Origin of the sequence: Primorskyibacter sp. S87 (assembly GCF_049801055.1) — a bacterium.
Lineage (GTDB): Bacteria > Pseudomonadota > Alphaproteobacteria > Rhodobacterales > Rhodobacteraceae > JBNAGF01.
The window spans coordinates 223206-278673 of the sequence record NZ_JBNAGF010000002.1; the positions used below are offsets into that span (position 1 = coordinate 223206).

Annotated in this window: 59 protein-coding genes and 3 tRNA genes (1 of these 62 running past the window's edge); 32 read left to right on the plus strand and 30 right to left on the minus strand. The window is 59.8% G+C overall.

The window, feature by feature from the left end; translation table 11 throughout:
- Positions 1–23: 23 nt before the first annotated feature.
- Entirely contained in the window at positions 24–428 is a 405-nt protein-coding gene (locus tag ACP15U_RS04535; RefSeq protein WP_425043950.1) for a PaaI family thioesterase, read from the minus strand.
- 24 nt (positions 429–452) lie between these two features.
- Positions 453–1055, minus strand: a complete 603-nt coding sequence (locus ACP15U_RS04540; protein WP_425043951.1) for a hypothetical protein — start codon at positions 1053–1055, stop codon at positions 453–455.
- A 230-nt stretch (positions 1056–1285) separates the two neighbouring features.
- Here ACP15U_RS04540 and ACP15U_RS04545 point away from each other — a divergent pair, with 230 nt between their 5' ends.
- The 22 genes from ACP15U_RS04545 to ACP15U_RS04650 all read left to right on the plus strand — a co-directional run bounded on the left by ACP15U_RS04545 (position 1286) and on the right by ACP15U_RS04650 (position 28904).
- Complete coding sequence (locus ACP15U_RS04545; RefSeq protein ID WP_425043952.1) at positions 1286–2236, plus strand: ABC transporter substrate-binding protein; 951 nt, start codon at positions 1286–1288, stop codon at positions 2234–2236.
- A gap of 10 nt (positions 2237–2246) precedes the next feature.
- Positions 2247–3299, plus strand: a complete 1053-nt coding sequence (locus ACP15U_RS04550) for a quaternary amine ABC transporter ATP-binding protein (RefSeq protein WP_425043953.1) — start codon at positions 2247–2249, stop codon at positions 3297–3299.
- Positions 3296–5371 carry an ABC transporter permease gene (locus ACP15U_RS04555; protein WP_425043954.1) on the plus strand — a complete coding sequence of 692 codons (2076 nt, stop codon included), beginning with the start codon at positions 3296–3298 and terminating at the stop codon, positions 5369–5371. The genes ACP15U_RS04550 and ACP15U_RS04555 overlap by 4 nt, the downstream gene beginning before the upstream one ends.
- 155 nt (positions 5372–5526) lie before the next feature.
- A complete protein-coding gene (locus ACP15U_RS04560; RefSeq protein WP_425043955.1) occupies positions 5527–6192 on the plus strand; it encodes an NnrU family protein in 666 nt (221 codons plus the stop codon).
- 135 nt (positions 6193–6327) lie between these two features.
- Positions 6328–6849 carry a DUF2478 domain-containing protein gene (locus ACP15U_RS04565; protein ID WP_425043956.1) on the plus strand — a complete coding sequence of 174 codons (522 nt, stop codon included), beginning with the start codon at positions 6328–6330 and terminating at the stop codon, positions 6847–6849.
- A gap of 6 nt (positions 6850–6855) precedes the next feature.
- On the plus strand, positions 6856–7140 hold the full coding sequence (locus ACP15U_RS04570) for a DUF3572 domain-containing protein (protein ID WP_425043957.1): 285 nt from the start codon (positions 6856–6858) through the stop codon (positions 7138–7140).
- Positions 7141–7178: 38 nt separating this feature from the next.
- Positions 7179–7868, plus strand: coding sequence for an HAD family hydrolase (locus tag ACP15U_RS04575; protein ID WP_425043958.1), 690 nt, complete (start codon positions 7179–7181; stop codon positions 7866–7868).
- 213 nt (positions 7869–8081) lie between these two features.
- On the plus strand, positions 8082–9641 hold the full coding sequence (locus ACP15U_RS04580; RefSeq protein WP_425043959.1) for a trimethylamine methyltransferase family protein: 1560 nt from the start codon (positions 8082–8084) through the stop codon (positions 9639–9641).
- Positions 9642–9738: 97 nt separating this feature from the next.
- A complete protein-coding gene (locus tag ACP15U_RS04585; protein ID WP_425043960.1) occupies positions 9739–10323 on the plus strand; it encodes a heme NO-binding domain-containing protein in 585 nt (194 codons plus the stop codon).
- Complete coding sequence (locus ACP15U_RS04590) at positions 10323–11357, plus strand: diguanylate cyclase domain-containing protein (protein ID WP_425044278.1); 1035 nt, start codon at positions 10323–10325, stop codon at positions 11355–11357. The genes ACP15U_RS04585 and ACP15U_RS04590 overlap by 1 nt, the downstream gene beginning before the upstream one ends.
- A gap of 489 nt (positions 11358–11846) precedes the next feature.
- Positions 11847–12536 (plus strand): hypothetical protein, encoded by a 690-nt coding sequence (locus tag ACP15U_RS04595; RefSeq protein WP_425043961.1) that lies wholly within the window; start codon positions 11847–11849, stop codon positions 12534–12536.
- A gap of 3 nt (positions 12537–12539) precedes the next feature.
- On the plus strand, positions 12540–14225 hold the full coding sequence (locus tag ACP15U_RS04600; protein ID WP_425043962.1) for a trypsin-like peptidase domain-containing protein: 1686 nt from the start codon (positions 12540–12542) through the stop codon (positions 14223–14225).
- Between the two features lie 3 nt (positions 14226–14228).
- The gene (locus ACP15U_RS04605; RefSeq protein ID WP_425043963.1) at positions 14229–15110 is read left to right on the plus strand and encodes a hypothetical protein; all 882 of its coding nucleotides are present in this window, start codon (positions 14229–14231) and stop codon (positions 15108–15110) included.
- 6 nt (positions 15111–15116) lie between these two features.
- Positions 15117–18179: a virulence factor SrfB gene (locus ACP15U_RS04610; RefSeq protein ID WP_425043964.1), complete on the plus strand. Its 3063-nt coding sequence runs from the start codon at positions 15117–15119 to the stop codon at positions 18177–18179.
- A 9-nt stretch (positions 18180–18188) separates the two neighbouring features.
- Entirely contained in the window at positions 18189–20801 is a 2613-nt protein-coding gene (locus tag ACP15U_RS04615; RefSeq protein ID WP_425043965.1) for a virulence factor SrfC family protein, read from the plus strand.
- Positions 20802–20819: 18 nt separating this feature from the next.
- Positions 20820–21818, plus strand: coding sequence for a hypothetical protein (locus ACP15U_RS04620; RefSeq protein WP_425043966.1), 999 nt, complete (start codon positions 20820–20822; stop codon positions 21816–21818).
- Positions 21799–23727, plus strand: coding sequence for a vWA domain-containing protein (locus tag ACP15U_RS04625; protein ID WP_425043967.1), 1929 nt, complete (start codon positions 21799–21801; stop codon positions 23725–23727). The genes ACP15U_RS04620 and ACP15U_RS04625 overlap by 20 nt, the downstream gene beginning before the upstream one ends.
- A gap of 6 nt (positions 23728–23733) precedes the next feature.
- Positions 23734–24459, plus strand: a complete 726-nt coding sequence (locus tag ACP15U_RS04630) for an ABC transporter ATP-binding protein (protein WP_425043968.1) — start codon at positions 23734–23736, stop codon at positions 24457–24459.
- Positions 24450–25643 (plus strand): ABC transporter permease, encoded by a 1194-nt coding sequence (locus tag ACP15U_RS04635; protein WP_425043969.1) that lies wholly within the window; start codon positions 24450–24452, stop codon positions 25641–25643. Before ACP15U_RS04630 ends, ACP15U_RS04635 begins: the two co-directional genes overlap by 10 nt.
- The gene (locus ACP15U_RS04640) at positions 25643–27202 is read left to right on the plus strand and encodes a formylglycine-generating enzyme family protein (protein WP_425043970.1); all 1560 of its coding nucleotides are present in this window, start codon (positions 25643–25645) and stop codon (positions 27200–27202) included. Before ACP15U_RS04635 ends, ACP15U_RS04640 begins: the two co-directional genes overlap by 1 nt.
- Positions 27203–27453: 251 nt before the next feature.
- Positions 27454–28710, plus strand: coding sequence for a peptidoglycan-binding domain-containing protein (locus ACP15U_RS04645; RefSeq protein ID WP_425043971.1), 1257 nt, complete (start codon positions 27454–27456; stop codon positions 28708–28710).
- Between the two features lie 120 nt (positions 28711–28830).
- Positions 28831–28904 (plus strand) — tRNA-Cys (locus ACP15U_RS04650).
- Positions 28905–29028: 124 nt separating this feature from the next.
- On the opposite strand, the gene ACP15U_RS04655 is transcribed toward ACP15U_RS04650, so the two are convergent.
- The 18 genes from ACP15U_RS04655 to ACP15U_RS04740 form a co-directional block, all read right to left on the minus strand.
- Positions 29029–29340 carry a hypothetical protein gene (locus tag ACP15U_RS04655; RefSeq protein ID WP_425043972.1) on the minus strand — a complete coding sequence of 104 codons (312 nt, stop codon included), beginning with the start codon at positions 29338–29340 and terminating at the stop codon, positions 29029–29031.
- On the minus strand, positions 29330–29479 hold the full coding sequence (locus tag ACP15U_RS04660; protein ID WP_425043973.1) for a hypothetical protein: 150 nt from the start codon (positions 29477–29479) through the stop codon (positions 29330–29332). The genes ACP15U_RS04655 and ACP15U_RS04660 overlap by 11 nt, the downstream gene beginning before the upstream one ends.
- The gene (locus ACP15U_RS04665) at positions 29463–29666 is read right to left on the minus strand and encodes a hypothetical protein (protein ID WP_425043974.1); all 204 of its coding nucleotides are present in this window, start codon (positions 29664–29666) and stop codon (positions 29463–29465) included. The genes ACP15U_RS04660 and ACP15U_RS04665 overlap by 17 nt, the downstream gene beginning before the upstream one ends.
- Positions 29663–29869 (minus strand): hypothetical protein, encoded by a 207-nt coding sequence (locus ACP15U_RS04670; RefSeq protein ID WP_425043975.1) that lies wholly within the window; start codon positions 29867–29869, stop codon positions 29663–29665. The genes ACP15U_RS04665 and ACP15U_RS04670 overlap by 4 nt, the downstream gene beginning before the upstream one ends.
- Positions 29863–31233, minus strand: a complete 1371-nt coding sequence (locus ACP15U_RS04675) for a phage major capsid protein (protein ID WP_425043976.1) — start codon at positions 31231–31233, stop codon at positions 29863–29865. Before ACP15U_RS04675 ends, ACP15U_RS04670 begins: the two co-directional genes overlap by 7 nt.
- Complete coding sequence (locus tag ACP15U_RS04680; RefSeq protein WP_425043977.1) at positions 31233–31466, minus strand: hypothetical protein; 234 nt, start codon at positions 31464–31466, stop codon at positions 31233–31235. The genes ACP15U_RS04675 and ACP15U_RS04680 overlap by 1 nt, the downstream gene beginning before the upstream one ends.
- Positions 31463–31879 (minus strand): hypothetical protein, encoded by a 417-nt coding sequence (locus ACP15U_RS04685; RefSeq protein WP_425043978.1) that lies wholly within the window; start codon positions 31877–31879, stop codon positions 31463–31465. The genes ACP15U_RS04680 and ACP15U_RS04685 overlap by 4 nt, the downstream gene beginning before the upstream one ends.
- The gene (locus tag ACP15U_RS04690) at positions 31876–32415 is read right to left on the minus strand and encodes a hypothetical protein (protein WP_425043979.1); all 540 of its coding nucleotides are present in this window, start codon (positions 32413–32415) and stop codon (positions 31876–31878) included. The genes ACP15U_RS04685 and ACP15U_RS04690 overlap by 4 nt, the downstream gene beginning before the upstream one ends.
- Positions 32416–32514: 99 nt before the next feature.
- On the minus strand, positions 32515–32763 hold the full coding sequence (locus tag ACP15U_RS04695; RefSeq protein ID WP_425043980.1) for a hypothetical protein: 249 nt from the start codon (positions 32761–32763) through the stop codon (positions 32515–32517).
- On the minus strand, positions 32760–33059 hold the full coding sequence (locus ACP15U_RS04700) for a hypothetical protein (RefSeq protein ID WP_425043981.1): 300 nt from the start codon (positions 33057–33059) through the stop codon (positions 32760–32762). Before ACP15U_RS04700 ends, ACP15U_RS04695 begins: the two co-directional genes overlap by 4 nt.
- Before the next feature lies 1 nt (position 33060).
- On the minus strand, positions 33061–33549 hold the full coding sequence (locus ACP15U_RS04705) for a hypothetical protein (protein ID WP_425043982.1): 489 nt from the start codon (positions 33547–33549) through the stop codon (positions 33061–33063).
- A 717-nt stretch (positions 33550–34266) separates the two neighbouring features.
- Positions 34267–37245 carry a hypothetical protein gene (locus ACP15U_RS04710; RefSeq protein WP_425043983.1) on the minus strand — a complete coding sequence of 993 codons (2979 nt, stop codon included), beginning with the start codon at positions 37243–37245 and terminating at the stop codon, positions 34267–34269.
- Positions 37246–37300: 55 nt separating this feature from the next.
- Positions 37301–38581 (minus strand): hypothetical protein, encoded by a 1281-nt coding sequence (locus ACP15U_RS04715; RefSeq protein WP_425043984.1) that lies wholly within the window; start codon positions 38579–38581, stop codon positions 37301–37303.
- A 120-nt stretch (positions 38582–38701) separates the two neighbouring features.
- Complete coding sequence (locus tag ACP15U_RS04720) at positions 38702–38956, minus strand: hypothetical protein (RefSeq protein ID WP_425043985.1); 255 nt, start codon at positions 38954–38956, stop codon at positions 38702–38704.
- A complete protein-coding gene (locus ACP15U_RS04725; protein WP_425043986.1) occupies positions 38956–39243 on the minus strand; it encodes a hypothetical protein in 288 nt (95 codons plus the stop codon). The genes ACP15U_RS04720 and ACP15U_RS04725 overlap by 1 nt, the downstream gene beginning before the upstream one ends.
- Positions 39240–39515, minus strand: coding sequence for a hypothetical protein (locus ACP15U_RS04730; RefSeq protein ID WP_425043987.1), 276 nt, complete (start codon positions 39513–39515; stop codon positions 39240–39242). The genes ACP15U_RS04725 and ACP15U_RS04730 overlap by 4 nt, the downstream gene beginning before the upstream one ends.
- Positions 39512–39694: a hypothetical protein gene (locus ACP15U_RS04735; RefSeq protein WP_425043988.1), complete on the minus strand. Its 183-nt coding sequence runs from the start codon at positions 39692–39694 to the stop codon at positions 39512–39514. The genes ACP15U_RS04730 and ACP15U_RS04735 overlap by 4 nt, the downstream gene beginning before the upstream one ends.
- 176 nt (positions 39695–39870) lie before the next feature.
- Positions 39871–40227, minus strand: a complete 357-nt coding sequence (locus tag ACP15U_RS04740) for a hypothetical protein (protein WP_425043989.1) — start codon at positions 40225–40227, stop codon at positions 39871–39873.
- Between the two features lie 215 nt (positions 40228–40442).
- Here ACP15U_RS04740 and ACP15U_RS04745 point away from each other — a divergent pair, with 215 nt between their 5' ends.
- From ACP15U_RS04745 to ACP15U_RS04770, 6 genes are all read left to right on the plus strand, one after another.
- Positions 40443–41549, plus strand: coding sequence for a tyrosine-type recombinase/integrase (locus ACP15U_RS04745; RefSeq protein ID WP_425043990.1), 1107 nt, complete (start codon positions 40443–40445; stop codon positions 41547–41549).
- Positions 41546–41836, plus strand: a complete 291-nt coding sequence (locus ACP15U_RS04750; protein ID WP_425043991.1) for a hypothetical protein — start codon at positions 41546–41548, stop codon at positions 41834–41836. The genes ACP15U_RS04745 and ACP15U_RS04750 overlap by 4 nt, the downstream gene beginning before the upstream one ends.
- Positions 41833–41979 carry a hypothetical protein gene (locus tag ACP15U_RS04755; protein WP_425043992.1) on the plus strand — a complete coding sequence of 49 codons (147 nt, stop codon included), beginning with the start codon at positions 41833–41835 and terminating at the stop codon, positions 41977–41979. Before ACP15U_RS04750 ends, ACP15U_RS04755 begins: the two co-directional genes overlap by 4 nt.
- Before the next feature lie 91 nt (positions 41980–42070).
- Positions 42071–42283 (plus strand): hypothetical protein, encoded by a 213-nt coding sequence (locus ACP15U_RS04760; RefSeq protein ID WP_425043993.1) that lies wholly within the window; start codon positions 42071–42073, stop codon positions 42281–42283.
- Positions 42284–42740: 457 nt separating this feature from the next.
- Positions 42741–43157, plus strand: a complete 417-nt coding sequence (locus ACP15U_RS04765) for a VOC family protein (protein ID WP_425043994.1) — start codon at positions 42741–42743, stop codon at positions 43155–43157.
- A gap of 305 nt (positions 43158–43462) precedes the next feature.
- Complete coding sequence (locus tag ACP15U_RS04770) at positions 43463–43633, plus strand: hypothetical protein (protein WP_425043995.1); 171 nt, start codon at positions 43463–43465, stop codon at positions 43631–43633.
- A 32-nt stretch (positions 43634–43665) separates the two neighbouring features.
- Here the strand turns inward: ACP15U_RS04770 and ACP15U_RS04775 are convergent.
- The 6 genes from ACP15U_RS04775 to ACP15U_RS04800 all read right to left on the minus strand — a co-directional run bounded on the left by ACP15U_RS04775 (position 43666) and on the right by ACP15U_RS04800 (position 48583).
- Positions 43666–43740 (minus strand) — tRNA-Glu (locus ACP15U_RS04775).
- A gap of 44 nt (positions 43741–43784) precedes the next feature.
- Positions 43785–43859 (minus strand) — tRNA-Glu (locus ACP15U_RS04780).
- A 103-nt stretch (positions 43860–43962) separates the two neighbouring features.
- Complete coding sequence (gene recJ, locus ACP15U_RS04785; protein WP_425043996.1) at positions 43963–45702, minus strand: single-stranded-DNA-specific exonuclease RecJ; 1740 nt, start codon at positions 45700–45702, stop codon at positions 43963–43965.
- A 138-nt stretch (positions 45703–45840) separates the two neighbouring features.
- Positions 45841–46812, minus strand: coding sequence for a class II fructose-bisphosphatase (gene glpX, locus ACP15U_RS04790; RefSeq protein WP_425043997.1), 972 nt, complete (start codon positions 46810–46812; stop codon positions 45841–45843).
- An 84-nt stretch (positions 46813–46896) separates the two neighbouring features.
- Complete coding sequence (locus ACP15U_RS04795) at positions 46897–48183, minus strand: homoserine dehydrogenase (RefSeq protein ID WP_425043998.1); 1287 nt, start codon at positions 48181–48183, stop codon at positions 46897–46899.
- 103 nt (positions 48184–48286) lie between these two features.
- Complete coding sequence (locus ACP15U_RS04800) at positions 48287–48583, minus strand: hypothetical protein (RefSeq protein ID WP_425043999.1); 297 nt, start codon at positions 48581–48583, stop codon at positions 48287–48289.
- A gap of 188 nt (positions 48584–48771) precedes the next feature.
- Here ACP15U_RS04800 and ACP15U_RS04805 point away from each other — a divergent pair, with 188 nt between their 5' ends.
- Positions 48772–49359 (plus strand): TetR/AcrR family transcriptional regulator, encoded by a 588-nt coding sequence (locus tag ACP15U_RS04805; RefSeq protein ID WP_425044000.1) that lies wholly within the window; start codon positions 48772–48774, stop codon positions 49357–49359.
- 46 nt (positions 49360–49405) lie between these two features.
- Here ACP15U_RS04805 and ACP15U_RS04810 read toward each other — a convergent pair whose 3' ends face one another.
- Complete coding sequence (locus ACP15U_RS04810; protein ID WP_425044001.1) at positions 49406–50317, minus strand: pirin family protein; 912 nt, start codon at positions 50315–50317, stop codon at positions 49406–49408.
- Between the two features lie 161 nt (positions 50318–50478).
- Between ACP15U_RS04810 and ACP15U_RS04815 the strand changes: the two genes are divergently transcribed.
- Together ACP15U_RS04815 and ACP15U_RS04820 are read left to right on the plus strand one after the other, a co-directional pair.
- On the plus strand, positions 50479–51696 hold the full coding sequence (locus ACP15U_RS04815) for an adenylate/guanylate cyclase domain-containing protein (RefSeq protein ID WP_425044002.1): 1218 nt from the start codon (positions 50479–50481) through the stop codon (positions 51694–51696).
- A 126-nt stretch (positions 51697–51822) separates the two neighbouring features.
- Positions 51823–52317, plus strand: a complete 495-nt coding sequence (locus ACP15U_RS04820) for a hypothetical protein (protein ID WP_425044003.1) — start codon at positions 51823–51825, stop codon at positions 52315–52317.
- Between the two features lie 32 nt (positions 52318–52349).
- On the opposite strand, the gene ACP15U_RS04825 is transcribed toward ACP15U_RS04820, so the two are convergent.
- From ACP15U_RS04825 to ACP15U_RS04835, 3 genes are read right to left on the minus strand one after another with little or no spacing between them, the layout of a single operon-like run.
- Positions 52350–52904: a TadE/TadG family type IV pilus assembly protein gene (locus tag ACP15U_RS04825; protein WP_425044004.1), complete on the minus strand. Its 555-nt coding sequence runs from the start codon at positions 52902–52904 to the stop codon at positions 52350–52352.
- 4 nt (positions 52905–52908) lie between these two features.
- Positions 52909–53445, minus strand: coding sequence for a TadE/TadG family type IV pilus assembly protein (locus ACP15U_RS04830; protein WP_425044005.1), 537 nt, complete (start codon positions 53443–53445; stop codon positions 52909–52911).
- The gene (locus tag ACP15U_RS04835; protein WP_425044006.1) at positions 53442–55037 is read right to left on the minus strand and encodes a pilus assembly protein TadG-related protein; all 1596 of its coding nucleotides are present in this window, start codon (positions 55035–55037) and stop codon (positions 53442–53444) included. The genes ACP15U_RS04830 and ACP15U_RS04835 overlap by 4 nt, the downstream gene beginning before the upstream one ends.
- 332 nt (positions 55038–55369) lie before the next feature.
- Between ACP15U_RS04835 and ACP15U_RS04840 the strand changes: the two genes are divergently transcribed.
- A protein-coding gene (locus ACP15U_RS04840) for a Glu/Leu/Phe/Val family dehydrogenase (RefSeq protein ID WP_425044007.1) crosses the window boundary here: on the plus strand, positions 55370–55468 show its start. 1332 nt of this gene lie beyond the right edge of the window; the window shows 99 of its 1431 coding nt (coding positions 1–99); its start codon is at positions 55370–55372; its stop codon lies beyond the right edge, outside the window.

The following is a 55468-nucleotide window of genomic DNA, read 5'->3' on the forward strand; positions in this document are numbered from 1 at the left end:
GCCAGCCGAACCTTCGAAACCGTTCACGGCGCGTAAAAGGTTGCTGTTGCTGTGGCGACAAGTTTACCGCTGCTTTCTTCTTTCAATGCGGCGCGGGCAAAGACAAGCGATCGACCCGCACGAACCACCTCGGCCTCGCACAGAATTGCGGTGCCGATCCCGGGGCGCAGGAACTGGGTGTGCAGATCGGTGGTGGCAAACGGTTTAGCCTCGCCTGTATAGGCAATGGCGGCCAGAACCATAGAGGTGTCGGCCAGCGCTGCCAGTGCTTGCCCCGAAACAATGCCACCGACCCGGGCGAGATGCTCGGCAAGCGGCATTCGCACCACCGCATGTGTCCGGTCGATTTCCGTGACCGTCAGGTCGAGCGACAGCACCCACTGGGCAAAATTCTCGTTCAGAAAATCCTGCGCGGCGTCCGGGGTCATGTCAGCAGCACTCCGGGTTCCATGTCAGTCGGCAAAGGGGTCCGAACTGCTCGACGATGCGAAAGGATCGCTCTGCGAGGCCAGGGCCGCCATGTAGGATTTCTGGCAGTTGATCACCTCGTCAAAAGCACGTCGGGAGCCGCGCAGAGTGTATTTGCCAAGAACATTGTCGTTAAAGCTCCAGCGCATCGAGGTTTCACGTTGGAATTCATCGACGAAAAGGCTGGCCTCGTCCGATCCGGCGTCAATCATGATGTTGAGGCCGGGATGATCGTCGATCACGATTCCATCCATTTCCAGCGACCACGGTGTTTCGTCACCGAACTTGACCTCGATGTCGTATTCCTTGCCGCCCTCGATCGAGGCCCAGCGTTGGTCGAGCAGAGTCACGTCGAGAACGAGCTCGTTGTCGGTATTGTCGAAACCGAGGAAAAAGGCAGTGTCTTCTTCGAACAGCGCAAACGCCTGACATCCTTCGGAGCCAGGATAGAACGAGATGTCCCAGCCTCCAACCGTCTTCCAGTCAATGGTTTCTGCTAGCGCCACGGGGGCCAGCATTGCTCCTGCAATGATCGCCCCTGCCACGGTTCTGAACGCCGTGGTGACTGTTGAATTCCGATTGAGCAATCTGCCCTCCCTTGGTTCTTTTGGGTCGCAGTCTAGGCAGGAAAATCGATAGTGCCAAGCCACCGGACGTGGCGGGAAGTGAGAAAATTCAGAGATTGCTTGCAATGGCTCGACAAGCGGGCGTTTTGCAGGCACGTTGACTCATCAGTCAATAACCCGCCGGCGTTCGTTCCGGCGCAACACGGCCGGTCTTTCATCAGGGTCGGCGCAATAATCAGGGAGAAACCGACATGAAGAACATCAGCCTTGCACTGGCCCTTGCCACGGCAGCCGGCGCCGCGCAGGCCGCCGACATGGGCGCGGTGGACGAGCCGATCAAGCTGGCGATCAATGAGTGGACCGGCCAGCATGTCACGACCCATGTTGCTGGCGAGATGCTCAAGGCGGCGGGCTACAAGGTGGAATATGTCACCGCTGGCATGCTGAACCAGTTTCAGGCCATTGCCGATGGCGACATTCACGCCACGCTGGAGATCTGGTCGTCGAACGTATCGGACGAGTATGCCAAGAAGGTTTCCGAGGGCACAGTTGTCGAACTGGGTGATCTGGGACTCGATGCCAAGGAAGGCATTGCCTATCCCGCTCATGTCGCCGATCTCTGCCCCGGCCTGCCGGCATGGGAAGCTCTAAAGGAATGTGCACAGACCTTTGCCACTGCCGAAACCATTCCAAACGGCCGACTTGTTGATTATCCGGCCGACTGGGGAACACCCGGCGCGGATCGCATGACCGGGCTTGAACTGCCTTTCAAAGCCGTGCCCGCCGGATCCGAAGGCGCGCTGATCACCGAACTGCGCGCCGCGACCGAGAAGAAGTCGCCTCTGCTGATTACTTTTTGGCAGCCTCATTGGGCGATGTCTGCCTATGACGTGAAATTCGTTGACCTGCCGCCGGGCGAGGAGGCGTGCTTTACTGATGCCTCATGGGGACCGAACCCCAACGCTGTCAACGACTGCGATTTCTCACCTTCGCGCATCTTCAAGGCTGGCTGGAACGGGCTGGCGGACAAGTGGCCGGCGGCTTACGAAATCCTCAGCAACTACGAGCTTGCAGTAGAAGCCCAGCAACCGATGATGGGCGCGATTGATGTTGACGGTGGTTCGGTCGAGGAGGTTGTTGCAGCGTGGATGAGCGACAACGAAGCGGCATGGCGCCCGGTCGTCGACGCGGCCACCAAGTGAGACCCAACTGGTGAGCGAGACCAAGTCTCCCGCCATTGCCTGCCAGAATGTCTGGCAGGTCTTTGGCGAAGGAGCTGAAAAGGCCCTGACCGACGCGATAGCTCGGTCAGGGAACGATCCCGATGCGGCCGCCAGACATCTGCGCGAGTCTGGCCTGATCCCGGCGGTGCAGGATGCCTGCTTTGAGGTAAAGGAAGGTGAGCTCTTTGTGATCATGGGCTTGTCTGGCTCGGGAAAATCGACTCTCGTTCGCTGCATCTCGCGGCTGCTTCAGGCCACCGGAGGCGAGATCCGGATCCATGATGAGAACATCGTCACCGCCTCGAAACAGCGTCTGATCGAACTGCGCCGCGAAAAACTGGGCATGGTGTTCCAGCATTTCGGGTTGTTTCCGCACATGACGGTGCTCGACAATGTGGCCTATCCCCTGAGAGTGCAGGGGATATCTGGCAAAAAACGCCGCAAGAAGGCGATGGAAGTCGTTGAACTGGTTGGGCTTTCAGGTCGCGAGCATCACTATCCGCGCGAGTTGTCGGGTGGCCAGCGGCAACGTGTCGGCATTGCCCGGTCTCTGGTTGGTGATTGCGAAGTCTGGTTTCTCGATGAACCATTTTCAGCGCTGGACCCGCTGATCCGCCGGCAATTGCAGGACGAGTTTCTGCAGATCCAGCAAACGCTGAAGACGACCATTGTTTTTATCACTCACGACATCAACGAAGCCCTCAAGTTGGCCGATCGCATTGCCATCATGCGCGATGGCAAAATCGTTCAGATCGGGACGCCGACCGAGATCGTGCTCAACCCGGTCGATGATTATGTGCGTGAGTTTTCCAAGGACGTGGTCAAGGGGCGGCACGCCAAAGTGGGCTCGGTCATGTCGCCCGGAACCGAGGGGGCGGGGCCGGATGACCCGGGACTGCGCACGGACATGACGCTCGACACGGCCCTGGCGCGCTGCATGGAGCTTTATCAGCCCGTCCCTGTTCACGGGGCAGGCGGAGAGATCGTGGGCACGGTCAACCCGGCAGATCTGGCCGCGGCATTGCAGGCGGAAGAAACATGAGCCACGCCTCGGCCGCGTCCTCCCGGCACACCCGGTTTCCGACTCTGACACAGGGCGCAAAGGCGGCCTTGGTCACACTGATGATCGGCGCGGTTTGCCTTGCGCTTGAACCGGTCGCGCCCTGGCTGGTCAAGTGGCCGGCCGCATGGACAGTTCCGGCAACCGATTGGGTCGGCACCGTTCTGGGTGCGCTCTTTGAAGCGTTGAAACCTGTGGCGCGGCTGTTTTCGGATCTCATGCGCTATCCGATGGAATGGGCCAACATGGCGCTGACCCTTACCCCTTGGCCGTTGATTATCGGTGCGGTGACCGCCCTGGGATGGATCCTCGGCGGGGTGCCGATGGCGGTCATGGGGCTTGCCGGGCTGAGCTTTGTGCTGGCCTCCGGGTATTGGGTGGAGAGCATGAACACGCTGGCGTTGGTTGCCGTATCGGTGCCGCTGGCCTTGATCGTCGGTATGACGCTGGGGATTGCTGCGAACGAGTTTCCGCGTATCAAGGGCGCATTGCAGGTGGTTCTGGACGTGATGCAGACGGTGCCGACATTTGCCTATCTCACCCCGCTCTTGCTCCTGTTCGGGTTCGGTCCTGTGGTCGGGCTGATTGCCTCGGCCATCTACGCGGCACCGCCAATGGCGCGTAACGTGATGCTGGGGCTGGAACGCATTGATCCCGAGATCAAGGAAGCCGCAGTCATGTCCGGCGGCACTCGGGCACAGCAACTTTTTCAGGTCGAGATCCCATCGGCCTCTACCCAGATCATGGTTGGCGTCAACCAGTGCCTCATGGCGGCGCTCAGCATGGTCATCATCGCTGCGGTCATTGGCGGTTTCAACGATATTGGCTGGGAGGTGCTGCTGACGATGCGCAAAGCCCAGTTCGGACAATCGCTGCTGGCCGGCTTTGTGATCGTGGTATTTGCCGTGGTTATCGACCGGATGAGTGGTGTTCTCGCCGCCGATCGCCGCCACCGGTATGACCCGCGTGTTGCCTGGGCAATCCTTGGGCTGGCGCTGGCTTTTACCGCTGCGTTCTGGACCCGTCTGCCGGATCCCGCGACGTTCACGCTGCTGTCACCTCTGGCCGAGGGAATTGATACTGGCCTGACCCGCTTTACGCAGGCCAACGGAGCTTGGCTGGACGGGTTCAAGAATGGCGCGATGTTCTATGTGCTATTGCCGCTTCGGATCGGCTTGGATGAAGCTGTGCTGCCCTTCACTTGGGGGTTTGCATGGACGCCGGCGATGAGCCTTTGGCTGTTTGCCGCAAGCGCAGCAATCGCAACACTGATGGTCTTGCGTAACCATATCACCGGGGCGGCGCTTTTCATGATCGCAGTCGGTGTTCTGGAAACGGGTGTCGCGAACCTTCCTTGGCCTTTTGTGCTGACCGCGGTTGCGGCGCTGGGTTCCGTGGCGGGCGGCCGCCGTCTTGCGATCCTGTCCGTCGGATTGCTGCTGACCATCCTGGTTTCGGGGCTTTGGGAACGCGCGCTCTTGTCCATTTATCTCAGTGGCGCTGCGGTGTTTGCCTGTGCGGTTGTGGGCGGAGCGATTGGCTTGCTGTCGGCCGTCAGCCCCTTGGTCTGGAAGATCGTGCGGCCAATCTGTGACATGCTCCAGACGATCCCGCTGTTTGTATTCCTGATCCCGATGCTGATGTTCTTCCAGATCGGAGAGTTTTCAGCGTTTCTGGCGATCTGCGCCTATGCCATCGTCCCAATGATCCGGTACACCCGCCACGGCCTTGTGACCACGCCGCCGGAAATGCTGGAAGGGGCTGTCGCCAGCGGCGCGACCGAATGGCAGACCCTGCGCGATGTGCGCGCACCTTATGCCGCCCCAACGATCCTATTGGGGCTCAATCAGACCATTCTCTATGCATTTGCGATGCTGGTGATCGCGGCACTGATCGGCACGACCGGGCTGGGCCAGTCGATCTATCTGGCATTGGGGCAGGCGGATGTAGGGCTTGGCATCTCGGCAGGCGCGGCCATGGCGATCCTCGCATTCATTGCGGACCGTCTGGTGCAGGGTTTCGCCGAAGATCGCCGCGCGGCGCTTGGCCTCTGATTGATGCGCGTCAACCGGCGTGACCGGGGCCACTGGCCGCGTTTGCGTTGAGCAGTGCGCAGGTTCGGCGCGACGTTTGACTTTGCGCAAGGATCGCAGCAAAGACCGGAGCTAGTCATCCACAAAGACCAGAGACAGGCGGACTGGAGGCCGGAATGGGCGGTTGGGGAGAATTTATCTTGGCCTTGGTGGTCTTTCTGATCAGCCATGCCATCCCGGTGCGGCCCCCGGTCAGACCGTGGCTGATCGCGCGACTTGGGCGCACGGGCTACTTCGTCTGCTATTCGCTGGCGTCGCTTGCGATTCTGTTGTGGCTGATCGTGGCTGCTGCGCGGGCCCCGTATATCGAGGTTATTCCGCCGCTCGAAATTTTGCGCTGGCTACCCAATCTCGCTATGCCGGTTGTTTGCCTTCTGGCCGTCGCAGGTATGGCGATCCGGAACCCGCTGTCCTTTGGTGGAATGGGGCGACGTGAGTTTGACCCGGATGCACCCGGAATTTTGGCGGCCAGCCGTCACCCGCTGTTGCTGGCATTATGCCTTTGGGCCGGGTCGCATCTGTTGGCGAACGGCAGTCTTGCGCATGTGATCCTGTTCGGGCTGTTTGCGGTGTTTGCCGTGGTGGGGATGAGCTTGATCGACCGGCGCAAGAAACGTGAACTTGGCTCCGATTGGTCTCGATTGGCGCAAAACACCGCGCGGCTGTCGCTGCGCTTGCCATCGCCGCCGCTTCCGTTGTGGGTTTGGGCTACAGCTTTGCTGCTTTGGCTGGCCCTACTCCTGTTGCATGGCCCGATCATTGGGATGTCCCCTTTGCCGTAACCGAGGCAATTAGGCCGGGCCCAATGGGTGCATCGGTATCCGTCCGCGACCATTGTTGGTATGGCCGACGGTTCACGGCCATGCTACATGCATCAACCGGCACCGGACGTTTCGCAAGGAAAAGGAAGCAAGACCATGCATCTGGCCTATGTCATTACCACAGGGCGCGGTGAAACCGACCGGCTGCTCAGCACTTTTGCCGAGCGCCTGCTCCAGCAGGGGGGTGATCTTGCCGGGGTTGTCCAGACCAACACCGAATGTGCCGATGACTCCAAATGCGACATGGATCTGAAAGTCCTGCCCGACGGCCCGGTGATCCGTATTTCGCAGTCACTGGGGGCTGGGGCGCGCGGCTGCCGGCTGGATCCTTCGGCGCTGGAAGAAGCGGTTGCGCGGGTTGGCGAAGCGCTCGACACGCAACCGCGTCTGCTGATCATCAACAAGTTCGGAAAACACGAAGCGGACGGTCGCGGTTTCCGGCCGCTGATCGCAGAGGCGATGATGCGTGAAATCCCGGTCATAGTTGGCGTCAACGGGCTCAATGAACAGAAGTTTCTGGACTTCACAGGAGGGGATGCCGAACGCGTGACCCCGGATCTGGACACGTTGGACGCGTGGATTGAAAAGGCCGCGCCGACGGCCGGCGCTTCGGCCTGATCCAGAATGAAGTACTCGGAGTCCGACGCTGAAACCCTTTCTCTCAGGGCGCTGACATGGCTTGTCGGCAACGAAGACCTGCTGCCGGTGTTTCTGGGCGCATCCGGCGCGACCGAAGCTGACCTGCGCGCGCGTGCCGGGGACCGGGACTTTCTGCTGTCGGTGCTCGACTTTCTGATGATGGACGACGCGTGGATAATTGGTTTCTGTGACGCTCAGAATGTGCCATACGAGCATCCCAACCTTGCACGGGCCGCGCTAGCCGGACCAGCGGGAATGCACTGGACCTGACGCCCTTTCCAAGGGTTCCTTACAACACGGAGGCTGTGATGCAGATCGAGGCGTTTCTGTTCGACAAGGATGGCACCCTGTTCGATTTCGGGGCCACTTGGGAGGTCTTTGCCGAAGCCTTCCTGTTGCGTGTTTGCGGGCAGGATGCGACCAGGGCCCAAGCACTAGGTCTTGAAATTGGTTTTGATTTTGCCGCTCGGCGCTTTTTTCCCAACAGTATCGTAATTGCGGGTACCCCGTCCGAGATTGCCGCCGCCCTGCATCCGCACCTCCCCGGGCACACTCACGTCGGGCTGATCGACATGCTCAACGAGGAAGCTGCGATTGCGCCACAGGCCGAGGCAGTGCCGCTGGCGGGCTTTCTCGATGGGTTGCGTCAGCAGGGGTTCCGGCTGGGGGTCGCCACCAACGATGCCGAAGAGCCGGCCAAAGCACATCTCGACGCCGCAGGTGTGCGCGACCGGTTTGACTTCGTCGCCGGTTTCGACAGTGGGTTTGGCGCCAAACCCGGCCCGGGCCAGTTGCTGGCTTTTGCCGATCATGTTGATACCCGGCCCGAACGGGTGGCGATGGTTGGAGACAGCACCCATGACCTTTTGGCTGGCCGCGCCGCCGGTATGGTGACTGTGGGAGTGCTGACAGGTCTCGCTGCCGAAAGCGAACTTGCCCCGCATGCGGATGTCGTGTTGCCAAGTATCGGGCATATCCCCGGATGGTTGAGCAGGTAGGTCGACTGCCCGGGCGGATTGGCGTTTGTGGTCGACGGGACTGCGAAATCCGCTCCTGACGCCGTCCAAAACGTCTTTCCGGGCAAGAACGCGACAGAATGTGTCGTGTTCGGAGCGGAGTTGCCATGGTTCTCCGGTCCCTTCTAGGTCCTGAAGAGGGGCACACGCGCTTTCCGGGTTTACGCTCCAAGCGCATCACACGGAGGGGAACGGATGACCGAGATTGCATCCCGCAGACGCCGGGGAGGGGGACGGGCCGGTGCTGCCGCGCGACGGGGATCGGCGGTGATCGAACAGATGCCGTGGAATCCGCCGGTCAACCGGGATCGTCCGATCGAACCGCTGACCCCCGACGGGGTCGCTGCAATCCATGACGGAGCGATGCGTATCCTCGAAGAGATAGGAGTGCGTTTTCTGAACAAGGAGGCGCTGGGGATCCTGAAGCAGGCCGGGTGTTCGATTGATGGCGATCTGGTTCGTATGGACCGGGATTTCGTTATGGAAATGGTCGGAAAGGCACCACCCAGTTTTACCTTGACCCCTCGAAACCCGGACCGGACTTTGACGGTTGGCGAGAACTATATGCTGTTTGGCAATGTCTCGTCGCCGCCAAACTATTGGGATCTTGAAATCGGTCGCAAAGTGCCGGGCAATCGCGAGATGTGCCGCAATCTGATGAAGTTGACCCAGTATTTCAACTGTATCCATTTCGCCGGCGGCTATCCTGTCGAGCCGGTCGAAATTCATGCCAGCGTGCGACATCTCGATGTGCTCTATGACAAGCTGACGCTGTCGGACAAGGTGATGCACGCCTATTCGCTGGGCAAGGAACGGGTCGAGGATGTCATGGAGATGGTGCGCATTTCCGGCGGATGGAGCCACGACGCGTTCGAAGCCACTCCTCGGATGTACACCAACATCAATTCCACTTCGCCGCTGAAACATGATGAACCGATGATCGATGGCTGCCTTCGCCTCGCCCGGCGGGGGCAGGCAATCGTGGTCACGCCCTTCACCTTGGCCGGGGCTATGGCACCGGTCACAATGGCGGGCGCCGTGGGGCAGTCTCTGGCCGAGGCATTGTGTGCCATAGCTCTGTTTCAGTACGTGCAGCCGGGCATTCCCTGTGCCATCGGCACTTTCACGTCGAATGTGGACATGAAATCCGGGGCGCCCGCGTTTGGAACACCCGAATACATGCGCGCCACCCAGATGACTGGCCAGATGGCCCGGTACTACAACCTGCCGATGCGGTCATCAGGCGTTTGCGCAGCCAATGTGCCGGATGGGCAGGCCATGTGGGAAACCTCGAACTCGCTCTGGGCGGCGGTGCAATCCGGCAGCAACATGGTCTACCACGCCGCGGGCTGGCTCGAAGGGGGGCTGATCGCAAGCCCCGAAAAGTTCATCATGGATTGCGAGATACTGCAGCAGATCCAGAGGTACATGGACCCCGCGACATTCGCCACCACGGCTGATGACATCGCGCTGGATGCCATTGCGGAAGTCGGGCAGGAGGGGCACTTCTTCGGCATTCAGCATACGCAGGACCGCTATACCGAGGCCTTCTATCAGCCGTTTCTCAGTGATTGGCGGAACTTCGAAGCTTGGGAAGCTGCTGGTGCGGTCTGGACCCCGGAACGGGCTCATCACATCTTCAAGCACATCATTGGCAGTTTTGAGCCGCCTCCGTTGGATGAGGCGATCCGTGAGGAGCTGGCCGAGTTCGTGGCACGCCGGAAATCCGAAGGCGGTGCGCCAACCGATTTCTGACGCCTTTTGAAGGTTTGCCTTCTGACAGGTCGTGATCGTTGGTTGTTTGTTAGCATTTTCCGGTGAAGCTGCCGCAAAGCTGCTTCAGGGACCGGACATGCACGGGCTGATCAACAAAGCCATAGAATCCTTTACCTGCCACGCCTACGGGCAGGATAGCTGGATGCGTGTGGCCGAGGCGGCGCAGCTGGGTTTTGTCGAGTTTGAGGCCATGCTTCTGTATGACAGCGCCCAGACCCGCGCGGTGCTTGACGCGCTGTGCGCTGAACTGAACCGGCCTCAGGCAGAGATTCTCGAAGATCTCGGGACCTATCTGGTATCCGATCCCAAGGTTAAGTCGCTGCGCCGCCTGTTGCGGTTCGGTGGTGAAACCTATGTCGACTTTCTGCATTCTCTGGATGACCTTCCTGATCGAGCCCGCTTGGCGGTGTCCGATCTGGAACTGCCGTGGATGGAGCTGCGGGAACATACCTCCGGTACATTCAGTCTATCCTGTGGGCCGGGCATTCCCGGGTTTGGTAGCGTCATGCTGGGTATCCTGCGCGCGATGGCGGATGATTACGGGGCGCTTGCGTTTCTTGAACATCTCGGTGGGGTGAACGGCGCCGAGAGACTTTCGATTACCCTCGTTGAAAGCGCATTTGCAGAGGGACGCAGTTTTGATCTTGGGGCCCGGACATGATGCTGTGTGAACCGCAATTTGTAACGCTCATGGATCAATTCTGTCCGATGTATGTGCTGCTGGATGAAACAGGGCATATCGTTCAAGCCGGGCCGACATTGAAAAAACTGAGACCAGCGGCGCAGATGCAAGGTCAGCGCTTCATGGAAGTGTTCGAGTTGCTGCGCCCGCGCTCGGTCGCATCCATGTCCGATCTTATGACCGTTTCAGGGGCAAAGCTGCATCTGCAATTCCGGGATGTGCCCAGAACGGCGCTGAAAGGGCTGATTGTCCCGCTCGATGGGGGGGGAGCGGTGCTAAACCTGTCTTTTGGGATATCTATTCTGGATGCTGTGCGGGACTATGACCTGAACAGCGCTGACTTTGCGGCCACGGATCTGGCCATCGAGCTGTTGTATCTGGTCGAAGCCAAGTCAGCCGCAATGGAGGCGTCACGAAGCTTGAACCAGCGCCTGCAAGGGGCGATGATTGCTGCCGAGGAACAGGCCTATACCGATACCCTGACCGGCCTCAAGAACCGCAGAGCGATGGATCATGTCCTCGAGCGGTTAATCTCTGGCGGGGCCCGGTTTTCGTTGATGCATCTGGATCTCGATTATTTCAAGGCGGTCAATGACACGCTGGGTCATGCCGCCGGGGACCGTGTGTTGCAGGAAGTGGCCCACGCCATGGTCGAAATGACCCGAGACCGGGACACCGTGGTGCGCATCGGCGGGGATGAGTTCGTGCTGATCTTCGATCAGCTACAGGACAGGGACCGTCTGGACAGCATTGCGCAACGTCTGATTTCCCGGCTCGAAGAACCAATTCCGTTTGACGGTCAGCTTTGTCGAGTCTCGGCCAGTATCGGCACTGTGCTGTCAGGTGACTTGGTTTCTCCTGACGGACCTGGCCTTTTGCACGCCGCCGACATGGCACTCTATCAGGCGAAACGGGCGGGCAGGGCCTGCCACCGGTTTTACGAGCCCATACCTTCAGACACAGATATCGAATCTGTTTTGATTGTTCCGACCTCCCCAATGAACCCGGATTGATGCGGCAACGGGCGGGAGCATAGATCATGCTGATCAAGGCGAGCCACTAAATAGGTGGGGCCGCCGCGCCGTTTTCGACTTTGGTTTGTGGCCCAGATGCACGTTTTGCCATCGGCCGTCATGCGTGTTTGCACGCACCGATGCAATGTTGTCGAAACGGCAGAACTTTGCGGTCTGGCGTTTGGCTGGCGTCATTTTCGGCGCCCAAGCCGGCGCGGGGCACAAGGCCCGAGCGGGATCATCGCGGTAGCCAGTCGGTGCGGGCAGGTTATGGCCGCGCTCACAAAACTGTCCCTTGCAGGTTCCGCTACGGGCGGCATACACTCAAAGTGATTGAAAAGAGGCCATTCCTCACCTTTGCAGTCTCGCTGCTGGCCCGATTTTCGCTGCGGTGCATCTCCGGAGGGACCGTCAGCTTCGCTATCGGATTGCCAGTGTCGGGCATGGCAGTAACGGGGGAGTGGCGTCAGGGTGTCAGCATAGGGTGTCATGCGTCTGGCCATCTCGCTTCTTGCGCTACTGCTGGTTTTGGCCGTTGGCGCCTCGGCCGCTCTGCTGCTTCGTTCATGCGGCGTGCGTCTGCCCATTATCGGCACCGTGTTTTCCTTTTGTGAAACAGCAGAGGTTCTGCAGCGGCGTGCCGATCTCGCGACCGAAGATCAATTGACGCGCGATCTGACAGGCCAGGTCACCGCTCTTGAGCAGCGACTTGCGTTGCTGCAATGCGAGGCCGATCCGCCGCCGCCGCCACCTCCCCCACCGCCTCCCAAGCCAAAGACCCCAAGCGGATTGGCACCGGATGCTTTCAACGACCGGGACATCTCGAAGATGGAGGGCTGCTGGCAGCTGTCTTCGAATTATGCCGTGCGCGAGATCCGCACCGGCGAGATTACTCAGTTCAAGTACTGGCGCATCTGTTTCGACCGCAATGGAAATGGAACTCAGGTCATGCGGTCCACCAACGGAACACGCTGCGAAGGCCGGCTGACCGGGCGTCTTCCCGGAAATGGCAAGCTGACCATGAGGGAACCGGGCAATCTGAAATGCAGCAACGGGTCCGAGATTTTCCGGCGCGACATCACCTGCAGGCTGGATGCCCGGGGCAATGCCCATTGCGACACGTATCAACCTGAAACCAATGGCCGCAGCAACGCGACGTTGCGCCGGGCCAGGAGATAGGCCATGGCCGACCAATTCCTTTCCAAGATCCGCGTGGGGGCTTCTGATTTTGTCGAAGCCGGTGGTGCGCCCATTCTGGAACGATACGAAGAATTGCAGGCCTTGCTGCGCGAGCGGGCCGGGCCCGAAACAGCAGCGCTGTTTGCTGAGCCGCTGATCAGCAAGGGCAACGATGCGTCTCCGCCGACTGTGTCGTGGTATGGCGAACAGGCAGGCGATGCGCGTCCGTTGAGCAGCCTGACCGGAGCCGAACGTGACCGGATCGAGGCGTATCTCAGTGATCACCTGCGCCCGGTGCGGGCGCTGGGCGACGACACTGCGCATCGCGATCTGGCGCTGGGCGCGCTGACAACCTATGGCACGGACGACGTGATGGTCGTGGGCGATCGGCCAGTCATTGTGAACTGGGGGTTGATGCCGGATGGCAATGGCGCCGACGCGACGGCCCGCCCTGCGCACTACGCTGCGACTCTGGGGCAATACCTGCCCCTACAGGAAACAGTGTCCGCTGCGGCTGCTTCGGCGCACGCCCCCACAGAACCACCGGCCACCGCGGTGGTTCCGCCTGCTGCAACGCTCGCTGGGACACCTGACCCGCGCCGGGTCACATCTCCGCGTCGATTGCCGATGATTGCGTGGCTGCCACTGGTTCTGTTGCTGCTGATTGCCGGTGGTGTTCTCGCATGGCTCTTGATGCCGGAAACGCGCTTGTTTCATGCAGCGTCGCCTCCGGTGGTCACGGAAGAGGCGGCGCTGGCCGCGCAGCGCGAGCTCAACGACAGTCTTCGCGCTCGCAGGGCCGAGCTGGCGGCGGCGCTTGACGGCGCAGTTTGCCGCAAGGATGGGGTTTTACTTCTACCTGACGGATTGACGCCCGAGGGTCTGACGCCTCCGGCGGTCGGAACGGTTCCGCCAGAGCAGGCACAGGCAGCTCCCGACGCAATCCTTCCCAATGCGCCGGGCCGCCTGATGGTCGGGGAGCAGGGCAACCAAGGGGATCTGCTTTCGCATATCGAGGCCCGGACCGTTCTGATCCTCGCTCAGGAGCCGGGCGGGCTTGCCACAGGGTCCGGATTTGTTGTCGGGCCGGGGCTGATCGTGACCAATCAGCATGTGATCGCGGATGCGATGGACGGTGCGATCCATGTCATCGGAGCAAGTCTGGACGCGCCGAAACCTGCGCAGGTTCTCAAATCCGATGGGCCGCTGTCTGAAACCGGCAGCGATCTTGCCCTGCTGCGGATCGAAGGCGCCGATCTGCCGGCCTTTGCGCTGCATGTGCCGTCGGGATCGCTGAAACTTCATCAGGTCATCGCAGCGGGATATCCCGGTGATGTGCTGGAGTTGGATGTGGATTTTTCTGCCTTGACCAATGGCAAGGTCAGCGCGGTGCCGGATCTCACCGTGACCGATGGAATCGTGAACACCGAGCAGCAGATCGGCCCGGACACACGGGTGCTGATGCATTCGGCCCCTCTGAGCAGCGGAAATTCCGGCGGGCCGCTGGTTGATCAGTGTGGGCGTGTGGTCGGGGTGAACAGCTTTGTGCGCAAAGGTCAGCTGCAAAACCGGGGTTTTGCACTGACTGTCGCAGATCTTGTTGCCTTCCTGCAGGATACGCCCGCCGTCCCGTCGCTGGACGAAGCGGAATGTGCGCCGACCGTTCGGCGTGCGGCGGCGGGGGAGTAACAGATGTTCGAGGCCTTTCTCGTCACGACGTCCTCGGAAGGGTTGCAGCCTCTTGGATCGGCGGCGCAGCGGTCCTACGAGCTGATCTCGGGGGTTTTGCGCGAAAGGCTAGGGCCCGACCACTCGGCGCTATTCGCCGAACCGGTGGCCGCCGAGCACGGTGACCGGTTCGATTGGTACGCATCATTTCAGGGCAAGCCGTCAAAGCTTCTTGATCTGGATCCGGCCGGGCAGGAAGTGGTGCGGGGCAAGCTTGACCGTCTGACAACTGAAATCGGGGCCGAAGCGAACCGGCTAGGGCAAGGATCTGCCGAAGAGATCCGGCTGGCCGAAGCTCTGCACAATGCCTTGCAGGTGCCATCCGAGGCAATGATCTATGCCGTGGAGGACGGGCAGGGAGCGTTGCATCCTGTTCTGGTCCACTGGGCTTGGCAAGGCGGGGCGCAACAATCGGTGCGCGGAGTTCTGACCGCATCGGTTCCCAAGCCCCACGCGGACCAGATTGGATCGGGGCCGGTTTCAGCGGATCACCCGCGTGCCTTTTGGTGGTTGATCTGGCTCGGCTGGCTGCTGCTCCTTGTGATGCTGGCGACAATTCTGTGGTTGCTGGTTGCACCTTGTGCCCTGCAGCCCGGGCCGCTGCGGCATTGCCCCGGTGAACGCGCGGCATGGGAGGCTGCTTATCGCGACCACCTGGCGCTCAGCGACGAGATCTCGGCCATCAACCGTGAGATTGCGCTTCTGGATCGTGGCTGTCAGCCAGTGATACCGATCCAGCCTGCGCCGAAGAAAGAAGGCGCCCTGATCCACCGCTTTGCGGCGCTGGCTGAACCGGTTAGTCTGTCGTTACCGGGCGACACAGAACTCAAAATCGGGTCGAGGTAGGCAGGTATGCAAAGCTCTCAACAACTGGCTCCGTTGATGGAGGCGCGGGACGAGGTCACGCTGATTCCGTATTCGGGGCCGCAGATGCTCGATTTCGGGTTTCGATTGGATACGCTCGAACTGAAGAATGCCCGTTTCATTGAGCGGGTCGTCGGCGGCGATGAGACACGCGACGACTGGGCGTTGCTGCCACTGACCGGTGATCCCGAGAGGGATGAGGAAATCGAAGCCGCCGGACGCGATGACGATGATCTCTATTCGGTGCGTGCGGTTTCCGCACTGGAGCCTTTTCTGTCGAAATGGGTGCCGGTTCCGGTTTTGCGCCTGAAAACCGAACGCGGTGCCGACGGGGCCGAACGTTTCGATCCCGGTCCCACCGCATGGGCGCGGATAAGGGTCGTGGAACTGGAAACTCCGGATCCGGAGCACGGCCACACCCACAGGGTTCAGCTGGCGCTTGATACGACTCTGGTGGAAGAAGAACAGGGGTTGCAGTATCTCGCGCCCGAACGCGCCGACGCAGAAAAATCCCGCGATTTCCGCTTTGTCGCGGATCCCGCTCGAATGGATTGGTTTCTGCGCCGGCTCGAACCGGCACCCGAAGGTGATCTGCTTGATTTGCAGAAATGGGTTTCGGACTGGCTCGAAGGCCTGTTCATGTCCTTTAAGCGGGCCGAACGCCCGGGCCGCCGTATCACGGCCGACACTCTGCCGCACAAGTTCGAGCACTGGGCCCGCTATCTCGCGTTTCTTCGACTGATCGACCGCGCCGTCGAGATCCCGCGTATCAGGCTGACCAACACGGTCAGCGATCGTGACAGTCTGACGCCGGTTGACACGGAACTGGTGCTTGATGTGGGCAATTCCCGCACCTGCGGCATCCTGATCGAACGGTTCCCGGGCGAAACACGATTGGATCTGGCGCGGTCTTTCCCGCTGGAACTCCGGGATCTTTCGCGGCCCGAGCTGTATTATTCCGGGCTGTTCGACAGCCGTGTGGAGTTTTCCGAGTTTCGGATGGGCGATGAGCGGTTTGCCTCGCGCTCGGGACGCCGAAATGGGTTTCTCTGGCCAAGCTTCGTACGGACAGGGCCAGAAGCTCTGCGCCTTATTGCGGGTGAAGAAGGAACCGAAACCGCCTCGGGACTGTCGAGCCCGAAACGGTATCTCTGGGATGATACGCCATTGCAGCAGGATTGGCGGTTTCACCATCATTCCGATCCCAATTCACTGCCTAAATCCGTGCGTGCGGCGATGCGGTTTCTGAACGAAACAGGCGATGTTCTTGAGCAGGTTTCGGCAGATGAACAGGCCCGGCTGCGCCCGCGCGGCCAAAGCTCGAAAACGCCTGCGATCCGGCCGCGGTTTGCCCGCGCATCGCTGTTCGGGTTCATGCTGGCCGAGATCATTGCGCATGCTTTAGTGCAGGTGAACGCTCCGACGTCGCGTGCCAAACGCCCGCAGTCGGAACTGCCACGCAGGCTGGACCGGATCATCCTGACGCTGCCCACCGCGACCACAGCGCAGGAACAGGCGATCATACGGTCCAAGGCCAAGGGCGCTCTGGCGCTGGTCTGGTCGATGTTGGGGCTGCAGGAAGGGGCAAGCGCAATCTCCCGCCCGCCCGAGCTGATCGTGGAATGGGATGAAGCCAGTTGCACACAGCTTGTCTGGCTCTACTCCGAATTGACGCAGAAATTCGACGGCAGGATTGACCGTTTCCTGCAGTTGAAAGGAACCCCCCGGAAGCGTCTGGCAGGCGGGCAGGCCGAGCCTTCCCTGCGTCTGGCCTGTGTTGATATCGGCGGTGGCACGACTGATCTGATGATCACCACCTACTGGGGTGAGGCCGGGCGCATGCTCATCCCGAGGCAGGAATTCCGCGAGGGATTTCGTGTCGCAGGTGACGAATTGCTTCAACGGGTAATTGCCGCGGTGATCCTGCCCGAGTTGCAGACCGCCATAGAACAGGCCGGTGGCCGCTTTGTCGGCGAAAAGATCCGCGAGCTGTTCACCGGCGATATCGGCGGGCTTGACCAGCAATCCGTGCAAAAGCGCCGGCAATTTGCATTGCGGGTTCTCATGCCGCTGGCCGTCGCAATACTGGAATCTTGCGAAAGCGCCCGAAAAGACAGCCAGTTGGGCCTCCATATTGGCGACGTTCTGACCTTCGAAGGTGAGGGCAGGCGGGTTCCCGCAGCGCTTACCGCGTTCATTGAAGACGCCGCGCGTGATCTTGGCGCCGAATTTGCCCTACGGGACCTGTCGCTTAGCTTCACCCGCGAGGAGGTGGATGCCATCGCCCGCGAGGTTTTCCAGAAGGCGCTGTCGAACATGGCCGAGGTCATGGGGCACCTTGGGGTCGATGTTGTTTTGTTGACGGGCCGTCCGTCGCGGCTTCCTGCGGTTCGTTCCATTCTCGAAGAAATCCTCGTTGTGCCGCCACACCGCCTGATCTCGATGCACCACTACAAGACGGGTCGCTGGTATCCGTTCCGCGATCCCGTGACCCAACGCATCGGTGATCCAAAATCGACTGTTGCGGTCGGTGGCATGCTGATCGCGCTGTCCGAAGCGCGCATTCCCAATTTCAAGGTCCAGACAAACGCCTTCCGTATGCAGTCGACGGCGCGATTCATTGGCGAGATGGACAGCTCGGGACAGATCATGGCCGACCGGGTTCTGTTCTCGGACGTCGATCTCGACGGCCCCGCGCAGGGGCTCGAAGCCAGTCTGGCGATGTATACTCCGGTTTATCTGGGGGCGCGGCAGTTGCCGCTGGAGCGCTGGACGACAACGCCGATGTACCGGCTCGATTTTGCCACCCAGTCGGCGCAGGCGCGGGCGCCTCTCAGGGTCACGTTTGAGCGCACCGAATTCGATGGTGATCCGGACGTGGAAACTTCGGAAAGCGTGCTCAGGCGCGAGGCCATGCGCGAGGCTTTCTCGGTGACCGAGGTTGAAGATTCCGAAGCCACCGCGATGAAGCGCGGCGAGGTGCTGCTTCGGTTGCACACGCTGGGTTTCGAAGATGAGTATTGGATCGACACGGGCCTGTTCCGGCTCTGAGGACGGATGATGAGTGAAGAACAACGGAAACTGGTCGAAGATTGCGCCCAACTGGCGGCGTTGGCCGACCGGGCGGGCGCCTGGGTCGAAACGCCGGCCAATACCGATCTGGTAGGGGCTGAGCAGAAATCGTTGATTGCAGGGCTTCGGCGGGGAGCGCGTCGAGCCCGGCGGTTGGAGAAAGCTGCGCAGAGCCCAATGTCGGTCAGCGTTTTCGGGCCAAGCCAGGCGGGAAAGTCATTTCTGGTTTCGGTGCTGGCCCGTCCCGAAGCCGGGCCATTGGTTGCGGATTTCGCGGGTTCCCGGCTGAATTACATTCGTGAAATCAACCCCGAAGGTGAAGGCGAGAGCACAGGTCTGGTGACACGGTTCACGATGTCCCGACCGGATGTTCCTGCTGATTACCCGATCAAGCTGACGCTTCTGGGCGAAGCCGATCTGTTGCGGGTTCTGGTCAACTCTTTTTTCATGGACGGGGACAGGTCGGAACCGGCACCCGATGCGGCAGAGATTGCTGCTCATCTTGATGCGTTCAAATCTCGCGCTGGCTCTCTTCAGCCCGGACTGGACGAAGATGACGTGATCGAGATCGGCGAGTATGTCGAGGCGAGTTTTGGCCGCGAGGCTTATGCCGCCGCTCTGAAACCGTTCTGGGAAGAGGCTGCGCGCATCGCGCCATCATTGAGCGCCCCGGATCGGGCCGCTTTCTTTGCGCTGCTCTGGGGCGGGCATCAGGCGCTGAGCGATTTGTATCTGAAACTGGCCTTGGCCCTGTCGCAGTTGGGACACGCCGAAGCGGTGTATGCAGGGCTGAATGCGCTGGTTCCGCGTGAGACTTCGATCATCGATGTAAAGACCCTCAGTGGCAGCTCAGATACAGAACCGCTTGCCGTGATCACGGGGCAGGGTGCTCCGGTATCCTTGCCTCGATCCGTGATCTGCGCTCTGGCCGCTGAACTTGTGCTGCCGATGCAGGATCTTCCCGATCCAATGTTCTCCGAAACTGATCTGCTGGATTTTCCCGGCGCCCGCAACAGGTTCGAGCAGGATCTGTCCAAGGCGCTGGAAGAACCAGAGGCAATTCTGCCCGAGCTTCTGCTGCGTGGAAAGGTGGCTTATCTCTTTGACCGGTATGTGCAAAATCAGGACATAACCTCGATGTTGCTGTGCATACCCGACAGCAACATGGAAACGGTCGATCTGCCTGGTCTGGTGCAGGGATGGATCGCCACAACCCATGGCGCAACACCACAGGATCGAGCGGAAGCGGATACTGTTTTGTTTCTTGTCCTGACGAAGTTTGACAAGCACCTGTCAGACAGCGCCGCACAAGGGGGCGACGAAACCCGGTTTGAGCGCCGTATGCAGGCCTCGTTGCTGGAAAAATTCGGGAAAGGTCGGGACCCTTGGGTTTCCGAATGGACACCGGATAAGCCGTTCGACAATTGCTATTGGCTGCGCAATCCCAACTACTACGTGGATGGGCTGATCGATTATGACGATGCCAAACGCGAGCAACAGATTCGTCCCGACAAGGCTGCGCGTGTGTCCGAGTTGAAGGCGGGTTGCCTTCAGGCCCCGTCGGTGCAGCGCCACTTTGCGAACCCCGGGGCGGCATGGGACGCCGCCCTGACCTTGAACGATGGTGGGGTGGCATATTTGATCTCGGCCCTGCGTCGCGTTTGCAAACCGGACAGCAAACTGCGCCAGATTCGCGCGCAACTTGGTCAGATCGCGGTTGGTATCCGGCAAGGGTTGGCGCCCTACCATGTCTCGGATGATGTCGAGCAGCGCATCGCCGAGAAACGAGCGGCGGCCTCGAAGGTTATTGACGATCTCGAGGAGGTTCTGGCCCGGCACCGGTTTGGCGGGCTGCTGGCCGCGCTCATGGTCGATCAGGAAGAAATCGAAGGCCGCATCGCGCGGGTGCCGAGTTCGGTCAGAATTTCCAGTGCGGTTAGTGCGGCCTCGGCCGACGCTCCGGCCGTTCAGCGACCGGGGGGGCGCCCATCGCGTCCGACACGGCCCGGCACATCGGAGGAAATCGGCGTGCCGGGGCCCATCCGGACCGTGACATTGGAACAGTTTCAGGCTGACACCGCGATGGAAGTCTGGATCGACGCGATGAAGCAGTTTCGAGATGACGGGGCGCGGCGCAACGGGTTCGGTCTGGGCGAGGCAGGCGCATCGGATCTCGTGGCCGAATTGATTCACGCTGCCCGCCGGACCCGGCTGGCGCCCCGGACCGCTGCATCGCTGGCCGAGGTTAATTTCGGCCTGACCGTCGAGAAACAGGCCCAGCCGGCTTCGATCCTCGGGGCGGAGGCGATCAATCAATTCGTGGCAACGCTGGGAATGAAGGACATTCCGGAAGCAGACCGACCGGTTGTCGAAATGCCGGATGGCTCCAGCCGGGCAACCTTTGCGCCACGTCCGGTGTCTGAGGACATCCGCGATCTGCCCATGCATCCCCGGCCACTGGCAGAGGAACACTGGACCGACTGGGCATTTGCCCTTGATGCGCTCTTTGTGGCGAACGCCAAGGACGGAGCAGGTAACGAAATTAACATAGATCAGAACCTGGCCCTCGGCGCGATCCTTGCCGAACTGGACAAGGCATGATTCGAGGATGCCGATGACATGAGCCTGCTCGTCCATCCCGACCCGCAGCATCCCGCCGGAGGCTATGCGTTTCTGGAATGCCCGTCGGGTAGCCTGCCGGACGGCCAGGTCACTGTTGCGGTTTTTGACAGCTTCAGCGAGCGCTGGCTCGCGGCGTCCGACGCGCCGGGTGCGCGGATTGCTGTCGGAGATCCCAACTGGCAGACGCAGCGCTATGAATTCGGCCCCTACGATGTCCACCGTCATGACGGGGCGGATTGGGTGCGTGTTGGGCCGGAAATCGTCAACAAGCTGGCGGAATACACGCCTTTGCGTCTGTTTGTCGGCCCGGCCTCTGGCGATGTGACGTGGCCGGACGGAGTTCCGCCGCAGGCCGGATTTGCCGACCGGGGTGCAATCCAGACCGTTGCTGCCGAGCCTGATCCCGAACCGGATGTCATCCCAGCGCCGCCTCTGGAACCGCAGATCCCGCTAGAGCCAAAACCTGAACCGTCTGAGGCACCCGCAGCGTCGGAAAGGGAGGTGTCTGCCACATCCGGTCGCCGTTCGCTTCTGTGGCCGCTGGTGTTGCTTTTGCTGCTACTGGCAGGTGTGGCCGCCGCGTGGCTCTACCTCAAGGAGCCAGACGAGAAAAATGACGTCGGGGACAGCTGCACGCTCTCGGCTCTGCGGAAGATCTCCGGGTTTCCGGAGCAGCTGGATGTGATCCGCAACTGCGGCAGCGCTGTCAGCGCCGATGCAGCGCTGACGGTGATCGAGGATGCCGCGCGCAAGGATGATCCTGCCGCGCTTCTGTTGTTCGGCGTGCTGTACGACGAGGATCAAGTTGATCCCAAGATCGAAGATCTCCTGGGGCTCAGTTTCGAACCCAACAAGGCGCAGGCCGTAGAGTACTATCGCCGGGCGGTGGACGCAGGAGCCGAACTGGCACGCCCACCATTGGCTGCTTTGTGCGAACAGTTGCAGGGATCCGCGGCGACACTGGAGAGAGGCGCATATGACGATTATTGCCGCTAGACGCGGACTGGCTCTGATCGCTGCGGCGTTGCTTGGGCTCGGCAGCCTGTCTACGCCGGCCAACGCGCAAACGGACCGGCCGCTTTTGGCCGAGGGGCGCCAGACCGTATACCAGCGCGTTCTGACCCGTCCCGGTGCGCTGCAATTCGATGCCCGGGACGGCTCGGTTCAGCGTCAGTACCCTGCGTTTCAGCCGCTCTATGTCTATGCCCGGGATCAAGACTGGTTGCAGGTGGGACCCTCCATTTCGGGTGGGCCGCAGGCATGGGCGCGCAAGTCAGAAGTTGTTGATTGGAAACAGAATATCATAGCGGCCTTCACCAATGCCGCCGGTCGTGAGCGGCAATTTCTGTTCGAGAGCGAGGACAAGCTGCGCGCCCTGATGGAGCACGAGGCCCTGCGAGAGATTCAGGCCCGGATGCTTGCCGAGGCCGCCTCGGGCAGCCTCTCGACTGATCGCGGAGTGCAGGCGGTCGAGCCCGAGGAATATGTCAACATCGTCGACCGGTTGTATCTGATGCCGATCCTTGATGTCGTGCAGGATCTGCACCCACTGAACTACGAACCCAACCTGTTGATGGAAGTTGCGTCGGTCCCGCTGCGCGAGAAAGATGCGCAAGCCGGTGCAATTGCCGACAACTTCGACGCGGGTATCGTGTTTGTGTTCGACACCACCCGGTCCATGGATCCTTATATCGCACGCACGCAGGCTGCGGTTGAACGGATCGTCGGGGATATTCGCGGCACCGAGATTGGTGAGCGCGTTCAGTTCGGCGTGGTCGGGTTCCGCGACAACACCGGTGCGGCGCCGGGGCTGGATTATCGCACCCGAACACTGCTGCCGCTTTTGCGGCGCAAGGATCAGGACGCCGTTCTGGCCACGATCCGCGCGGCGACTGATGTTGCACAGGCCAATTCTCCGGGCTTCAACGAAGACTCTCTTGCCGGGGTCGAGGACGCCATCGGACTGACAGACTGGGAAGGCGCGGGGCGGGATCCTTTTGATGCGCGGGTGGTGGTGTTGATCACCGATGCCGGACCAAAGGATCCGCGCGATCCGAATGCCCGGTCCGATATCGGAGCCGCCGAATTGCAGCGTGCCGCGCAGGACAAGGGGATCGCGGTCATGACCCTGCACCTGCAAACTCCGGCCGGAGGCGCGGCTCAGCACCAATGGGCCGAGAGCCAGTATCGCAAGCTTTCGACGTTTAATGGCGAGAACTATTACTATGGGATTGCCGACGGGGCCGAAGAGGCCTTCGAAGACACCGTCTCGCGGCTTGTGACCGCGCTAACCGATATTATCCGGGTGGCGCGGGACGAGGCGCCGCAGCTTGCGCCGTCTGACACCTCGCCCGAGCTGGTCAATCTGGGAATTGCCATGCAACTGGCCTATCTGGGGCGCCTGAAAGGCACTCAGGCCCCGGACGTCATTCGGGGGTGGGTCTCGGAGAAAGCGGTGGAAGATCCTGCACGGCTGGCCATCGAACCGCGCCTGCTGGTGACCAAGAACGAGATGGCCACGATGGCCGATCTGTTGTCGGAGATGCTGGTATTGGGAGAGCAAAGCCGCAATGCCGAGGACACGGATAGTTTCTTTGCCGGGGTGCGAAGTGTTGTGGCCCGCATGGCGCAGAACCCGGACCGGCTGGTCAATACCGAGGCAGACACGCTGGGTGGCTCGCTCGAGTTTCTCGAGGATCTGCCTTATGAAAGCCAGCTTATGCTGACCACGCCCGACCGGTGGCGCCAGAGCGCAATGAATCGCCGCTCCATTCTCGACGGGATGCGGCAGAAGCTCGTTCAGTATCGCAAATGGTTGCTGGATCCGACGGTCTGGACTGCGCTTTATGCGGACGCGCCGGATGGCGAGCATGTGTTTGCCATGCCCTTTGACGTTCTGCCCTGAACGGTCATGGGCGGGGCTCTTTCCCTCAACGCGGTGCAGCTGCTTCTCAGGGACGGGCGCAGGCAATTCCGTTTGATCTGTGACCGGTTGGATCTGAGCGCCGGCCACGCCGTAGCGCTGACGGGGGAAAGCGGGTCGGGAAAGACCCTGCTATTGGAGCTGCTCGGAATGCTGCGCAAGCCAGATGCCGGACGCTATGTCTGGCATGATGGTGATCAAGAGGTGGATCTTGCAGGCCTTTGGCTTGACGGTCCGCGTAGCAGTGCACTGGCCCGGAAGCGGGGGCAATTGTTCGGCTTCGTGCCGCAGACAGGCGGGCTATTGCCTTTCCTCACAGTGACTGAAAATGTGAGCCTGCCGCAACGAGTGATTGGTCGTCCCGATGCAGGGCGGGTTGACATGCTGTTGGATCGGCTCGGCCTGACAGATGTCGCCACGCAATTTCCCTTAACGCTTTCCATCGGGCAGAGACAACGCTGCGCCGTCGCGCGCGCCCTGTCGCATAGCCCGCCTTTTGTGATCGCCGATGAACCGACCGCAGCGCTGGATCCCGAAGCGGCAGACCGCGTGCTCACCCTGTTGCTGGAATGTGCCGGCGAGCAGGGCAGCGGCGTGGTTCTTTCCAGCCATGACCTCGACCGGGTCGCCCGGTTCGGGATCAAACAGGTGAGCCTGCGGGTTGTTCCGGGAGAGGAGGTCGTCAGCCGGCTGGAGGTGGCGACATGCTTATAGCCTCGCTGGCCTTGCGCAACCTGTTTCGTGATCGGTTCTTTTTGCTCTGTAATATCGCGGTGATGGTGGGAATACTTGTGCCGCTTCTGGTGCTTGTGGGGGTCAAAAACGGTGTTTATTCCGCCCTTATCGGTGAAATGCAGCGTGATCCGGCCAGTCTTCAAATCGACACCAGCGGCAACGTGACATTGAGCGAAGCTGAAATAGCCCCGCTGCGCGATTGGCCCGAAGTGGCATTTCTGACGCCCAAGGTGCGCTCGCAGTTCGATTATGTGAATGTGCGCGCAGCGGGCGGGCGGACGATCCGTCCGGCGCTGCTTGTGCCTTCGGGCAAGGGCGATCCGGTGCTTGCCGGAGGGGCTCTGGACGGTTTGCAGGTGGCGGTGTCCGCAATTCTTGCGGGTGTGCTTGAACTTGCAGAGGGAGACCAATTGCAGCTGATCACGCAGGCCGAGGACCGTCCCCGTCAGCTGGTTCTGGACGTTGAACTGGTCAAGGTTCTGCCGGAACACGCTGTTGCGGGGCGAGCGGTTCTGGCACCCTTCGCACTGCTCGACCTCGTCGAAGCCTTTTATGACGCCTACAGCTTGCCGGACTACGGCATCCAAGGATCCCGTGATCTGGCGGAGCGGGCGCCGGCTTACGCCGGAGTTCGACTATTTGCACGCGAACTGAAAGACGTCGCGCCATTGCAGTCCCGGGTCGAAGCGGTTCTGGGCGTCGCCGCGACGTCGCAGGCACGGGACGTAGAAGCCTTGTTGGGGCTTGGTCGCAAACTGGATCTGGCCCTTGGTTTCACGGCCGCTCTGGCTGCAATCGGGTTGGGGGCGGCGCTGAGTCTCGGCTTCTGGTCCGATGTCATGCGAAAACGGATGGTGCTGGCCTGTATCGCACTGGTCGGTGTCCCGGGGCGGAAACTTGCGTTCTTTCCAGTTGTGCAGGCTCTTGTGACGGCGACCGCCGGGTTGGTGGTGTCCTTCGGTCTCTACCTCTTGGCAGGACGGGCCGCTGCCCGGCTGTTCGGGGACGGTTTGCCGGATGGAGCACCCTTGACGGTGATCCCGCCGGGGCAGGGCGCTTTGATCTGCCTTTGTGTTCTGGCGCTGGCATTGGGATCGGCGATGCTGGCGGCCTGGCGGGCATTGCATCTGGACCCGGCATCAGTTCTGCGCGAGGTGACGTGATGCGGCTGCTCGCCATTCTCGGAATCCTCTGGGCCGGGCCGGCAGCGGCTCAGGACCCTTGGCCGGTCGATTTGACCGATCCCGGTGCCGAGATCAGCCCGTCAGATCTTGTGCTTCCCATGCCATGCGGTGCGGCAATGGCCTTCCAGAAAGTCGAGGTGCCACCGGAAGGGGAAGGTCCCTTGGCTGACCGGCGTTTGCGGTTGGGGCAGTCACTGGATCAAACCGGCTATTCTGACTACCTGCGATCTTCATTTCTCAGGGGGGCATTCGGTCAGGGCGAGACATCGCATTTCTATATCGCGCGCTACGAGTTGACACAGGGCCAGTATCGCGCCTTGGGCGGTGATTGCACAACACCGACCCGCGCTGACCGGCTGGCCAAAGGCGGGTTGAGTTGGCACGAGGCGGTTGAAGTTGCGCGCATCTATACGCAATGGCTGCTCGCCAATGCGCCGGATCAGGTTCCGGCAGCCGGGGATCAGCGAGGGTTCCTGCGACTACCGACTGAACCGGAATGGGAGTTTGCGACCCGCGGCGGGGCCCGAGTTGATGGCACACGGTTTCCCAACCTGACGTTCTTTTCTCAGGGTGAGATGCGCGACTATGCGTGGCATCAGGCGCCCGGCTCGGCGCGGGGCAAGCTTGGCCCGGTCGGGCTGCGGCAGCCGAATCCGCTGGGACTCTATGATGTCTATGGAAATGCCGAAGAACTGGTGCTGGAACCCTACCGGATGAATGCACTGGGCCGGCTGCACGGACAGACCGGCGGTGTGGTGACGCGCGGCGGATCTGTGCTGTCCACTGCGGACCAGATCTATAGCGCCCAACGCACGGAATACCCGCCCTATGACCGGCGGACCGGTGCTCCGCTGGCGGCTGCCACCTTTGGACTGCGACTGGTGATCAGCGCGCCGGTTTTCACTTCGGACGCCATGTTGCGGCAGGTTCAGGAGGAGTGGCAGGCGCTGGCAACAGTTCCTGCTGTTGCGTCAGGCGAGGCAGACGACCCCGAAGCGCAACTGGCCGGGCTGATTGCGGCGGAAACCGACCCACGACGTCAGTCTGCGCTGGAGGCCCTGCTGCTGGATCTGCGCCGAAGCCGTGACGACAGCCGCTTGGCTCGAAGCCAGTCGGCCCGCGCCACCCTGCTGGCTGGCGGTGTGTTTGTGGGAACGATCAACGAAACAGCCGAGAGGATTACAGACAAGGCTTCGACGCTCAGGATGCTGGCCGACCTGCACCGAACCGGACCGCAAAGCGACATCTTCGCCCGGCAGGTCAGGGCGCATGTGCGCCAGCTCGAGGCATTGCGTCTGGCGCAGGACACTTATCTTCTGTCTTTCAGAACAGCGCTGGACAGTCTCGCCGGAGCCCCCGGCGACAAGCTGCCGACCGATCTGCTGGAAACTGCCTACAGAGTTCTGCGCGAAGAGTTGGACCTGTCCGGCCAGATCGGCCTGCGGGACGACGTTGCCCGGTTTCGAAACGACCTCGTAAGGTATGCAGAGACCCCGGATATGGGGCCAGAGCGCCTGCTGGAACTGGCTTTGGATTGAGATTGAGACGGAGCATCTGGCAGATCGCGCGTGACCGAATATGGGTTTGATTGTCGCCTTCGCGGAAACAACTCATGAAACCGGCGTTCACAATCCGGTTCCTGTCGCTTCTTTGCCGGGACCTGTGCTTGACAAAGGGGCAGGCGTTTGATGGGCTAGAGGGGTGAAATGTTTGAAGTGATAGAATGCCGGGGCTCCGCTCTTCGAGATCAGGAGAGGCCCGGGAGCTCCCCCCTCAAGAGGTTAGTATCATGTTCGCTCGCAAAATCTGTGCCACGCTTGTGGCATCCAGCCTGATCCTGATTCCCGCCGAACGGGTCAGGGCCGACGAAGCCGCTGCCCTGATCGGCGGAGCGCTTCTGGGTGGGATCATCATCAACGAAGTCCATAAGAATAAGCAGCGCCAGCAACAGCAGAGGCGCACGACAACAACCCGTTCAACCCGCCCGTCGATCTCTTCCGCCCAGCGGCAACAGAACCGGCAGGTGCAGTCGGCGTTGAACTATTTCAACTACAACGTGGGCGCAGTTGATGGCTCGCTCGGCCGCAAGAGCCGGGCAGGGATCTCTCGTTATCAGGCTGACATGGGATACACGATTGACGGGTATCTGGACGATCACGAACGCAACTTCCTGCTGGGTAGCCACCAGCGGGCGCTGGCCTCGGCCCATGTGGCACCCTATAATCAGATCCTCGCCAGCCAGGGGCAAGCGGGTTTGCTGCGCACCTATCGCAACGAGCAGCTGGGTATTCCGACACCACAGACCCAGACTCAACCGCAGGTCCAGCAGGCGACCGTAAAGCAGCCCGAACCGGTCAACACCAAGACCGCCACCGGGGCGCTCCCGGATTTCACTTTTGGCCAGGTCGCCCGTTCAGCCAACGAGCATTGCAACGAAATCAACGTTCTGACGGCCGCTAATGGCGGCGCGACCACCGCAGGCCGGGTGAATGACCCCGAATTTGCGCTGAACGAGCAGTTCTGCCTCGCACGCACGCACGCAATGGCGGAAAGCTCCCGCATCGAAGCGACCATTCCGAACATGACGGCGGATCAGGTTGTGGCTCAGTGCAAAGGGTTGGCGCAGGCTGTTGCCCCGCAGATGCAGGATTTGGCAACTGCGCAGCCCACGGATGTGACGGCACGCACCGAAGCATTCCTGCGCAATTCCGGTCGACCGATGGATCAGCTCGTGTCCGGTGGCAAGGTGTGCCTCGGGATCGGGTATCGTACCGATGATGCGCAGATGGCGCTGGCGTCGGGCGTGCTTTTGGCTTCGGCCGGCCAGCCGGGCTACGGCGAGATCGTCAGCCACCACCTGCGCGAAGGTTTCGGTGCCGCGCGCGCCGCCCCGCAGGTGACAGGCGCATGGATGCAGATGGCGATCACATCGGCCCCAAACAACCCGCGGGTGCTGGGCCAGTCACCGGATCGACTTGCTGTTCTGGCCACCGCTCAGAATGCCGGCGGCGCTCTGCCGAGCTTCCCGACGGCCTCTGGGAACTGACCGGATTCGTCCGTTCTCCGAACGGAAAACGGGCGAAAAAACCGCTTGCACAGAACCGCGAAACAGAGCATGTATGCCCAACCTTTCGCGCCCCCGTGGGTGCGATAGCACACCACGTGAGGCGAGTTGGCGGAGTGGTGACGCAGCGGATTGCAAATCCGTGTACACCGGTTCGATTCCGGTACTCGCCTCCAAATCTTTCAAAGACTTAGCAGATCTCACGGGTCCAAACTGGGGGCCAACTGGGGGCCGCAGCTTTTTGCACACGGATTCTCAGCAACAATGACACCACCACACGAACCGGTTAATGTGTCTTACCTAAACAAGGGAAGGGCCGGAATATGCGTCACAATCCAGAAGGACTTGGTTCAGTATTCGCGGATTGGCTCCGCGCCGCCGCATCTGATCCAACAGCACCAGACGATGCCGCCACAGGATGGATCGAACCATATCCGCGCCAGTTAGAACCGACGCCCACACCCGATCATCAATCACCCGTTCAGGACCGACCCAAGCGGTCACATGAAGCCATTCGTCATCGATCCAAACTACACTGATCGAAACACAGGGCAGGGGTTCCAAGGCTTCGGACAGTTCGTGTTCGAGATATTTGCCAATGTCATCGAACATCGCGCACCGCTTTCACCGCCTCGGGCAAAATCTTGTCGACTTTTTCCAGTTCCTCGGGCCGCAGGGATCGACCCACCATCAGCGATAGTTTGGCGATCAGCGCGGCCCGTATCTGGTCGGGTTCAGGCTTGCGGGGCATTGTCTGGTCCAGTGGCATTGCGGGACTCCTTCCATGCTATCTCGCGCCGTAGCGCAGCGGCGGCCTTGGTCAGACCTGATGTTTCAGCCACGACCAGCCGGGTGCGCAGAACGTCCAACGCCGGGCAGGATGGGCCGCGAAAGGGCTTGCCACCGAAACGAATGGTTGCGTCCTGCTCCGGTGTCACGCCACGGACTCCCCCATGTATGACCGGGCCGCGACACGATCATCGGTGCCGTTGGCAATCTGGACGTCTACCAGGTATTCAGGTTGAACGCCCATTTCGGCCAGTATCGCGCCGACCTCTGCCGGGGTTTCCACACAGGCGACGTGATGCCCGTCCCGGCAAATGTCGATCCGGCCTGACCTGTGATGTGTGACGCTTACCAAGAGACCGCCTCCACCAGTGCCGTCGATCCGTTGCGCAGCATCCCCCATGTCACCGGGGCAACGTGGCGCATCACGATGGCGTAGGTCTGGAATGCTGATCTTACTTGCGACGGTGGGGTGGTTCCCGCCGCATCGGATACATGGATCGAACCACCCGAGTCGTTGATGGCGTTCGGATCGACCATGGTCGGTGCAACACCATCGTCATCCACCATCACGACCGTCGCCGCGTTCGAAAAGTCCACCAGAGGCGGCGCGATCCAGCTTGCGAAGTCGTCGCAATCGATGATCAGAACCTGATCAGTCGGGGCGTTTGCACTCACCACCAGCGGGATACCGAACAATTCGCCCCGTTCGATTTCATCACGGAATAGAAACACACCCGCTTCCCTCATCAGCCGCAGCCGTAACACACGGGCAGGGTCCATTATCAGGACGGGATCGCGCGGCGCGTTCACCGTAATAGCCGCGATCAACCAAGTCAGATCAGCAATCACGTTGTCCAGATCAGTGCCTAAACTGGTGCGTGTCTCTGCGCCGTTCCAAGGCGAGGCGGGTCTGATCGTTGGCAACAGGGCTGCGGTTCGGTCGGTCAAAACGCTGTCCAGCATTATCGCTGTATCATCGATCACCAGCCGTTCAACGAAATCCCGCATTTCAACAATGCTGGTCTGGTTCAGTTCTTCGGTAAAGCTGGACAAGACACCCGCTTTCATCCGGCTGAACGTGACGCTGGAAAGGGTTGCGTCTTTGTGGGGCAGGGACGCGCCTTCAGCGGTGAAGCTATCCGCCATGCTCGGCGGGTTATCGGCAATCTCTGGCCGCTTCGGATAAGTGAAAGAATTGTTGCTTCCCATCGGGATTTTGCGACCGCGACGGGCGATTGCACCGAAGATCGACACGGGTTCCAAGCGGTCGATCATGCCGCCAGTATCGGAATCCACCAGTTCAGCAGCCCATCCCGCATATGTGGTGCGCCCGACCTGCGTTGCGGCTTTGCGATGGAATTCGAAATCATCACCGGGGCGCAACGCTTTCAACGTGTCGGCGGGGTCGGTCTGGTCGAAGCGTCGTTTCAGTTCGGCGGTAGTGGCATCAAAGGCGATGTCCACGCCCTTGGGCCGCTTCTGGTCACCTTTTGGCTTGGTCGGTTGCTTCAGGGTGGCTGACAGGCTGACAGGGCGTGCCAGTTGCTTTTCCAGAGCGTCAATGCGGCCCAGTAGGGCGGGAACCTGTTCCCGGACCTTGAAGGCGTCTTCGACCTCGGCCTGCATCTGGTCCCAAGCCTTCGCGGCAAGTGCCTGTTGCCGACCATCTTCGATGATCTTTTTGTTCTTGGCGTTCAGTTCGAAATCTTTGGGCATCAGAGAACCCCTTCCAGTTTGAGGATCGATCTTGCGGTTGTCGCCAGTCGTGGGTTCTGGTCGGCAAACTCGCGCAGCCACGCCTTGTATACGCGCCTGTGCGCCGCATCGGATTGTAGACGCGCCTCTGTGGTCGATGCGCCTTCGGCCAGCGCATCAGCGATCAGCGTGGCGCGTGTCCGGGCGATCTGGCGGGGCAGGTCATGGCGCAGTTGATCACCGGTGATGTTCATCGTTTCATGTCCCTCTTATGCTGTGCGGCCATTGCTTCCAGTTCGTCCAGCGTAGGTGCAGGATCGTCGCCTGTAGCCTGTTCGACGGCTTTGCCGATGGCTTCGGTCACACGCTTCTGTTCGATCTGAAGGGCCGCTTCCAGTGACTTGATCCGGGTGTCCTGCGACTGCACGACAGCCATGATTTCGGTGATCGTTTTTTCCAGCGCCTTGCGGCGTTCGGTGCGCACCTTCTTCACGATCAGGTCGATCAGACTGTTGACGTTCGGGCTGCCGGTCTTGGTCGCCGGATCGTAGTGCAAGCTATGCTGACCCGCATCACCACCACCGCCCGTGATCGGGCGGCCTTCATAATGCGGAACATCCGCCCGGTTGACAGACCCACCACCACGGAAGGGATTTGAAACGGTCATGTGTTGGTTCCTCGGTTCGAATAGCTGGAAAGTCGCGCCGCTTCGGATCGGATCGAACGAAGGGCAGGATCGGACCGGTCGAAGCCCTTTTCGGCCAGCCCGGCGCACCACTGGCAATGCAGGGCTAGGCTTCGGATTGCAGCGTCATGTTGATCAAGCCGTTCGGCGGCCCGTTCAGCGCCGGAACGGGCGCGGGTGGCCACAAGATCGGTCGCAGCGACCAGAGGATCCACATCAGCACCAAACCGGGCTGCCATGGCGCACAGGGTGGCCAGAGGATCGTCATCAGACGCGCCGGTCTTCAGGGCCATCGATGCGGCGTCGAATTTGTCGGCAAGGGCAAGGGTATCGGTCACCGCCTGTTCAGCATCGGCGCACTGTTGCGCGAACCGGGCGGTCAACCTCCTGCGTTTGGCAGACGCGCCTTTTTCGCGCCGTTCCTCGGCGCGGCTGGCATCGGTGATTTGGCTGCGGAAATATCCAAGACCTTTGATCAGGGCGCGGGTGGTCTGAAATGCGGTCTTTGTCGTCGTCATGTCTCGGTCCCATCAGGGTGGTTGTCGGTCGCATATAGCGTGACAGCGACCGCAATGACGAGTCAAGCAATTGTTTTTACAGGAAAAAGTAATACATTTTCAGATCGCCCTACCAGGTAACCAACCGTTTTCAGATAAACGACAAATCGCGTCGAAGAAATCTTCCGGGTCTTCACCAATCAACGCGACAATCATCTGCGCTTCGTTCGAAAACAGCCACGAACGCGCCGCTTCCCTGTATCTCTGGTAAGATGCGGCGCGGGATGTGGCATCGTCCAACGCCCGGAGTAAGACGCTTTGCCAGAGTGCCGCGCATCTGGTGGCATCGATATGCTGATGACGGATCAAAACAATGCGACCTTCACCGCTGCCGGGCCGGGTGGCTTGCCGGTGGCGAGTGCATCGCTGTTGATCCGGGCCAGCCGGGCAAGTCCCGCTTGCATCTTGGCGTCAGTATCAGCAGCGCCAAAACTTCCCATCATGAGGCAATTGGTGGTTCGTTCCTTGCCCAGCGCCGCTTCCAGCCGGTCGAGAACCCAGCAGGCAAAAAGGATCCGCGTTCGGGGATCGGCTGGCCATGCGAGGGGACCACCACAGGCCAGTTGAATTTCGACTTCAGATATGTCGGAAGGAACGCCGGGCATTTCAGTGAACCTGATCCAACCAACTGTCGAAGTCCGGCACTTGCGCCGGGCTGGTCGTGTTGGCGGTTGGCGTAGGTGCAGCCGGTCGGGTACGTTCCTGTCCTTTGGCTGGTTGATCTTTACTGCGGACACCGAGGTCGCGAAGCAGTTGCTGCAACTGCCGGGCCAGATCGAATTGCAAGGTGTGGATCGGGTTGCGGGTCTGGATGCCGTTCTGTGCCGTGACGACTGGCGGAACCATCATCATCACGACGCGATTGTCGATCATCCGTTGCTGAACGAACGCAGCCTCTACCATCATCGCCAAATCGCCAGCCGTCCAACGTTCCGGGGCGCTGCGCCAGAGGTCATCGTAGAATGCGCGACCGTGTTTGTTCAAAGCAGACGCTCCGGGAATGTCGGGCGCTGATGTGGCTGACAGATCGGCGGCCTGAGCGTCCCGGACCTGTTGATGCGTGCTGTCTGAAGCTGCTTTTCTACCACGGGCCATGAGTTCGAACGATCCTCTGTAATTCGACATAAACACGCAAGAATCGTGCGTGTTTTAACGGTTCCACGCTTGGATTATGTGGCGGTTGCGGTCCGGTTGCAAGAATTGTCGACAGTGCCGGGAAATCGAACTCAGGTTACAAAAAGCATCCCGTGCGCGGTGATGGGTTTCATCCGCCAGACCGAACCCCCCGGCCCCCGAAACAATATAGGGCCGCATCCATAGAGGTCCGGGCTGGTCGCAGGTCACACGTTGCTGGTGATGCGTAACACGTTGATCGTTGCTGGTGCCGTGCCACCACCCAACCCGTGCGCCCGGTGACTGGCAGTAACGCGACAAAGCTGGTGCGATCACACGTCGCTGAAACTCACACACAAACGCAACGTGGTCAGATGGCGAGCATATATCGGCAAGCTATACGAACCAGCCTCAGCCGCTACGGGGCGCTAGGGGCCGGGGCGATTGTTCAAAAAAGTCGTTTGACGGGGGGTATATGTCCAGACTCGTGAGACAGTGAGACAAAGTGACTTAACTGCATGTAATCATTAAGGAATAAGTGTCTCAAACGGGTTGCGACAAATGGGTTTTGTCTCAAACGGTTTTGCGACAAACCGTTTTGTCTCAGATCCATTTGAGACAAACCCTCTTTGTCTCAGGTGCTTTGAGACACTTATTCGCAAGCAATATCATGAGGTTAAGTCACTTTGTCTCACTGTCTCACGCTTTCGGGGATACACCCCTTGTCCAAACGACTTTTTCAATTTCTTCCCGGTCCGGGAAGATCGTGCCAGTGTTGCCGCTCATGACTTCGGCACCCGATGTCGTAACTATATATTGTTTCTTGTTATCATTCGGGTGTTCCAGATAACCAGCGTTGACGGTGTTCGCAGCGTGCCGGGCGAACGTATCCTTCGAATACCCAAGCGCATCGGCCAGATCCCGGATCGATCCAGACAGACAGGTTTGTTTCTTCATGTCCTCGCCTATAATGACTTTCATATACCGGGGAAGCCGCGACGGGTCTCTGATCTCATAGCCGTTAGCACCGGGAACCACGGCACCAGCGGTCGGAACATATCCACCCGCCCGTTCGATCCCGGCAGCCATCACGTCGCCGATCTTCTGAAGAAGAGCTCTAGCATTGTCGCTTGGTGCCTTTTCATGTCCCTCGCTGATACTCTGGCCAATGCAGTCGACGGCAACCTGATAGTCATCAAGCGTGGCGATGATGCGTCCCCTGTCCGTTGTGTCTCGGTGCAGACGGTGGATCAGGGCGCTGGCCCGGATGATGTCGATCAGTGTCCTGATGTCCCGACGGACGCGGACCGCCTTGGTCGGCAGCAATTCCGCGATCTCGGTCGCAAAGGGCACCACCACCTTATGGGCTCCGGTGCGCAGCCATTGCCCGAATGCGTGCCAATCCTCGACGTTGATCTCTTCGTCATCGTCCATCGCGGCACGGGCTGCGATGTTGGCAACAATGTCCCTCGAATGCTGTTCTGTTTCGTCCAACCAGATCGACATCATCCGGGTTTCGATTTCATCATCCAGATGAGCCCGTGTCGTGGTTGTGATCAGGCCGGTCGGTCCGGGCTGTTCAATCACGCGGGTGTAATGGGCGCCGCTGTCTGGATCTCTTTCCGTCACCATGTGGATCAGGTGACCTTCGGACAGCAGAACCCGCAACATTTCCGCGATCTCGTTTTTCTCGCCATTGTCCCGGACCAGTGCTTCGCCCTCTTCCAGAAAGATGAACGCATTCGCCAGAGATCCATGCGGCAGGTAGATCAAAGCTTTCGACGACATCGAAGAGATCGTGAAGACATAACCTTCCGGCCAGAGACCGATCACCGCCTTGGTCGTGAAACTCTTTCCCGCGCTCGACTGGCCCCGGTTGATCAGGTTTATCGGTTTGTCGGTCGTGGCGGTTGCAATGGTCAGGAACGTGGCGTTTGCGACCCGGCGTTCTCCGACCACGCCGCGACGGGTCAGGATGGCATCCAGTTGACCAAGCGGATCATCGGCAATGTGACGGCAAGCCGTCAGGAGTTCCGCAGCCTGCCGTGCCTCTTCCAGATCCGCATCATGGGGTTCCGCGACCTCGCCACCGGACATCGGCACCAGAACGGGCAACTCCGCTTCCCATGCTTCGACGGCTGCCGTCAGCATCGGTCGACCGTCCCTCTTTCCGACACCGGAGAACGATTTGACAGCGTGGTTCAGGTGCTGTTCCAGAGTGTCAGACCGGGTGCCAGCATACTTTACCAGGTGCTGCGCCCATTCGGGCAACGCCGCAATATGTCCCTCTATCCAGTGGCAAAGCTGTTTCGGTTCGGCAGCGATCCGACGCCCATCTACAACCAGACCGACACCGGGGATGACATTGCCGATTACCTTGCCGTCCAGATAGTCGAAGACCGTTTGGGTTTCCTCGACGGGCTCGATCAGGGACCATTGCAGGGCGACAGTCGTATCGACGGCTTGCCGGGCGGTTTCCGTCTGTTCCGCGATCCATTGTTCCGTCGATTGCAGATCGACATTTGCGAGGTCGGACCTCAACCGATAAAGCGCCCCGCCATGGGCGAAGCTGTGGATCTGGGGCAAGCTTTGGCTGGCGTAGATCTTGGCAACACCGGCACTTCCATAGTCCGGTTCAATCGGATCTCGGCACGCCTTGCCGTGATACTGTTCCGGCGCGGACAGGATTTGTCCGACCGTCACGATCTCGCCGGTGGAAAGTGTGATTTGATGATGCGGACCAAGGTCGCCCCCGAAAGATGCCATCACCGAAGCACGGGCCTCGACGGGCTCGACACCCGTGGCAATGAGCGTTGCGATCCGCTGATCGGCATACTCGCCCCGGACACGCTCGATCTCGGGCATCATGTCCAGCTTTGCCTTTGCGATGGCCTGTTCATAGGCCAGCGTTTCGGCTTCGGTCAGATCCGGGATGGCGGTCCGGCTGTCGAGCATTTCGGCGCCGGGGCGCAACAGGAAGATCTTGTCCTGATGGATGCCTTCGTCCAGATGCGCCCGGATAAAGATCGGCTGCGATGGCTTGGCCAGCGCAACATCCACAAGGGAACGGTCGAGGAAAGTGCCGTTCTTTGACAACTTGTGACGGGCGTTCCCGGTCAGAACCATCCGTTTATGAAGCGCGGTCACCGCACGGGGAATGTCGGTCGCATCGATCACATGCAGAGCCGTATGGGCTCCGGTGTCGCCAGTCAGGCCGGTGATGCGTGATGACGATGAAGACGTGTGAAGCATGGCTTGCGAGGTCAGGCCGGGCGCAGCGGCAATCAGGGCCGCGTGTATGGTGTTGAAGTCGCCGATGCCGTCACTGTCGATCACCAAGAGCCCCGGTCCCTGATGATGGGGGAGATCGGCATTTGTCCGGGTGATGATGACGCGACCCGTCTCGGGACATGTCCCTTCACCACTGGCCAGAAGCCGGGTCGCCATGCCCGACTCGTATGCTTCCGCGTCCTGATGGGGGGCGATGCCGCTTGTCAGATACGTGGTCGACGGCGCATCCCGAAGCCATGCTTCCAGATCGGCCAAGGTCGCAAATGATAGTGTCCGGTAATGCGCCCTAGTGAACGATCCGACGATTTCGGATGATCCGTCTTTGGCGAAGTGTTTGCCCGGCGCCTTTGTGGCCGTGTGATCATGCGTGAACGATCCGATGAACAATGTCGTGCCTCATTAGTAAGGGGGGCAGCACCATCGGCACCGCGCCCCGTGTGTTTCAAACTTCGTATTTCTTCCGGGCGACCAGTTTTTCGGTCTGGGTCAGCCAGTCATCTGCCGGGTCGAGTAGTGGCGACCTCGACGGCAAGCCGACAAGTTTCGGCTCGGGCAGGACCAGAGGGTCCAGATCAAACCCGGTCGGATCGATTGCAGTCAGGCGGCGGATCTCATCCAAAGCGGCCTGAGCTTCGGGGAGTTTCTCCGCAATGGCATCCCGGATCGATTGCATTTGATCGGGTCCGATCTGGTCGGCAAGCCGTTCGGTTTGAGTTACCTCATATCGACCAACCGCCTCGATGATCCGATCCTTCAGCCCCGCATCCCAATAGGGCGCGATGGCGTCCCGGAGTATCTTCCGCAGTTCGCGTGGGCGCAGCGTGGCCAGAGCGTCGATCTCGGTCTGTTGGCGCCCTGTTGCAGCCGTCCATTTGGCGGCGCGTTTGTCCGTTGCCTTGATGGGCGTCGAGGGGAGATCCAGCGCCTCGCATTGCTCGAAAGTCAGCGCAACATCATGGACCGTTACCGGTTGGGTCAGGTGTCCGAGATCCGCCATCGCCTGCAATTTCCGGGCGACGTTCTTCGGCATCGAGAACCCGGACGGATCGAAGTCGGACAGGTAGAACAGCACGGCAGGCCGCCCACATTGCTCGATCATCTGGACCATTTGCCAGATCATCGTGTCCGACATCTCCCCGGTCGGCAGGAAGATCCCGGCGTTGCATTCGGTCGCCACCGGATCGATCACGGGCTCAAGACTGGTTTTCTCCCCGGCGATGATCAGCGTGTAAGGTTGGGCTTGCCACCAGAACCCGGCATCCCCGGATTTTTCCGTGTAGACCACGACACGCGGTTCGAGATCATCGGCGTCCGGGATCTCGACTTCGGGCATGGCCTCGATCTGGATGTCGAAGCCAAGGGGCACCCGGATAACCGGGGGCGAGTTCCGTTCATCGACAATGGAGTCGAAGGAAACGGCGCCCAACCAACGGGCGTTTACAAGCGCATTTCCCGACAACCATTCCCAATCGGCTTCGGTGTTAAGGTACGGCTTGCCGTTCGGTTTGATCGGCTGGACCGTGACCAGAACGTAATGCAGACCGCGCGGGTGAATTGCCGTCTGCGTCACATGTTGGGCCATCACGTCCGCGACCCATTGCGCGTCTCTTCGGTTGGCAGTCGTATCGCGCCGATACGGGTCGCGCTTGGATGACATGGCCGTTACAGATTCCAGATCCCGCCCGGCATGGGCTTTCAGGATCTCTTTCAGGCTGGTATTCATGGATTACTCCGATTGCAGGGCCGACACGCTCGGTGCAACGTGATGAACGTGTCGGTCATTTTGGGGTGAGAGGGGCGGCTTAGGTCGCCCCTTTGCCTTGGCCGCTACCAAGTGGTGCGGTCAGTTGGGGACAGACCCGGCCATCGCTGGCCAATGCTGACTAGGTTCAACGATCCCGCGCATGATCAGGTCGGACTTGAACTGATCCGGGATGCGAACGCTCTCGGTATTGGTCAGAGCCTCCAAGGCAATCCGGGATGCTGTTCTGATCAGGTCCAGATCGGGGTCTTCCAGATGCGCTTCGTCAGCCGCCATGTCGAAGAAATTGACGGCCAGCGTCGTGCGGACCTCCGGGTTGTGAAGCGAAAAGAACATCATGCCGCATCCCCACCGGTCAGCGGGTGCCCGTATTCGTCCAGAAGAAAACCCCAATGGGCCACAGTGTTCCGGTATCGGTCGGGTATCTCGACTTGGACGACATCAGCTTGCGCTTCGACCGCGCCAACGCAGTCAGCGATGATTTTGGCAGCCGTAAAGGCCCGACGGGCGCATTCACTGCCGTTGTCGGGTTCCATTGGCATACCGCAAATATCATCGGCATCGCGTAGGAAATGCCCGGCCAAGGCCCAAGCGGTGCGGGTGTTAAGGGTCAGCCGGATCATGCCGCGTCCTCCTGATCGATACCTTCCGTGATGTCGGCCAATGCGCTGTGCAGCGTTTCCATTTCCAGCGGCAGGGCCACCAGTCCGTTGTCGAAGCGGTAGTATCCGGTCAGCCTGTGCAAAATCTCGACGGCATCCATTCCGCCATACAAGGCTTCGCTGGCCAGATCGGCGGCGCGTTCAAGATCCTTGCGGTCTCCGGTCTCTTCCGCTTTTCGGGCCGCAGCCAAGGCGGGGTGTTCGGGGGGGTAAATACCAGGTGGAAGCATCATGCCGCTTCGCCCCCGCCGCCGATCAGACCCTCGACGGAATCCGAAAAGATCCGGATGTTGCGGTCCGAGAGTTTCGTTCCGTCCAGAACACCTTCGTGAAACATCACCCGGACCTTGCTTTCCGAACACCTCAGTGTTTGCGCCGTCTCACGAACGGTCAGTAGTTTTCGTTCTTGCATCGTTCAAACCTCCTTTGTCTGGATGCGATGCAAACACTTTGAATGGCATTATAACGATTGCAAGATACTTCTTGTGTTCCTAACGCTTTTAATCGCTATAATCGCTACAAGCGTTAGGAGACCAAATGAGCCACCCGTATAAAGAGTGGGCTGAAGCCCTGATCAGTAGTGACAAGTCACCGGCACGCAAACGGGCGAGGTTTGCGATTCTGGCCGAACCGGTCGTTCCATACCCGGATACATGGGCAACGGTCCGCCTTGCCCTCGATGATGCTCATCTGGATGACAGCACCATCATGCGGGTCATGGGCGCCTGCAAGCGCATAGTCGACGGGGATCTTGACGGCTTGCCGACCGAATTTCCCGATCTCCTGAAGACGGTCTGGACGGGCAAGGGATGGACGATAGAGGCAACCAAGCCCGTCGGTCAGGTTCTGGTCGATGGCGTGCAGTCCGTCCGTCTCGGGCTCCCCCCGCGCCGCTGCGATCAATGCAATGGCCTGTTTGCGCCTCAACGAAAAGACAACGTGCATTGCAGTCCAGCTTGCCGGGTAAATGCCGCCAGTCGGAAAGCACGCTCCTAACGCTTTTAACGCTTGTAAAGAGATTGCATCTAGCCATATAGAGAATGTAAGCGGATTCAGGCCGCCAACACGCTCTTTGACATCGTTGTTCCAATCGCACGCTTAGAGGCATTGCACCGCCTCGATGATGGCAGAAATCTTTAACTGCAATTGGAGTAGTCAAAATGGCTCACTTTGAAAAACGCGGCAGCCGCTGGCGTGCTTCGATCAAATCGAAAGCCGGGCGGGTGTCAAAGTCCTTCGACACGAAGGACGAAGCCCAGCGATGGGCACACATGCAGGAAGGCACCGGCGGGGGCCGGGGCGCAAAGGGCACTGTCGGGGAATACCTCGATCAGTGGCTTTCCGATCTTGAAACGATGGACCTCATCCGGCGCAACACTCTGGATGGCTCCTACAGAAGCAAGGTCGCCAGCGCCAAGGCATCCTTCGGTCACGTCCGAATGCTGAAGCTTGAAGTCGATCACGTTCAGGACTGGCTCAACAGTTTGCGCGATGCGGGACGGGCAAAGTCCTACATCTCGCAAGCCCGGCTGATACTGAACAAGGCTTTCGGCGATGCGGTCCGGGCGAGGTTGATACCTTTCAACCCGGTCAGCGGTGCCAAGGCGCCGAAACAGTCGGGACCATCCAAACCCGACTGCATGTCGGCAGAAGATGCCCGGAAATACCTGGAAACTATCGCCGACCGTCATCCTCTCTACGGGATGTTCATGCGGGTGGCGGTCATGTCCGGGATGCGGCGGTCCGAGATCGGCGGTCTTCGTTGGGAAGATGTGGATCTGGACGGCGGAAAGGTCGAGGTCAGACAAACCTTGATCCGCGTCAGTCAGGGTGACGGCAAGCCGTCCCTCTGGCAGTTCAGCGCCCCGAAGTCGGCAAGCAGCGCCCGGACCATTCCGGTTCCTGCTCCGGTCATCGGCATTCTGCGGCAGCGTCGACAGACGCAGCGGGAAGAGAGGATGAAAGCGGGTCCGGCGTGGCAAGATCACGGTCTGGTCTTCGCCGATCCCATCGGTCAGCCGCTCAACCTCGACACGCTGAGTGCAACAGTCCGGCGGATCAAACTGGATCTCGGATTGAAGGGTCAACCTGTTCACGGCCTGCGCCATCTCTACGGCACAAGTCAGAACAAGATCGGAACCGATGTCGCCACCATTCAAGCGATGATGGGGCACAGTCGATCAACCACGACGCTCGACTATTACATCCACGCCGATGACGATCAGAAGTCGGACGCCGCCGATGCAATGGGGGATATGTTCGGATGAAACAGGTCACCAGAAAGATCGGTCGGAACCGGGGGAAGCCCCGGCTTTGGATCGAGGGTCCGGCACTCATTCGGGCCGGGCTCGATCACGGCAACAGATGGGATCTCATCCCGGCGCCTTCGGGCTTCGACATCGTTCGCAACAATCCCGCCGGTAAGCGCAAGATTGCCGGTCGCCCCGGTCGCCCGATCATCGACATTTCAGGGCCGCGCTCACTTGGCGCGGTTGCCGATGTCGAGGTCGTCACGCTCAATATCAGTGACGGAAAGATCGAGGTCAGGCGATGAGCAATGTTGTCGGAATGGACGGCAAGCCGGTCGATCTCGATCAGGCTGCCGATCCGATCTTCCCATCACCGCAGCCCCCCGTATGGCCCAGCATAATTGCCGGGTTCATCTTGGGCTTTGTCGTGGTCAGCCTAGCGATATGAAACGCCCCCGCCCGGTTCGCCCGGCGGGGGTTTTTTTATGGCCGACGACGTGACAGTTTGAGTCATACAAATTGAAGAAAGGGTGTTGATGGTGACCGAAATCGCAGAACTTCAAAGGCAGGTCGATGATCTGCGGTCAGAAGTCGAAACGCTCCGAAACATGACGCGAAACCACCTTCACCAACAACAGAAGGACATCACGATTATTCGCCGTTTTCTTGGCCTGTTTAATGCCCGTCCTTGGGTGCCCTTCACAAAGGACTTCGAACTTTGGGCACTGGACGAAAGTGATGCCGATAAATAGCACTGGGGGCCGAAACTGGGGGCCAACTGGGGGCCGCGTTGTAACGATTAGGAACGTTCGTAATCGCTAACCTACTGATTACAAACGTTACAGGTGTTACGATTGCACGTCTAACGCATTGCAAATCCGTGTACACCGGTTCGATTCCGGTACTCGCCTCCAACAAATTCAATGCCTCAAGTGAAATCTGTCCGCCGCATGTTTGTGTGTTGGATTGAATTTGTCGCTCTCGATACAATTCGGCGGTCTCCAAGCGCGTGGTCGTGGCACAGGCAGAAAGCGCCAAGCATTACTGAGGTTGGCGCTCCGAATATCGCTGGGTTTTTGTGGGCTAGTCTGAGACGGTTATGGTTTGCCGCTGTATTCAGGTGTGTTCTTGAGTGGGTTACTGCGCTGGTTCACTGTTACATAGAAAACTCGTTGCTACGGTGCGGATTCCAGAAAGGGACCCTAAAGCATGATTGCCTACGTCACAGTTGGAGCCGACGACATTGCTCTTGTAAAAAGGTTTTACTCTGCATTCCTTCTAACCCTTGGCTACGAACTGGAGGAGGGGCCGGAAGGTCTCAGTTACGTGCTGCCTGCACAACCGGGGCAGTCAACCGCGCCGCCTGATTTCTACGTAAAACCAACGTTCGATGGACGACCGGCAACGGCAGGTAACGGTGCTATGGTTGCGTTCGAGGCTCACAATCAGCAGCAAGTTCGGGATCTCCACGCGGCGGCACTCGCAGCGGGCGGCTTGAACGAGGGACAACCGGGTTTTCGAGCCGCCTATGGTCCCCAGTTTTATGTTGGCTATCTCCGTGATCCTCAGGGCAACAAGCTCGCGTTGTTTTCCTGCGATCCGAACGAACCCGGGCGCGATGGATAGCGACTTAACCTATCTGATGGGTTGCCGAAGATCAGCGAAATGCAATTTGGTTTCCGACTTGCTACAGCAACAGCGATTCCCAGTATGGATCGCCTCGGTGGGTGTCGGGGACGTCAGATTTGCGACGGCCCTGATTGGTCAACTCCTTGAGAGGTCCTGAACCAAAAGACGAATTTCCAATCTCGGAGCCCGGTAGATGATCGGGCCGTCGGACGGCAGGCGTTTCTGGCGGTAGTCACTAATTTCAGTTTGACAATTCCGGCCCGACCTGTCGAAAACGAGGTGGAATTGGAAAAAGGTGAAGCATGTTCAGCGAGTTTGTATGGTTCCTGATCGGGATTCTCGTGGTTGGCATGCTCAGCCTTGGGTATTTCAAGAAGGGTAGTGGCGGGCTGATCGCCGTGGCCATTGTTATCGGCGTTCTTGCGCTGATTTTCGTCTATACCAACGGGTACCTCGGAGAACCGCCGAAGTGATCGGGGCACGTGCTTGATTGGTTGGTGGTGGATGGCAGCCCGTAGGGGAATCGAACCCCTCTTTCCAGGTTGAAAACCTGGCGTCCTAACCGATAGACGAACGGGCCATGGCGCAGTGCGCAGGGGGCGCTCCGGCAGGAGCATGCTTCGGTGGCAGCCCGTAGGGGAATCGAACCCCTCTTTCCAGGTTGAAAACCTGGCGTCCTAACCGATAGACGAACGGGCCATGCCGAAGCGTGAGGCGGTATTTAGGCAATGCGCCTTCAGGGCGCAAGCGGAAACTTCACAAGTTTGACGATTTTTGCCCCGGCGAAAATCGTCGTTCCCGTTCAGGCTTCGGCTACGTCATCGACGCGCAATTGCACGCTTTGCCGGCCACCCCAGCGGTTGATTTCCAGTCGACCGGCAAAGTGGAACCGCGCACCGCCATGTTCGGTCAGGCGTGGCCCAATCGGACCATCAAATGCACCGAAAGCAATGGCGTCGATGCCGCCCGACATCCCATCCGAAAGCGAGAGTTTCAGGTGCGTGTCCCCGACGCGCTTGGCAAAGCGGACCTGCAGGTCAGGCAGGGCGTAACGCGGGGCTGGGGCACCGGCTCCGAACGGCCCGGCCTGTTCGATCTGTTCGATCAATTCGACGGTCGCAGCACCTGGCATCATCGCACCGTCCAGCCGCAGATCGGCTGGTCCGCCTGTGCCAGCCCCTTGTTTTGCGAGCAATTCCGAAAGCCGTGACATTGCTGCCTCCAGCTTGTCTTTCATCACGGTCAGGCCCGCGGCCATCTTGTGCCCACCGCCCTTGACCAGAAGCCCCTCGGCGGCCAGCCGCTGAATTGCTGCGCCCAGATCCACCCCGGCCACCGAACGCCCCGAGCCCTTGCCTTCGTCGCCATCAAATCCGATGACGATCGCCGGGCGATTGGCGGTCTCTTTCAGGCGCGAGGCCACAATACCGACCACACCGGGATGCCAGCCTTCGCCGGCGGCCCAAACCAGCGGCGAGCTCAGCCCACGGGTTTCTGCCTGATCCAAAGCGGCGGCCCGGACCGCATTCTCGATCTCCCGCCGCTCACTGTTCAACTGATCCAGCTTTTCCGCCAACGCCTTAGCTTCGTGTTGGTCTTCGGTCGCCAGCAATCTTGCGCCAAGATCGGCCTGGCCGATCCGACCCCCGGCATTGACCCGAGGTCCCAGCAGGAAGCCGAGATGGTAGGATGTCGGAGCCGTATCCATCCGCGCTATGTCCGACAAGGCCACGAGTCCCGGTCTCTGTCGCGCGGCCATGACCTTGAGCCCCTGTTGTACCAGTGCCCGGTTGGCCCCGGTCAAAGGCGCCACGTCCGCCACCGTGGCCAAGGCAACCAGATCCAGCAGTGACATTAGATCCGGACCCTTTGACCCGCCCTCACGCAGTTGTCGACCCGCTTCCACCAGCATGAGAAAGACCACGCCGGCGGCGCAGAAATACCCCAGATCACCGCTTTCGTCCTGCCGGTTCGGGTTCACCACCGCAACGCAATCGGGCAGGGTTTCGCCGCCAAGATGATGATCCAGCACAATTACGTCAGAACCGCTGGCCGCCGCGATCGGGCCATGGCTCAACGTGCCGCAATCAACACAGATAATGAGATCATGGGATGCGGCCAGTTCCTGCATAGCAGGTTCGTTCGGCCCATAGCCCTCATCGATCCGATCCGGAACATAGAGCGTTGCCGGCAGACCCATCTGCCTGAGCCAGACCAGCAGAAGCGCCGCCGAGGAACCGCCATCCACGTCGTAGTCAGCAAACACGGCAATCCGCTGCCGCTTGCGCACAGCCAACAGGAAACGGGTGGCGGCCTTTTCCATGTCCCGCATCGTTCTGGGATCCGGCAGAAGATCCTTGAGGCGGGGGGTCAGAAATGCTTCTGCCTCGTCGGACGCAACGCCACGACGGGCCAGAACCTGGCAAACTGCAGCTGGCAGGCCGGTGCGCTGCGTCATCGCTTCGGCGGCTCTTTCGATTTCAACCGAAGGCCCTAACCATCTCCGTCCTGTCAGTGATTGTTCGACGCCCAGAAAATTCAAACTGTCACCCCCTGCAATCCGGATGCAGAAAGGCCGGACCCCACTGGATCCGGCCAATCATCGAAACTCAAAACCCGCGCGTTCACCTTTTTAGGAACGGCGACCCGAAAGCGGGGATGGCTGCAAACCAGCAGCGGTTCAGACCGGAGTGCGATAGCTCATCCGTCGGACCGACCCGGTTTTCGAACGCATTAGCAGCGTGGTGGTTTCCAGCCAGCCGGGTTCGCGCTTGATGCGCGGCAGAAGCGAACCACCGGTGACGCCGGTTGCGGCAAAAATCACGTCCTGTGTCACCATTTCATCCCGCGCATAGATCCGGTCGAGATCCGTGATACCGGCCTTGGTGGCACGGCCGCGTTCGTCATCGTTGCGGAACAACAAGCGGCCGAAAATCTGTCCGCCCATGCATTTCAGCGCGGCGGCGGCCAAAACACCTTCGGGGGCGCCACCTTGGCCCATATACATGTCGATGCCGGTAATCTCACTTTCGGCACAGTGCATGACGCCAGCCACATCGCCGTCGGTGATCAGTCGGATGGAGGCGCCTGTTTCGCGCACTTCGGCGATCATTGCTTCGTGTCGGGGGCGTTCAAGGATACAAACCGTTATGTCCGATGTTTCGCAGCCCTTTGCCTTGGCTAGCGCTTCGACGCGCTCGCGTGGGCTCATGTCAAGGGAAACAACTCCGTCTGCGTAGCCTGGCCCGATCGCCAGCTTGTCCATATAGACATCGGGGGCGTGCAGCATGGATCCGCGCGGCCCCATGGCAATCACGGTAAGGGCATTGGGCATGTCCTTGGCGGTCAGCGTGGTGCCTTCGAGCGGGTCCAGAGCGATATCGACACCGGGGCCGTCACCGGTTCCGACTTCCTCGCCGATGAAAAGCATCGGTGCTTCGTCACGTTCGCCTTCGCCGATCACGACGACGCCGGCAATGTCCAGCAGGTTCAGCTGTTCGCGCATGGCGTTGACGGCGGCCTGATCGGCGGCCTTCTCATCGCCGCGCCCGACCAGAGTGGCCGATGCCAACGCCGCCTGTTCGGCCACGCGGGCCAGCCCGAGGGAAAGCATGCGGTCGTTGAAGGCGGCGTTGGATGAAGTCGTGGTCATTTGAAAGATCCTATTCAGAAATCCGGCGTTCCAATGGGCATACCCCGTGCCGCCGATTGGCTGCAAGGGGCGAAGGCGTCTGTGTCAGACAGTTTCGATGCGCAATGCGACCGCAGGGCCGGCCACGACATCGGTGTCGGAAAACGCCTCGAGGGCTACGTCGAGCGCCTGTCGAGTTGTCTTGTGAGTGACGATCAGAACCGGCGCTGTGGCTTCGTCGTGGCCATACTGGCGCATGCGGTCGATCGAGACCCCCGCATCGCCGAGGATAGAGGCTACCTTGGCCAGAGCGCCGGGCTTATCGGCAAGGTTCATGCGAAGATAGTAGGGGGCGGGCAGCCCCGAGCTGGCCGGTGCAGCCCGGGTCAGGCCGGTTGCCGGCTGTCCAAAGGTCGCAAGGCGCAAACCACGAGCCAGATCGCAGATGTCACCCAGAACGGCGCTGGCGGTGGGGCCTTCGCCGGCACCCGGACCGCGCAGGACAACCTGTTCGACCGCATCGCCTTCGATCACCACCATGTTGGTGCCGCCTTCGAGCTGCCCAAGCGCCGAGTCTCGCGGTACGAGACAGGGTTTCATGCGCTGTTCCAGCCCGCGCGGTGTCGGTCGTGCCACGCCCAAAAGTTTGATGCGGTAACCCATGTCGGCGGCCTGGCGAATGTCTTCCAGTGTGATGTGCTGGATTCCTTCCAGCTCGACCGCGTCGAAATTGGGCTGTGTCCCAAAGGCGATGGCCGCAAGGATCGCCAGTTTGTGCGCCGCGTCGATGCCTCCGACGTCGAGATTCGGATCCGCTTCGAGATAGCCCAGTTCGGCACATTCGTCGAACAACGCGTTATAGCCCAGCCCACGCGCCTCCATGTTGGTCAGAATGTAATTGCAGGTGCCGTTCATCACACCCATCACGCGGGTGATTTCGTTTCCGGCCAGACCTTCGGTCAGTGCTTTGATGACAGGGATGCCGCCAGCAACGGCGGCTTCGTAGCGGATCACGCGGCCTGCGGCCTCGGCGGTCTCTGCAAGTGCCTGACCATGAATGGCCAGCAGTGCTTTGTTGGCGGTCACCACATCCTTGCCCGCCGCAAGAGCGGCCTCGATCGCGTCTTTGGCGGCGCCCTCAGACCCGCCCATGAGTTCGACAAACACATCCACGTCATCGCGGGTTGCCAACGCCACCGGGTCGCTTTCCCAGTCGAAACCCGACAGCGACACACCGCGGTCCTTGCTGGCGTCGCGGGCCGACACGGCGGAAATGACAATCGGCCGACCCGTCCGGGCCTTCAGCAGGTCTGCCTGTCGCCGGATGATCTTGACCACGCCGATGCCGACAGTGCCCAATCCCGCTATTCCGATGCGCAGAGGCTGTGTCATGGCGTGGTCCTTGTTGCTGCCCGTAATACTGTTTGCCGACGCGGTCGATACTGCCCCGGCTCAGCGTGCCTTAGCCGGTTAGGAGAGCAGGTGCAACGGAGCTTTAGCCCGAGACGCCCTGTTGCATGCGCAGACGTGTTTCCTCGTCGACGGCCTCGGTTTCGTTCAGCGCCTTTGCCCGGTTTTGCAATCCGTCCCGGCGGGCGGTGAGGGAGTCTTCAAGCTCTTGCGCCTCGTCCCCTTTTGGTGACTGCGCCTTCAATGCCTGATCCAACGGCACAAGTGCGGGGTATTTCGCGTTGCGCAGGTCATCTGTCAGACGCTCCTGCAGCTCCGGCACATTGGTGCAGGCGGCCAATACCACGAAAAGGCTTGAAAGGAACAGAAGAGGCGGACGCATGTGGATTCGGCGGCAATGAACGTGATGAACTGGTTTCGTGATGCACGTTTCACAGCAATCGTGCAAGCGGCGGAGACTGTTTCGTTCATTTTGTATCGCGCCGCGCGCGCAAAACCCCCTGCAGGATCGGCGGTCAGAGCGAACATGCGGGGTTTTATGTGAACGTTTGTTCAGATAACTTTCCTGTCATGGCACGTACCCAAGGCTCTCATTCCGATATCACCGGCCCGCGGATCAGGCGCGAGTCCCTGAGGCTGTTTGCTCAACACGGCTTTGCCGCTGTGTCGATGCGCCAGATCGCCAAGGAAGTGGGTGTTCAGGCCGGGGCCCTCTACAATTACATCCCCGACAAGCAAAGCCTGCTGTTCCACCTGATGGAAGCCCATATGGAAGAGTTACTGGCAACATGGCGTGCTGAAGAGTTGCCGGATAGCCCGCTGGAAAGATTGCGGAAATTTGTCGGTTTTCACATCAGATTTCATCTGGGGCGGCCTGACGAAGTCTTCATTGCCTATATGGAGCTGCGAAATCTCTCGCCCGAGAATTTCCGCACCATTGAGGCGTTGCGAAAGCAGTATGAAGACGCATTGGAGGATATTCTTCGACGCGGGGTCGAAGCTGGGCAGTTTGCAGTTCCCGATACAAAGATCGCGACGCTGGCGGTGATTGCCATGCTGAACGGGGTGAACACCTGGTATCGCAGCGGCGGAAGGTTGTCGCTGGATGAGGTTGAAACCATTTATTGGGACATGGTGCGCAAGGCCGTTATCATCTGAACGACCTTGCTTAATTTTAATATCTTACGCGGCATTGGTGATGTGATCAATGGGCGGGCTTGATGAACGTCCCGTTGCGCAGTTCACGAAAGGCCTGCAACAGTTCGGCCTGCGTATTCATCACAATCGGTCCATGCCACGCAACCGGTTCGGCGATGGGTGCGCCAGAGATCAGCAGAAACCGTACGCCTTCAACTCCGGCCTGAACGGTGATCTCATCCCCTGTGCCGAACCGTACCAGAGTGCGATTGCCGGACATGTCCCTGATATTCACCTCTTTCCCGGCAACTTCCTTTTCAAGCAGGATGCCAGTTGGGTCCGAGGCGTTGGCAAAGGCGGCTTCACCTTCGAAAACATACGCGAATGCACGGCGGTAAGTATCGATCTTGAAGCGCTTGCTGACCCCGGCAGGAACGTGGATGTCGAGGTATTGCGGGTCAGACGCGATACCGTCCACCGGGCCGGTTTTGCCCCAAAACTTGCCAGTGATTACCTTTACGCGTGTGCCGTCATCGTCAATCACCTCGGGAATATCGGTGCCCCGGACATCCTGATATCGCGGCGCGGTCATCTTTTGTGCTGAAGGCAGGTTGCCCCAGAGCTGGAACCCATGCATCTGCCCTGAGGCGTTCCCGTGGGGCATTTCCTGATGAAGAATGCCCGATCCCGCTGTCATCCACTGGACGTCACCTGCACCAAGTGTGCCACTGTTGCCCAGTGAATCGCCGTGCTCAACCGTGCCGGACAGAACATATGTGATGGTTTCGATGCCCCGATGAGGATGCCACGGGAAACCTTTCAGGAAATCCTCGGGGCGATCATTTCGGAAATCATCGAACAGCAGAAAGGGGTCCAGTTCCGAGGGATCCTGAAATCCAAAGGCCCGATGCAGATGCACACCTGCGCCTTCGATGGCCGGGGTTGCGGCGCGTGTTTCCAGTACTGGTCTGAGGGACATTGTTTTCCTCCTGACATTGACGTTGAGCTCAATATAGATGGTGCAGTTCTGCCTCCAACTCGCGTGATCCAACTGTTGATGTGCAAAATTGCACGAAAATGCTGGCACTTCCCGGTTAACGATGCTGGCACGGGACAGCTCCGATCGCCTAGTCTTGAGGGATGAGCGACATATCGGATTTCCTAAACCACCTGCCGGCGGATCGCGCGCGGACCGCATTCGATCTGGTGCACTACATGCTGGGCAAGGCGCTGAAATCCGAAGATGCAGACGAAGTTCTGACCGAAATGGCGGAACGCATCGGCAGAGCTGGTGTGCCATTGGACCGGGCGACATCAATTGTTCCACTGCTTCATGCCGAGGCGGTGGCCAGTGCGCGTTTCTGGGAACGCGGTTCCGGCGCAAGGTCGTACCTGTTTCCGTATACCCCTGAAAGCGGTGACGGATATGCGCATTCGCCGGCAGCTGTTGTGCACGAAACCGGAGAGTGGGTGCGGCTTTGGCTGCCGGAAACACCGGATGATACCTATGGCATCGTGCCCGAGCTAAAGGAGGCTGGGTACACCGATTATCTGATGGCACCGGTCTTTATGAAAAGCGGGATGGCCGGCACATTCAGCTTTGCTACAAGGGCGCCCAACGGGTTTTCGGACGAAGATCTGGCCTTTCTGAGGCTTGTGTTTCCGGCGCTTGCCGGTGCGCAGGACATCCTTGCAACCACCCGGGCGATGCAAGAGGTCATGCGCATGTATGTCGGAGCCGAGCCGCAGCGACGCATTCTGTCAGGCGACGTGCATAGGGGTGAGGTCATGCGCATACGTTCGGCCATCCTGTTTGCGGACATGCGCCGGTTCACCGAACTGACGGTCGACATGAGTGCCGAAGAGGCGACACAACTGCTGAATGCCTATTACGACTGCATCGTTCCGCCGATCGAAGAGGCAGGTGGTGAAGTGCTCAAGTTCATCGGTGATGGTATACTGGCCATTTTCCGCGCTGAGGGGGCAGGGAACGTGGCTTGTTTTAAGGCGATTCAGGCTGCGCAGGAAGGTTTGGACCGTGTCGCCCACAGAAACGGTTCACCCAGTTTCGACGTCGGGATCGCCTTGCATCTGGGTGAGGTGGCCTATGGCAATGTCGGGTCCGGGTTGCGCTTGGATTACACCGTAATCGGGCGCGACGTGAACCTTGCGGCGCGGGTTGCCGGATTGTGCGGAACCCTTGGTGAGCCATTGCTGGTGTCCGACACCTTTCGCGGCCGGATTGCGGATGCTGGCAAAAAAACGTCGGGCGGCCCGGTTTCGGTTTGGTCGGTGGGGGTTCATGCCCTCAAAGGGTTGCACACACCGCTGGAAGTGTTCGCCGTGGCGGTGCCCTAGCAGCAAGGCCCGTCGGAGCTTTGGTTCAAGCGTAAAAAGCCCGGCCTTCAGAGCTGCGCGCTTTGGGCTGTTCGGTCTCGCAGATTCGCGCTAAACGCGGCGGGAAGCCGACGAACGGAGTGGCGGATGCAGGACGGAACCGAGAACGAAATTCTGGCCACGGTCGAGGCTTCGGTGCCGCGGCGCTGGTTCGCGATGGCCATGCTGGTCGGACTGGGGGCGACATCGCTGTATGTTTCTTTCTCTACTCCACCCGCCTTGGGCTGGCAGCTGTTTCTGATCGCGGTGGGCGTGATCTCGCTCTGGGCCGCGATGCGCTTGTGGCAGGCAACCTCCCTGCGCATTGAACTGACCGATACCGAGTTGCGCTGCAGCGACGGAACCATGATCGCCGAAGTTGCTGACATCGTAGCGATGGACAGAGGCTTTTTTGCCTTCAAACCTTCAAACGGCTTTTTGATCAAAACCGGGTCCGCTTGCGGCGCACGCACATGGCGCCCCGGGCTTTGGTGGCGCATGGGTCGCAGGATCGGGATCGGCGGGGTGACCCCGGGATCTCAGACCAAGTTCATGTCTGAAACGATCGCGGCGATGATGGCAAAAAGAGACGGGGCGTTCTGACGCCCCGCCGCTGATAGGAAATCAGTTTTCAATCAGACGCTGCCGGCGATCTCGTTCGTGAAGCGCGGGCGGGTAAAGATAAAGTTTTCCAGCGGAATATCGTCGATGCCAACCTTGTAGGGCGGCACAAAGATGTTGCGCGTCTCCACCAGGATCAAGGTGTCTTCGTCCGGCATCGGCGGCAGATCGTCACGCAGATCCACCACAAGCTCGTCGGTCAGTTCGATGGTATAACCACCGCGGACGGTCGACCAGCGCACCGTATGCTCATCGCGGTCTTCGTCATACCGGATCAGTGAGATCCGCATGCTGACGCCCGTTTCGTTGCGCACCATCAGACCGAACAGCTCGTGCATCGAGTCGATGAAAGTGTCGTCAACGGTCCGGGTCTCTCGTGAGATCAGGTCGCCGATCGTATAGGCGGCCTTGAGATTCGAGGCGCTCTGACGGTAGCCGTCGAAATAGGTGTAACAGGCCATAAGAGACCAAAGCAGCATCGGAAAGGTGATCAGGGCCTCGACGGCGATCGAGCCTTCGGTGTCCTTGCCGAAACGGAACAGGCGGGTTTTCAATCTATGCAAAAACATGGGATTACTGCGGTTCCTGAACGAATACGGTTGTGGCGGTCAGAGCATACTGACCGTCGACATTGTCACCCAACGTTTTGCCGAGCCCGGTTGTCGGGAAGACCGGGTTGATCTTGGCGCAGGCGCGCAGGACCATCAGTTCGTTACTCTGCCCGTTTTCGAAGGATCTCACCGGCTTGACCTCCTCCGAGGTGTCGGTGCAGTCCGGCTCGTCCGGAAGGGCCACGCCGACGAACGGGTCGAGGCGGATCATCTCCAGTTTGAGGTTCGAGTTGCAGTCGCGGATGAACCCGGCACGGTCACAGATGGTGGTTTTCAGTTCATCATGCTGCTGAACTGCACCAGTGCTCAGGCGAATGTCCCTGACAGTCAGATCCACCGCACGTTCCAACATCGCGTGGTTCAGCGAGACAAAGGCCAGTTCGATACCCGAGAGCATCAGGACCATCAGACCAGGAAAGACGATCACGAATTCGATCGTGGCGGTGCCGGTCTCGTCGCGGCGGAACCGGCGGGCGAAGGATGCGATGCGGCGTATCATTGGGTCAGCCTCAGTTTGCGGATCGACGACGCGATGGATTCAAAGGCGGATATGATGTCCAGGCCTTCTACATCATATACGTGGCTGTCAGAACTCGCGCAGTCTTTCAGAGTTCTGTAGCCTGTGCGCGGGGCTTCGAATGCAACCGTGTAGACGATAATCCCTTCGTCTTTTGCGGCATCGCAGACGTGCTTGGTGCGCTGGTTTTTTGCCGAGGTTTCCTTTTTTGAGAAAGCGGAGGAAAACCTGCCCCAGCTGCTGTTGGTGAACTGGTAGAGATAGTCCGAGAAAAAGCGGATCGAAGCACGGTTGAACAATTCGGGATAGGTCAGGCGCACGGCGTTCCCGGGCTCTTCCGACTCATCACCGTAGGGATGATCCGTCCATTCTTCAGTTTCGGGCCAGAAGTAATTCGGGTTCCCGTTCGACTTATAGACCGTGTAGCGATCAGAGGTTGCGTTGTACCAGACATCGGACATGCCTTCCCTCAGAGATGGGTTGAGCATGTACTGGTCGGTATTCTGGCCGTCTGACATGACCACCATGATTTTCAGCACGTCGGCGTCATAATTTGATGGGCGACCTTCGAACTTGTTGTCGATTTCACCTTCGGCAATGAGATCCGTAACCACAGATTGGGTGCCGGGATCCAAAAGAACGGTTCCCCATTTGGTTCCGATATCAATCGAAGTGTTCCCTTGAGCGCTCATCGCATCGATGTGGTTGTGAAGGACGATGCGATTGTCTGTCAGCGGGAGAATGTCCGAGCCGGCCCGAACAGGGCAAACAGGGATTGGAATCGTGCCATCCTCATAGGACCAAGGGTCGAAATGCATCGTCCGCTCGAGAATTTCATCCCGTTCGAGGTCAGGCTTGCTGAACTGATTGTCATTGAAATTGACGCAGTAAGAGTAGTCGTGCTCCTGGGTCGCGTTGTATTTATCCAGCAGGCTTTCACCCGCGTTCACCTGTGTGGCGTAAGGAATGATAGAGATCGAAACCGCGCCCGGTTCGGTGCTGTCGAGCAACGTGTCGACGAATTCCTTCGCGGCAACTTTCAAGTTGTCCAACCGGCTGTATCTGCGCATTGAGCCCGATACATCCAGCACCAGCGAGATCTCGACTGCGCCGATGCTTTCCTCGGCGGTGCTGGCCGCCGGTGCGGTCAGTGTGTCGACACCGGACATGTGCATGAACTGGGTGGGGATCTCGGTTTCGGCGGTGGCGGAGACCTTCCGGTAGCCAAGATTCTGTGTCACCTCGATGTTGGAGAGGTACTGCAGCAGGTTGGCTTTCTCGAGGTAGGAGCGCACCACATCTTCCGGGGTGGCCCGCTGGTCGAGGTCGGCCGCGGCCAGAACGGCGCGGTCCATGGTATACTGCAACGAGGCGCGGTCACGTTCGAACCGCATCAGGTCGACGCCGATGCCACCGATCGCAAGTATGATCAGGAAAAGGAAAAGGGAAAGCACGGTGAATGTGCCGGATTCGTCGCGGGCAAAACGGGTCAGCCACGCCAGCTGAATTTTATCCGCATACTCTGCGTTACCTGAGGCGTTGCGACGGTTGGAACGGTCGAAATCTCTAAACATCTCTTACCTTCCTCTCCCTCTGGGGCAGACCCGCAGGAAGACACTAATGGACGCACCAGATATGACGGCTGAACGTGGCAGGAATGGGGCGGAAACGGTTCAAAACGGGGCGGATTGCCTATAAATTAGGGACATTTGCGCCGTTGCAGTGCGGGTTGTTTTCGCCGGGCGAACAATGCCGTCGAATCGCCACGCTTCGACCTTTTCGAATTCGAAAGAATGAATGCGGCGGTCCGATGCTAAAAAAGGTCGCACTTGTTAAGCGAACGGTCATAGTGTGGCGCAGACCATGTCGTCAAAGGGCGAGTCGCGAATGACCAGGGAGGTTGCAGATGGCCCCGATCAACGAGCCGAGTTTCCGTCAGAGTGTGGATCTCATGTTCAACCGGGCGGTCGCCCTGATGGATCTGCCACCGGGACTGGAAGAGAAG

Bases quoted from the DNA above. Each gene is read 5' to 3' on its own strand.
- ACP15U_RS04535 (WP_425043950.1), bottom strand. From the start codon at position 428: ATGACCCCGGACGCCGCGCAGGATTTTCTGAACGAGAATTTTGCCCAG.
- ACP15U_RS04545 (WP_425043952.1), top strand. From the start codon at position 1,286: ATGAAGAACATCAGCCTTGCACTGGCCCTTGCCACGGCAGCCGGCGCC.
- ACP15U_RS04555 (WP_425043954.1), top strand. From the start codon at position 3,296: ATGAGCCACGCCTCGGCCGCGTCCTCCCGGCACACCCGGTTTCCGACT.
- ACP15U_RS04560 (WP_425043955.1), top strand. From the start codon at position 5,527: ATGGGCGGTTGGGGAGAATTTATCTTGGCCTTGGTGGTCTTTCTGATC.
- ACP15U_RS04565 (WP_425043956.1), top strand. From the start codon at position 6,328: ATGCATCTGGCCTATGTCATTACCACAGGGCGCGGTGAAACCGACCGG.
- ACP15U_RS04570 (WP_425043957.1), top strand. From the start codon at position 6,856: ATGAAGTACTCGGAGTCCGACGCTGAAACCCTTTCTCTCAGGGCGCTG.
- ACP15U_RS04575 (WP_425043958.1), top strand. From the start codon at position 7,179: ATGCAGATCGAGGCGTTTCTGTTCGACAAGGATGGCACCCTGTTCGAT.
- ACP15U_RS04580 (WP_425043959.1), top strand. From the start codon at position 8,082: ATGACCGAGATTGCATCCCGCAGACGCCGGGGAGGGGGACGGGCCGGT.
- ACP15U_RS04585 (WP_425043960.1), top strand. From the start codon at position 9,739: ATGCACGGGCTGATCAACAAAGCCATAGAATCCTTTACCTGCCACGCC.
- ACP15U_RS04590 (WP_425044278.1), top strand. From the start codon at position 10,323: ATGCTGTGTGAACCGCAATTTGTAACGCTCATGGATCAATTCTGTCCG.
- ACP15U_RS04595 (WP_425043961.1), top strand. From the start codon at position 11,847: ATGCGTCTGGCCATCTCGCTTCTTGCGCTACTGCTGGTTTTGGCCGTT.
- ACP15U_RS04600 (WP_425043962.1), top strand. From the start codon at position 12,540: ATGGCCGACCAATTCCTTTCCAAGATCCGCGTGGGGGCTTCTGATTTT.
- ACP15U_RS04605 (WP_425043963.1), top strand. From the start codon at position 14,229: ATGTTCGAGGCCTTTCTCGTCACGACGTCCTCGGAAGGGTTGCAGCCT.
- ACP15U_RS04610 (WP_425043964.1), top strand. From the start codon at position 15,117: ATGCAAAGCTCTCAACAACTGGCTCCGTTGATGGAGGCGCGGGACGAG.
- ACP15U_RS04615 (WP_425043965.1), top strand. From the start codon at position 18,189: ATGAGTGAAGAACAACGGAAACTGGTCGAAGATTGCGCCCAACTGGCG.
- ACP15U_RS04620 (WP_425043966.1), top strand. From the start codon at position 20,820: ATGAGCCTGCTCGTCCATCCCGACCCGCAGCATCCCGCCGGAGGCTAT.
- ACP15U_RS04625 (WP_425043967.1), top strand. From the start codon at position 21,799: ATGACGATTATTGCCGCTAGACGCGGACTGGCTCTGATCGCTGCGGCG.
- ACP15U_RS04630 (WP_425043968.1), top strand. From the start codon at position 23,734: ATGGGCGGGGCTCTTTCCCTCAACGCGGTGCAGCTGCTTCTCAGGGAC.
- ACP15U_RS04635 (WP_425043969.1), top strand. From the start codon at position 24,450: ATGCTTATAGCCTCGCTGGCCTTGCGCAACCTGTTTCGTGATCGGTTC.
- ACP15U_RS04640 (WP_425043970.1), top strand. From the start codon at position 25,643: ATGCGGCTGCTCGCCATTCTCGGAATCCTCTGGGCCGGGCCGGCAGCG.
- ACP15U_RS04645 (WP_425043971.1), top strand. From the start codon at position 27,454: ATGTTCGCTCGCAAAATCTGTGCCACGCTTGTGGCATCCAGCCTGATC.
- ACP15U_RS04655 (WP_425043972.1), bottom strand. From the start codon at position 29,340: ATGTTCGATGACATTGGCAAATATCTCGAACACGAACTGTCCGAAGCC.
- ACP15U_RS04660 (WP_425043973.1), bottom strand. From the start codon at position 29,479: ATGCCCCGCAAGCCTGAACCCGACCAGATACGGGCCGCGCTGATCGCC.
- ACP15U_RS04675 (WP_425043976.1), bottom strand. From the start codon at position 31,233: ATGCCCAAAGATTTCGAACTGAACGCCAAGAACAAAAAGATCATCGAA.
- ACP15U_RS04680 (WP_425043977.1), bottom strand. From the start codon at position 31,466: ATGAACATCACCGGTGATCAACTGCGCCATGACCTGCCCCGCCAGATC.
- ACP15U_RS04685 (WP_425043978.1), bottom strand. From the start codon at position 31,879: ATGACCGTTTCAAATCCCTTCCGTGGTGGTGGGTCTGTCAACCGGGCG.
- ACP15U_RS04690 (WP_425043979.1), bottom strand. From the start codon at position 32,415: ATGACGACGACAAAGACCGCATTTCAGACCACCCGCGCCCTGATCAAA.
- ACP15U_RS04700 (WP_425043981.1), bottom strand. From the start codon at position 33,059: ATGCCCGGCGTTCCTTCCGACATATCTGAAGTCGAAATTCAACTGGCC.
- ACP15U_RS04705 (WP_425043982.1), bottom strand. From the start codon at position 33,549: ATGGCCCGTGGTAGAAAAGCAGCTTCAGACAGCACGCATCAACAGGTC.
- ACP15U_RS04715 (WP_425043984.1), bottom strand. From the start codon at position 38,581: ATGAATACCAGCCTGAAAGAGATCCTGAAAGCCCATGCCGGGCGGGAT.
- ACP15U_RS04720 (WP_425043985.1), bottom strand. From the start codon at position 38,956: ATGTTCTTTTCGCTTCACAACCCGGAGGTCCGCACGACGCTGGCCGTC.
- ACP15U_RS04725 (WP_425043986.1), bottom strand. From the start codon at position 39,243: ATGATCCGGCTGACCCTTAACACCCGCACCGCTTGGGCCTTGGCCGGG.
- ACP15U_RS04730 (WP_425043987.1), bottom strand. From the start codon at position 39,515: ATGATGCTTCCACCTGGTATTTACCCCCCCGAACACCCCGCCTTGGCT.
- ACP15U_RS04735 (WP_425043988.1), bottom strand. From the start codon at position 39,694: ATGCAAGAACGAAAACTACTGACCGTTCGTGAGACGGCGCAAACACTG.
- ACP15U_RS04740 (WP_425043989.1), bottom strand. From the start codon at position 40,227: ATGCACGTTGTCTTTTCGTTGAGGCGCAAACAGGCCATTGCATTGATC.
- ACP15U_RS04745 (WP_425043990.1), top strand. From the start codon at position 40,443: ATGGCTCACTTTGAAAAACGCGGCAGCCGCTGGCGTGCTTCGATCAAA.
- ACP15U_RS04750 (WP_425043991.1), top strand. From the start codon at position 41,546: ATGAAACAGGTCACCAGAAAGATCGGTCGGAACCGGGGGAAGCCCCGG.
- ACP15U_RS04755 (WP_425043992.1), top strand. From the start codon at position 41,833: ATGAGCAATGTTGTCGGAATGGACGGCAAGCCGGTCGATCTCGATCAG.
- ACP15U_RS04765 (WP_425043994.1), top strand. From the start codon at position 42,741: ATGATTGCCTACGTCACAGTTGGAGCCGACGACATTGCTCTTGTAAAA.
- ACP15U_RS04770 (WP_425043995.1), top strand. From the start codon at position 43,463: ATGTTCAGCGAGTTTGTATGGTTCCTGATCGGGATTCTCGTGGTTGGC.
- glpX (WP_425043997.1), bottom strand. From the start codon at position 46,812: ATGACCACGACTTCATCCAACGCCGCCTTCAACGACCGCATGCTTTCC.
- ACP15U_RS04795 (WP_425043998.1), bottom strand. From the start codon at position 48,183: ATGACACAGCCTCTGCGCATCGGAATAGCGGGATTGGGCACTGTCGGC.
- ACP15U_RS04800 (WP_425043999.1), bottom strand. From the start codon at position 48,583: ATGCGTCCGCCTCTTCTGTTCCTTTCAAGCCTTTTCGTGGTATTGGCC.
- ACP15U_RS04805 (WP_425044000.1), top strand. From the start codon at position 48,772: ATGGCACGTACCCAAGGCTCTCATTCCGATATCACCGGCCCGCGGATC.
- ACP15U_RS04810 (WP_425044001.1), bottom strand. From the start codon at position 50,317: ATGTCCCTCAGACCAGTACTGGAAACACGCGCCGCAACCCCGGCCATC.
- ACP15U_RS04815 (WP_425044002.1), top strand. From the start codon at position 50,479: ATGAGCGACATATCGGATTTCCTAAACCACCTGCCGGCGGATCGCGCG.
- ACP15U_RS04820 (WP_425044003.1), top strand. From the start codon at position 51,823: ATGCAGGACGGAACCGAGAACGAAATTCTGGCCACGGTCGAGGCTTCG.
- ACP15U_RS04825 (WP_425044004.1), bottom strand. From the start codon at position 52,904: ATGTTTTTGCATAGATTGAAAACCCGCCTGTTCCGTTTCGGCAAGGAC.
- ACP15U_RS04830 (WP_425044005.1), bottom strand. From the start codon at position 53,445: ATGATACGCCGCATCGCATCCTTCGCCCGCCGGTTCCGCCGCGACGAG.
- ACP15U_RS04835 (WP_425044006.1), bottom strand. From the start codon at position 55,037: ATGTTTAGAGATTTCGACCGTTCCAACCGTCGCAACGCCTCAGGTAAC.